Here is a 56343-nt window from a genome sequence, read left to right as displayed (position 1 = left end):
GTGCCGTCGCGTGTGAACCCGGGCCATTTCTTCGCGCTGCCGCAGTCGCCGCAGATCTTCAAGCAGATGCTGATGGTCTCGGGCTTCGACCGCTACTACCAGATCACCAAGTGCTTCCGTGACGAGGACCTGCGCGCCGACCGCCAGCCCGAATTCACGCAGATCGACTGCGAAACGTCGTTCCTGACCGAACAGGAGATTCGTGACCTGTTCGAGGACATGATGCGCACCGTGTTCAAGAACGCCATCGACGTGGACTTGGTGTCGAAATTCCCGGTGATGGAATTCCGCGAAGCCATGGCCCGTTTCGGTTCGGACAAGCCCGACCTGCGCGTCAAGCTGGAATTCACCGAACTGACCGACGTGATGAAGGACGTCGACTTCAAGGTGTTCTCGGGGCCGGCCAACAGCGACAGCGGCCGTGTGGTGGCCCTGCGTGTGCCGGGCGGCAGCGCCATCTCGCGCGGCGAGATCGATGCGTACACGCAGTTCGTGGCCATCTACGGCGCCAAGGGCCTGGCCTGGATCAAGGTCAACGAAGTGTCCAAGGGCCGTGACGGCCTGCAGTCGCCGATCGTCAAGAACCTGCACGACGCCGCGATTACCGAGATCCTGAAGCGTACCGAAGCCAAGGATGGCGACATCATCTTCTTTGGTGCCGACAAGGCCAAGGTGGTCAACGACGCCATCGGCGCGCTGCGCCTGAAGATCGGTCACTCGGAATTCGGCAAGAGCACGGGCCTGTTCGAAGACACCTGGAAGCCGCTGTGGGTGATCGACTTCCCGATGTTCGAGTACGACGAGGAAGACGCTCGCTGGGTGGCCATGCACCACCCGTTCACGAGCCCCAAGGACGAGCACATGCAGTACCTGGAAACCGATCCGGGCAAGTGCATCGCCAAGGCCTACGACATGGTGCTGAACGGCTGGGAAATGGGTGGCGGCTCGGTGCGTATCTACCGCGAGGACGTGCAGAGCAAGGTGTTCCGCGCGCTGAAGATTGGCGCCGAGGAAGCACGCGCCAAGTTCGGCTACCTGCTGGACGCGCTGCAGTATGGTGCGCCGCCGCACGGTGGCCTGGCCTTCGGCCTGGACCGTATCGTGACGATGATGGCCGGTGCCGACTCGATCCGCGACGTGATCGCCTTCCCGAAGACGCAACGTGCGCAGGACCTGCTAACCCAGGCCCCGAGCTCGGTCGACGAGAAGCAACTGCGCGAGCTGCACATCCGTCTGCGCGCGCAAGAGCCGAAGACGACTGCCTGATCGCCGAGTCCGATTCCTCCGGGGATCATTTCGGTTGTGACATGCAAAGCCGCGCGAGAGCGCGGCTTTCTTGTTTCTGGCGCAAGGATGCGTTTCCATTTGTTACCACCTGGAACGAAGCCATCCCGGATGATGTCTTTCTGCGCTGAAGCGCGCGATGCCGGTCCACCCGAAAGGCCAGCCGTGACGCGGGAGGACAAGACCAATGCTGCAACTCGATACCGAACTGATCCGGACCTTTCTACTGGCCCACGCGGAAACCATCCTGACCTGGCTGGTGGCCGGACTGCTGATGATGCTGGTGGCGCGCTTCGAACTGCGCCGCGCGGTGCGCAAGTCGGCGCAGGCGATGTCTGAATCAGTGGCCACCACGGTGGCGGCGTGCGTGCCCGATATCGCGCATGCGGTGCAGGGCGCCCAATCGGCGTCGGACCTGACGCCTGGCATCGAGCCCGTGGCGGCGCAGCGCGCCGAGGCGCTGCGCAAGCTGGCGCTGGATACCGTGGCAACCGTCATGGCGCGCGGTAGGTGGCTCGAAGATGTGGGCAACCTGCGCCTGCCCGAGGATGCCCTGTTGTCCGGGCGCCGCGCCGGTGGTGCCGATCCGCTGCTCGTGGTGGCGCCGCAGCCGCTGGTCCAGGCCTACCTGACCGCCCAGCGTACGTTCGACGACGAGGCGTCGCGGCTGCAGAATCATCGGCGCGAGGCGCTGCGCCTGCAGGACGCGCTGCAGCAGCTGGGGGCCGAGGCGTCGCATGTCGAGCATGAGACGGCCAGCATCGTGATGCGCTTCGAGCAGGTCAACGCACAGGCCGCGCAGGGTGTGGAGGCCGGCGACTACCAGCGTTTCCTGATCCAGAAGTACAACCAGCTTGGGCTGCGCGAGAAGGAAATTGGCCAGGAGCGCGCCGAACTGGGGGCCCAGGTGCGTGAGAGCACCGATGCGCTGGCCCAGCACGCCCATGTGGCATCGCAGCGATACACCCAGGCCCTGGCACCGCTGATGCAACAGTTGCGCGCCGCCTGGGGCCATGGCGATTCGCCCGAGGTCTTCGACACGTGGCTGCGCGGAATGCCCGGTGCCGGACCCGAGGGTGCGGCGCCCCAGCAGTCCGCAGGACACTATCTGTCGCCCCGGCAGCCGGGCGAGCAGACCGTCGCCTGACTGTCGCCCGATTTCACGGCTTGATTCCACATCGCGGTAATAGGACAGCGGAGGACGCCGGAGCCAGCGCCGCTGCGCTATGCTTGGGGTCTGTCGCTTCCACTGCCCCATGCGCTACAAGATTCCCGAATCGGTGCTGGTCGTTATCCATACGCCAGACCTGCAAGTCCTGTTGATCGAGCGAGCCGACCGGCCAGGCTTCTGGCAGTCGGTCACCGGCAGCCTTGATGCCGAAGACGAGCCACTGGCCGCCACCGCGGCGCGCGAGGTGCACGAGGAAACCGGCATCGTCGCCGGCGAGCACCAGCTATCCGACTGGCAACACACGATCGAATACGAGATCTACCCGCAATGGCGGCACCGGTATGCGCCGGGCGTCACTCGCAATACCGAGCACTGGTTCGGGCTGTGCGTGCCGGCGCCACTGCCGGTGACACTGGCGCCACGCGAGCACCTGCGGTTCGAGTGGCTGCCGTGGCAGGCCGCCGCCGAGCGTTGCTTTTCGAGCAGCAATGCCGAGGCGGTGCGGCAACTGGTGTGGCGGTGCGCTGCGCCCGGGACCGTGGCGACGGACGCGCTGAGCGGAGCGACGCGATGAAACTTCGCGTCGTGACGTACAACATCCACAAGGGCGTGAAGGGGTTCAGCGGCAAGCCGCGCATCCACAGTGTGCGCACGGGCCTGCAGTCGATGAACGCCGATATCGTGTTCCTGCAGGAAGTGCAGGATCGCAACGATCGCCTGATCGCCGCCGAGTTATTCGATCCCGACCACACCCAGCTCAACTACCTGGCCACCGACGCCTATCCGCATTCGGTCTACGGCCGCAATGCCGTGTACGAGCACGGCCATCATGGCAACGCGATCCTGTCGCGCCATCCCATCCTGATGTCGGAGAACCTTGATATCTCCGACCATCGCTTCGAACAGCGCGGGCTGCTGCACGCGGTGGCCGACATCAATGGCGTGGAAGCCCATCTGATCTGCGTGCATTTCGGACTGTTCGCGCGCAGCCGGGTACGCCAGGCCAGTGCGCTGGTGGAGCGGGTGCGCGCGGTGGTGCCGGCCCATGCGCCGCTGGTCATCGCGGGCGACTTCAACGACTGGAACCACAAGCTCGACAGCAAGATCTGCAACACGCTCAATGCCGTGGAATCGGCCCATGCCAAGAACGGCCGCATTCATACGTTTCCGAGCCACATGCCGTGGTGGCAGCTTGATCGCATCTACGTGCGCGGCTTCGAATTCGAGCGCACGCAGGCGCTGACCGGCCGCGAATGGGCGGAGCGCTCGGACCACGTGCCGCTGATGGCCGAACTGGCGCATCGCGTGGCCATTCCGGAAGCGTAAGGGGGAAGGGGCCGGCGCCGGCCCCGAGGATCAGTGCGACGCCAGGTAGTCGCGGATCCAGCCGTAGATGGCGTCGATATCCGCCAGATCCATGACGGGCAGCGCCGTCTGTCCGACCACCTCGTCCAGGGTATCGGTGGCCACGGCCACCACGCCGGGCACCTCGGCCCACAGCGGCGCCTTGCCGTTGGCGGGACGGTAGATCTCCAGCTTGGGAAAGTCGCTCCACTTGTAGCCCTCGACCATCACCAGATCGGTGTCGGGGGGCAGTACGGCCAGCGCTTCGCCGATTTCCGGCGACGGCTTGTCTTCGGGATAGTGGCGCATCAGCGTCAGGTGACGCGCGCCCACCAGCACCACGTTTTCGCAACCGCCCTGGCGCATGCGCCACGAATCCTTGCCAGGTGTGTCGGGATCGAAACCATGGTGCGTATGCTTGATGCCCGCGACGCGCAGCCCGTCGGCGACGAAGCGGGGAATCAACTGGTCCAGCAGCGTTGTCTTGCCGCTACCCGATGATCCGGCGATTCCGAATACCTTCACAATGCTTTCCCTGTTGGGCGTCACAATGTCCTGACGATAGCAGAGTTCGCCCGGGCCATGTGCAGCCGCCGCCCGTTGGCTGATAATCGAGCCATGTCACGGATCTACGATCGCTCCGAAACCGAATCGCCCGCCATGCCCGACGCCCCGACGCCGGCCGCTCATGAACGGCGGCCCGCCGGCCCCAGGGCCAGGATGATGCATTGGGTACGCCGCCGAGGGAGTCCGGTGCCCGGCAACAAGGTGGACCTGCTGCGCAACGGGCAGGAGTTCTTTCCGGCGCTGATCGCGGCCATCGATGCGGCGCAGATCCACGTGGTGGTGGAGACGTATATCTATGCCGACGACGCCGTGGGCGCGCGCGTCACCGATGCGCTGATCGATGCGGCGCGGCGCGGTGTCGATGTCCGTCTGGTGGTCGACGGGTTTGGCGCCGGCGACATGCCGGTGGCGCTGCAGGACCGCCTGCGCGCGGGCGGTGTCAACCTGGAGATCTACCGGCCGATGCGGGGCTTCAAGCTGGCGCGGCGCCATCTGCGCCGGCTGCATCGCAAGCTGGCCGTGATCGACGGCAAGGTCGCCTTCGTGGGCGGCATCAATATCATCGACGACCATAACCACGGCCCGGTCGACCTGCCCGAGATGGGGCCGCGCTACGACTTCGCGGTGCGCGTGCGCGGTCCGCTGGTGGCGCAGATCGCGCTGGCGTCGGCACGGCTGTGGTTTCGCATTGCACAACGGCGCGGACTGCGCGAGACCGCGAACGCCTTCGCCGAGGTGGAAACCCTGGCGCGCGGTGCACGGGCAGCGCGCGGCGACGTGCAGCCCGGCGGGGTGCCGGCGGCCTTGCTGTTGCGCGACAACCTGCGCAACCGTCGCACCATCGAACGCGAATACCTGTATGCGCTGGGCTCGGCGCGCCACGATGTGATCCTGGCCAATGCCTACTTCCTGCCCGGCCACAAGATGCGCCGCGCGCTGCTGGCTTGCCGTGAGCGCGGCGTACGGGTGCGGCTGCTGCTGCAGGGCATGGTCGAATACCGGTTGCAGCACTTCGCCACCCACGCGCTCTATGCGCGCCTGCTGGAAGCGGGCGTCGAGATCTACGAGTACGAGGAAAGCTTCCTGCATGCCAAGGTGGCCGTGGTGGACGACACCTGGGCCACGGTGGGGTCGAGCAACATGGACCCGTTCAGCCTGCTGCTGGCACGCGAGGCCAATGTCGCGGTCTACGACGCCACCTTCGCCGACACGCTGCGCGATCGGCTGGAGCGCGCCATGGCGCAGCGCAGTGCCCGCGTGATACCCGAGGCGCATGCGCGACTGCCGCGTTTGCGCCGATTTGCCAATTGGGCGGCCTACTACGTGTTGCGCTTCGGCGTCGTCGTGGCCGGCGTGACGGGGCGTTACTGAGCCGCCGCGGGTAACATGCTGCCTTGCCGCAGGGCGGTCACGCCGCACCGCGCGCACCCGGCCATTTCAGGCGGACGCGAGCCAGTTGCTGCACTGCGCCGCAAATCGCGTCGGAGTCGACCCGACGCGCGCCGCCTGTTTAGAAACACGGGTCTAATTAAATACTTGATGCCAGTCGGCCTCGCCAGAATAATCTGAACGACCGTTCTTTTTTGGCTTAGACTTCGTGCAATTACGATGGCAATTTCGCTGTCGCAGTGCCTGCCGAACGCAGTGTCAGGCCAGAAACAGCACCCGAGGGGTGCTGCAGAGAACGGAGAGAAAACCATGCGACACCAGTCAGTCCGTCTTGAATCCGCCGCCGCGCCCGCACCCTTGCGAAAGGGTGAGATGACGCGCGTGGCGATTCTCGATGCCGCACTGGAACTGTCGTCCCGCGACGGGCTGGAAGGGCTGACCATCGGCCTGCTCGCGGAACGCATGCAGATGAGCAAGAGCGGTGTGTTCGCGCATTTTGGTTCGCGCGAGGACCTGCAGGTGGAAGTGGTGCGCGAGTATCACCGCCGGTTCGAGCAGGAGGTGTTCTACCCCTCGCTGCAAGAGCCGCGCGGTCTGCCTCGCCTGTGGTCGATGGTGCGGCGCTGGATGGAAAAGCGCATCCAGGAAGTGACCACGGGTTGCATCTACATCAGCGGGGCGGTCGAGTACGACGACCGCGCGGAAAGCCCGGTACGTGACGAGCTGGTCAAGAGCGTCACGATCTGGCGGGCCGCGCTGTTGCGTGCCATCGATCAGGCCAAGGAAGAGGGGCACCTGCGCGCGGATTGCGATCCGCGCCTGATGCTGTTCGAAATGTACAGCCTTGAACTAGGCTTGCATCACGACGCCCGCTTTCTGCGCCTGCCGGACAGTGCCGAGCTTGCCATGGTCGCGCTCAACAAACTGATTCAGTCTTACCGAACCTGAGCCGCCCCCGGGCAACGGTCGCACGCGTCCCCTCCAGGGCGTGCGGCACGCGCGTGTGGCGGCACTAAGCAAACCTCCAAGGAGTCTTTGATGGGCCAGTACACCGCACCGTTGCGCGACATGCAGTTCGTTCTCCATGAACTGCTCGGCGCCGAAGCCGAACTCAAGGCGATGCCGCAACACGCGGACATCGACGCGGACACCATCAACCAGGTGATCGAGGAAGCCGGCAAGTTCTGCGCGGACGTGGTGTTCCCGCTGAACCAGCCGGGCGACCGCGAAGGCTGTACCTACGTTGGCGACGGCGTGGTGCGCGCGCCGCAAGGCTTCAAGGAAGCCTACCAGCAGTACGTGGAAGCCGGCTGGCCCGCACTGGCGTGCGATTCGGAATTCGGCGGCCAGGGCCTGCCGATCATCATCAACAACGCGCTGTACGAGATGCTGAACTCGGCCGGCCAGGCGTGGACGATGTACCCGGGCCTGTCGCACGGCGCGTACGAAGCGCTGCACGCCCATGGCACGCCGGAACTGAAGCAGGCCTACCTGCCCAAGCTGGTGTCGGGCGTGTGGACCGGCACGATGTGCCTGACCGAACCGCAATGCGGCACCGACCTGGGCATCCTGCGCACCAAGGCCGAACCGCAGGCAGACGGCTCGTATTCGATCACCGGCACCAAGATCTTCATTTCCGCCGGCGAACACGACCTGGCCGAGAACATCATCCACCTGGTGCTGGCCCGCCTGCCGGACGCGCCGGGCGGCACCAAGGGCATCTCGCTGTTCGTGGTGCCGAAGTTCATTCCCGATGCCAACGGCAACCCGGGCGAGCGCAACGGCATCAAGTGTGGCTCGATCGAACACAAGATGGGCATCCACGGTAACGCCACCTGCGTGATGAACCTCGACGGCGCGCGCGGCTGGCTGGTGGGCGAGGCCAACAAGGGCCTGAACGCCATGTTCGTGATGATGAACGCCGCCCGCCTGGGCGTGGGCGCGCAAGGCCTGGGCCTGACCGAAGTGGCGTACCAGAATTCGCTGGCCTACGCGAAGGACCGCCTGCAAATGCGCGCGCTGACCGGCCCGAAGGCACCGGACAAGGCCGCCGACCCGATCATCGTGCACCCGGACGTGCGCCGCATGCTGCTGACGCAGAAGGCCTACGTCGAAGGCGGCCGCGCGTTCAGCTACTGGACTGCGCTGCAGATCGACCGCGAGCTGTCGCACCCCGACGAGAGCGTGCGCAAGGAAGCCGCCGACCTGGTGGCGCTGCTGACCCCGGTGATCAAGGCGTTCCTGACCGACAACGCATTCACGTCGACCAACGAAGGCATGCAGATCTTTGGCGGCCACGGCTACATCTCCGAATGGGGCATGGAGCAATACGTGCGCGACGCCCGCATCAACATGATCTACGAAGGCACCAACACGATCCAGTCGCTGGACCTGCTGGGCCGCAAGATCCTGGGCGACATGGGCGCCAAGCTGAAGGCCTTCGGCAAGATCGTGCAGCAGTTCGTTGAGCAAGAGGGCACCAACGAAGCGATGCAGGAATTCGTGAACCCGCTGGCCGACATCGGCGACAAGGTGCAGAAGCTCACGATGGAAATCGGCATGAAGGCCATGGGCAACCCCGACGAAGTGGGCGCGGCCGCCGTGCCGTACCTGCGCGTGGTGGGTCACCTGGTGTTCTCGTACTTCTGGGCCCGCATGGCCAAGATCGCACTGGAAAAGCAAGGCAGCGGCGACAAGTTCTACGTCTCCAAGCTGGCCACGGCGCGCTTCTACTTTGCCAAGCTGCTGCCGGAAACCGCCGCGGAAATCCGCAAGGCCCGCGCCGGCTCGGCCACGCTGATGGCGCTGGACGCCGACCTGTTCTGATGGGTTTGTTCTCCTGACGGTTTGCGCCCCTCTCCCGCACGCGGGAGAGGGGCGGGGGTGAGGGCAAGGCGGTTCAAGTTGCGGCCATCGCATCTTGAGAGCCAGGCCCTCACCCCCAACCCCTCTCCCATTGCATGGGAGAGGGGAGCACACCGACAGGGCTTCACATCTTCTTCTTCAAAACGCTCACTCTCCAAGGAGCGCGTATGTCCAATTTCATCGTCAAGAAAGTCGCCGTGCTGGGTGCTGGCGTGATGGGCGCGCAGATTGCCGCCCACCTGGTCAATGCCCGTGTGCCCGTGGTGCTGTTCGACCTGCCGGCCAAGGAAGGCCCGAAGAACGGCATCGCCCTGCGTGCGATCGAGAACCTCAAGAAGCTGTCGCCGGCGCCGCTCGGTATCAAGGACGAAGCGGGCCTGATCCGCGCAGCCAACTACGAGGACGATATCGCGCTGCTCAAGGAATGCGATGTGGTGATCGAGGCGATCGCCGAGCGCATGGACTGGAAGCACGACCTCTACAAGAAGGTGGCGCCGCACCTGGCGCCGCACGCGATCTTCGCGACCAATACCTCGGGCCTGTCGATCACGTCGCTGTCCGACGGCTTCGACGCCGACCTGAAGGCGCGCTTCTGCGGCGTGCACTTCTTCAATCCGCCGCGCTACATGCACCTGGTGGAGCTGATCCCCACCGCCACGACCAAGCCCGAGATCCTGGACCGCCTGGAAGCGTTCCTGACCACGTCGCTCGGCAAGGGCGTGGTGCGCGCCAAGGATACGCCGAACTTCATCGCCAACCGCGTGGGTATCTTCTCGATCCTGGCCGTATTTGCCGAAGCCGAGAAGTACGGCATTCCGTTCGATATCGTCGATGACCTGACCGGCACCAAGCTGGGCCGCGCCAAGTCGGCCACATTCCGCACCGCCGACGTGGTGGGCCTGGACACGATGGCGCACGTGATCAAGACGATGCAGGACGGCCTGGGCGGCGACCCGTTCGCGGCCGTCTACAAGACGCCGGCCGTGCTGACGGGCCTGGTCGATGCGGGCGCACTAGGCCAGAAGACCGGCGCGGGCTTCTACAAGAAGGAAGGCAAGGCCATCAAGGTGCTGGACGCCAAGACGGGCCAGTACGTGGATTCGGGCAAGAAGGCCGACGAGATCGTCGTGCGCATGCTCAAGAAGGAGCCGGCCGAGCGCATCAAGCTGCTGCGTGAGTCGACCAATCCGCAGGCGCAGTTCCTGTGGGCCGTGTTCCGCGACGTATTCCACTACATCGCTGTGTACCTGGAGCAGATCGCCGGTTCGGCGGCCGACATCGACCTGGCCATTCGCTGGGGCTTCGGCTGGAACTCGGGTCCGTTCGAAGACTGGCAGGCTGCCGGCTGGACCCAGGTGGCACAGTGGGTCAAGGAAGACATCGACGCCGGTAACGCACTGGCCAACGTGCCGCTGCCCGCCTGGGTGAGCCAGGGTGCCGTGGCCGACAACGGCGGCGTGCATGGCGCGCAGGGTTCGTGGTCGCCGTCGACGAGCAGCTTCGTCAAGCGTGCCGCGCTGCCGGTGTACGAGCGCCAGGTGTTCCGTGCCGCGATCAAGGGCACCGACGCGGCCGATCCGCGCAAGTTCGGCAAGACCATCGAGGAAAACGACGGTGCGCGCATCTGGACCAGCGAAGGCGCCGACGATGTGCTGATCATCTCGTTCAAGAGCAAGATGAACACCATGGGCCCGGACGTGCTGGACACCATCGCGCGCGCGGTGGACCTGGCCGAAGCCAGCTACAAGGGCCTGGTGGTGTGGCAGCCGACGTCGCTGCAACTGGGCGCGCCTGGCGGCCCGTTCTCGGCGGGCGCCAACCTGGAAGCCGCGATGCCGGCATTCATGATGGGCGGTGCCAAGGGCATCGAGCCGTTCGTGAAGAAGTTCCAGGACACGATGATGCGCGTGAAGTACGCCGCGGTGCCGGTGGTGCCGGCCGTGTCGGGCATCGCGCTCGGCGGCGGCTGCGAGCTGATGCTGCAATCGGCCAAGCGTGTGGTGGCGCTGGAAAGCTACGTGGGCCTGGTGGAAGTGGGCGTGGGCCTGGTGCCGGCTGGTGGCGGCCTCAAGGAAGCCGCGATTGCCGCAGCCAAGGCTGCGCAGGCAGCGGGCAGCACCAACTACCTGAACTTCCTGACCAACCGCTTCCAGGCGGCGGCGATGGCCAAGGTGTCGACGTCGGCGCTGGACGCGCAGAAGATCGGCTACGTCCAGCCGACCGATACCCTCGTCTACAACGTGCACGAACTGCTGTACGTGGCACAGAGCGAAGTGCGTGCGATGGCCAACGCCGGCTACCGCGCACCGCTGCCGGGCCAGCTGATTCCGGTGGCGGGCCGTTCGGGCATCGCCACGATCCAGGCGTCGCTGGTGAACATGCGCGACGGCAACTTCATCTCGGCGCACGACTTCCAGATTGCTTCGCGCATCGCAGAAGTGGTGTGCGGCGGCGACGTCGAGGCCGGTTCGCTGGTCAGCGAGGAATGGCTGCTGGCACTGGAACGCAAGGCGTTTGTTGACCTGCTGGGCACGGGCAAGACGCAGGAGCGCATCATGGGCATGCTGCAAACGGGCAAGCCGGTGCGTAACTAATCCGCCAACGAGGAACCGACATCATGAAACAACTGCAAGACGCATACATCGTTGCGGCCACCCGTTCGCCGATTGGCAAGGCTCCGAAGGGCGCGTTCAAGAACACCCGTCCCGATGACCTGCTGGCCACGATCCTGAAGGCCGCCGTGGCCCAGGTGCCGAACCTGGACCCGGCGCTGATCGAAGACGCCATTGTTGGCTGCGCGATTCCCGAAGCCCAGCAAGGCCTGAACGTGGCGCGTATCGGCGCGCTGCTGGCCGGCCTGCCGAATACCGTGGGCGGTATCACGGTGAACCGCTTCTGCGCATCGGGCCTGTCGGCCGTGGCCATGGCCGCCGACCGCATCCGCGTGGGCGAATCCGATGTGATGATCGCCGCCGGCGTCGAATCGATGAGCATGGTGCCGATGATGGGCAACTCGCCGTCGATGTCGCCGTCGATCTTCGAACGCGACGAGAACGTCGGCATTGCCTACGGCATGGGCCTGACCGCCGAGAAGGTGGCCACGCAGTGGCAGGTGAGCCGCGACGACCAGGACGCGTTTTCGCTGGCGTCGCACCAGAAGGCCATCGCCGCGCAGCAGGCCGGCGAATTCGCTGCCGAGATTACCCCGATTGAGGTAGTCGAGAAGTTTCCGGACCTGGCCACTGGCCAGGTTGCCGTGAAGACGCGTACCATCTCGCTGGACGAAGGTCCGCGTCCCGATACGTCGGTGGAAGGTCTGGGCAAACTGCGCCCGGTGTTCGCCAACAAGGGCAGCGTGACGGCCGGCAACAGCTCGCAGACGTCGGATGGCGCTGGTGCGCTGATCCTGGTCTCGGAAAAGATCCTCAAGCAGTTCAACCTGGTGCCGCTGGCCCGCTTCGTATCGTTCGCGGTGCGCGGCGTGCCGCCGGAGATCATGGGGATTGGCCCTAAGGCCGCGATTCCGGCCGCGCTGAAGGCCGGTGGCCTGACGCAGGATCAGATCGAGTGGATCGAGCTGAACGAGGCATTTGCCGCGCAGTCGCTGGCGGTGATGCGTGACCTGGAACTCGATCCGGCCCGTGTGAACCGCATGGGCGGCGCGATTGCGCTGGGCCATCCGCTGGGCGCGACGGGCGCGATCCGTTCGGCCACCGTGGTGCACGCGCTGCGTCGCCACAACCTGAAGTACGGCATGGTGACCATGTGCGTGGGTACGGGCATGGGCGCTGCTGGAATCTTCGAGCGCGTCTAAACGCGCCGGCGGGACAGCCGTGACGGGCGGCTGTCCCCACCCTTCGATCAGATGAAGAAATGTATGGACACGAAGATGCCAACACGTTGACGCACTGACACGGAGGAGAACAAAAATATGCAGGAGACCGCCATTCTGGCCGACGCGGCATGCGACATGCCGCGCTCGATGATGGACGCACTGGGCGTCCGCACCATTCCATTCCGCATCCGCGCCGGCGACCGGTTCGTGGTCGACACGCGCGACGAGGCTGGGCTGCCTGACCTCTACCAGCAATACCTGGTGGGCAAGCAGGATCACTACGCCGAATCGATCCCACTGCTGGAACGCGAACTCGAAGACCATCTGCTGAAGAATGTGGTGGCCGGTTGCGACCGCGCCATCCTGCTGACCATCGCCAGCAGCCGCAGCAAGTTCTATTCGAACGCCACCGGCGCCGTGGTGGGCACCGTTGCCCGCAGCTTCAAGCTGCGCAAGGACGCGGGGCGCAGCGGGCTGTTCGACCTGACCGTGATCGACACCGGCGCGATTGGCCCTGGACAGGCGCTGATCGTGCGCGAAGCCGCCCGCATGCTGGCCGATGGTGCCAAGGCCTCCGAAGTGGTGGACGCGGTGGAGAACCGCCTGCGCGAAGCCGCCCATATGTTCCTGATTCCCGAGGAACTGCTGTACATGTACACGCGGGCCAAGCTGAAGGGCGAGAACAGCATCACGTGGGGCCGCTACATGCTGGGCAGCGCGTTCAACATCCGCCCCGTGATCCACATGCATCAGGGCGAGACCGAGGCGATTGCCAAGGCGCGTGGCTCCGATGACGGCGTGCGCCGCCTGCTGGGCCACGTGGAAGCATGCATCCGTGCCAAGTGCCTGCTGACGCCTGCCGTGGCCGCTGCCTACGCCGGTGATCTTGACGAGGTGCAGTCGTGGCCGGCATGGAAGTCGCTGGCCGAGACCGCCGACAGGCATGGCGTGGAGCTGATGCTCGCGCCGATGAGCCTGACCGTCGCGCTCAATGTGGGTGCGGGCGCGTTCGGGCTCAGTTATCTTTCAGACATGCCGCCACCGTTTGTGTGAGCGGCGCTTAGCACTACGACCGAGACGAGGAAGACATGAGCATTGCCACCCGCATCGACCAGGGCGTCCTGACCATTGGTTTCGATCGCATCGACAAGAAGAACGCCATTACCGCCGCCATGTACCAGACCATGGCCGATGCGTTGACCGCCGCCGAGACCGATACCGCCGTGCGCGTGATCGTGATCGAAGGCAAGCCCGAAATCTTCACGGCCGGCAACGACCTGGAGGATTTCATGAAGCGTCCGCCGACGCATGGCGCAGACGGCGCGCAGCCGCCCGTGTTCCAGTTCCTGCACGCGATCAGCCATGCCACCAAGCCCGTTGTGGCATCGGTCAGCGGCGCGGCCGTGGGCATCGGCACCACGCTGCTGCTGCATTGCGACCTGGTCTATGCGTCGGAGACGGCCAAGCTGTCGCTGCCTTTCGCGCAACTGGGCCTGTGCCCGGAAGCCGCATCGAGCATGCTGCTGCCGCGTCTGGTGGGCTACCAGCGTGCCGCCGAGAAGCTGTTGCTGGGCGAAGCATTCAGCGCGCAGGAGGCGTTTGCGATGGGTCTGGTGACCAAAGTGCTGCCGGTGGCGGAGCTGGCCGACCACGTGCGCCAGCAGGCAGCCAAGCTGGCCGCGCTGCCCGCATCGTCGCTGCGTGAAACCAAGCGGCTGATGAAGGGTGACGACACCGGGGCCGTGGCAAAGAAGATGGCCGAGGAGGGCGAAGTGTTCCGCCGCATGCTGGTGGCGCCGGAAGCCAAGGAAGCATTCACGGCGTTCTTCGAGAAGCGCAAGCCGGATTTCTCGAAGTTCAACTGAAGCTTTAAATCCCCTATCGGTTTGCTCCCCTCTCCCGCATCGCGGGAGAGGGGAACAAATACTCAAGCCGTCGGCAACACCCTCGGTTGCCGGCTTTCATCCGTGGCCACATAAGTCAGCGTGGCTTCCGTCACCTTGACGATTTCGTGGCTGTGGCGCATGCGCTGCGCGTAGACCTCGACCGATACCGTGATCGAGGTGCGGCCCGTCTTGACGATGTCGGCGTAGAAGCTGACCAGATCGCCAACAAACACCGGGTGCTTGAACAGGAACGAATTCACCGCCACCGTGGCCACCCGGCCCTGGGCGCGCTCGACCGCGGGGATCGAGCCCGCGATGTCGACCTGGGCCATGATCCAGCCGCCAAACACGTCGCCGTGCACGTTGGCGTCGGCGGGCATCGGCACCACGCGCAGGGCGGGGTTCTTGCCGGCGGGCAATTCGGAAGCGGGGGCGGAAGTGGACATGTCGGCGATCGATGAGAGCGGGAAATACGGGGAGTTCATGAGGCTATAAGGCAGTGGCCTGCCGGACATGGCGATCTCTGCGACAATCGCGGCATTGGCACGAATTCTAACGTATGCGCCGCTATTCCACGACCGCCGAGCCCGCCCCCACCGAGCCGGCCAACTCCCTGTTCAAAGGCGCTGGTGCGCCGCGTAGTGACTGGCAGACCGTTCGCAACCTGCTGCCTTATGTCTGGCACTACAAGTGGCGCGTACTGCTGGCGCTGACCTGCCTGGTGGCGGCCAAGGTGGCCAACCTGGGCGTGCCGGTGCTGATGAAGAAGCTCGTCGACAGCATGGACCTCAAGGCCGGCGACGCCACGGCGCTGCTGGTGGTGCCGGTGGGCCTGATCGTCGCCTATGGCCTGCTGCGGCTATCGGGGTCGCTGTTCACGGAGTTGCGCGAGATCCTCTTTTCCAAGGTGACGCAAAGCGCCGTGCGGGAGATCGCGCTGCAGGTGTTCCGCCACTTGCATGCACTGTCGCTGCGGTTTCACCTGGAGCGGCAGACCGGTGGCATGAGCCGCGACATCGAGCGCGGCACGCGCGGCATCCAGTCGCTGATCTCGTACTCGCTGTACAGCATCCTCCCTACGCTGGTGGAGATGGCGCTGGTCATCGGCTTCTTCTTCCTGCATTACGACATCTTGTTCGCGGCCATCACGCTGTGCGCGCTGGTGGGCTATATCGTGTTCACGATAGTCGTGACCGAATGGCGTACGCACTTCCGGCGCAAGATGAACGAGCTGGATTCGCGGGCCAACCAGAAGGCGATCGATTCGCTGCTGAACTTCGAGACCGTGAAGTACTTCGGTAACGAGGAATACGAAGCACGCCGCTACGACGAGAACCTGCGCACCTATCGCACCGCCGCCATCAAGTCGCAGAACTCGCTGTCGTTTCTGAACTTCGGCCAGCAGGCCATCATCGCAACGGGCCTGATCCTGATCCTGTGGCGCGCCACGGTGGGCGTGGCGGCGGGCAAGCTGACGCTGGGCGACCTGGTGCTGGTGAACACGCTGATGATCCAGCTCTATATCCCGCTCAACTTCCTGGGCGTGATCTACCGCGAGATCAAGCAGTCCACCACCGACATGGACCGCATGTTCGTGCTGCTGGGTACCAACCAGGAAGTGGCCGATGCCCCCGACGCGCCGCCGCTGCGCGTGAACGGTGCCGAGGTGCGCTTCCGGCATGTCGGCTTCGGGTACGAATCGAACCGCGTGATCCTGAACGATGTGGATTTCACGATCGCGGCCGGCACCACCACGGCAGTGGTGGGCCATAGCGGCTCGGGCAAGTCCACGCTGGCGCGGCTGCTGTTCCGTTTCTACGATGTGTCGCAAGGCGGCATCGAGGTGGATGGTCAGGACATCCGCGCCGTGCGCCAGTCCACGCTGCGCGCATCGATCGGCATCGTGCCGCAGGATACGGTGCTGTTCAACGACAGCATCTACTACAACATTGCCTACGGCAGGCCCGAGGCCACGCACGACGAGGTCATCGCCGCCGCGCGGGCCGCGCAGATCGACCATTTCATCCGCGAGCTGCCGCAGGGCTACGACACGCCGGTGGGCGAGCGGGGGCTCAAGCTGTCGGGCGGCGAGAAGCAGCGCGTGGCCATCGCCCGCACGCTGCTCAAGAATCCGCCGATCCTGGTGTTCGACGAAGCCACGTCGGCGCTGGACTCGCGCACCGAGCAGGCCATCCAGGCCGAGCTGATGCGCCTGGCGCAGAACCGCACCACGCTGCTGATCGCGCACCGGCTTTCGACGGTGGTACACGCCGACCAGATCCTGGTGATGGACCATGGCCGCATCGTCGAGCGCGGCACCCATGCCGACCTGATGCGCGCCAATGGCCGCTACGCCGAGATGTGGCAGATCCAGGCGCGCAACGCCGCGCAGGGCACCCCCGATGCCGACGCGCGTGATATCGAAGTAGGCGACGCCACGCAAGACGCCTGACGATTGTCGACAATCACTGTCGGCAACGTCAGCCGACAGCAGGCCGCGCACAATCATGGTTCGTCAATGCACCGCGCGCACGCGCGACGCTGGTGCATGACAGCCCCATGAAAAGCTGGCACGTCCCTTGCGAAAAGTCCTCTCCAGAGAGATCAACTACTGGAGAAGGTTCATGCCGCAATCCCCCCTGCGCCGTCATCTGCTGAAGCTGTGCACTGCATTGGGCACCACGATGGTGCTGTCGACACTCTGCGCAGGCACCGTGCAGGCGCAGACTGCCACGAAGATCCGCTTCCAGCTCGACTGGCGCTTCGAGGGTCCGTCCGCGCTGTTCCTGCTCGGCGAGCAGAAGGGCTACTACAAGGCCGAGAAGCTCGACGTGTCGATCGACGCCGGCAACGGATCGGGCAACGTCGTCAACCGCGTGGCATCGGGCACCTATGACATGGGCTTTGCCGACCTGGCGTCGGTGATGGAGTTCTACGGCAACAACCCCGACGCCAAGAACAAGCCCGTGGCCGTGATGATGGTCTACAACAACACGCCGGCCGCCGTGCTGGCGCTGAAGAAGTCGGGCATCAAGTCGCCCAAGGACCTGGCCGGCAAGAAGCTGGGTGCCCCGGTATTCGACGCGGGCCGCCGTGCGTTCCCGATCTTCGCCAAGGCCAACGGGCTGCAGGCAGCGGCGTTCAACTGGCAGGCCATGGACCCGACGCTGCGCGAGACCATGCTCACGCGCGGTGACCTGGATGCGATCACCGGCTTCTCGTTCACGTCGATCCTGAACCTCAATGCGCGCGGCGTGAAGGACGAGGACATCGTCGTGCTGCCGTATCCGCAGTTCGGCGTGAAGCTGTACGGCAACGCGATCATCGCCTCGGAGCAATTCCTGAAGAGCAATCCCGACGCGGTGAAGGCGTTCCTGCGCGCGTTCTCGAAGTCGGCGAAGGATGTGATTGCGCATCCGGAAGAAGGCATCAAGGCCGTGAAGGCGCGCGACGGCATCATCGACGAGAAGCTCGAAGTGCGCCGCCTGAAGATCGCGCTGGACAGCGTGGTGAAATCGCCGGACGCCAAGGCCGAAGGATTCGGCCGCGTCAGCAAGCCGCGCCTGTCGCTGATGGCATCGCAAGTGGCCGACGCGTTTGGCACCAAGGGCCGAATCAACCCCGACGCGCTCTGGACGGACGCGTACCTGCCGTCGGCCGCCGACCTGGACGTGCTGCGATGATGGCCCGCGAAGCACTGATGCCCGCCTCGGGCGGCGCGTCGACGGTGGCCGAGCCGCGGCCATTCGTCGATTTCAATCGCGTCTGGCTGGCCTACGACGATGACCTGGCGCGCCGCGGCGAATTCGCCGTGGAGGATATTTCGCTGCAGGCGGCCGAGGGCGAGTTCATCGCCATCGTGGGGCCGTCGGGATGTGGCAAGTCCACGTTCATGAAACTGGCCACGGGCCTGCGTCCGGCCACGCGCGGCGTGGTCAGCATCAACGGGGCCAAGGTCACCGGTCCGCTGAAGCAGGTGGGCATGGCGTTCCAGGCCCCGACGCTGCTGCCGTGGCGCACCACGCTCGACAACGTGATGCTGCCGCTGGAGATCGTCGAGCCGTACCGGTCGACCATGCGCAAGAAGCGCAGCGAGTACGTGGAACGCGCGCGTGCGCTGCTGAACACCGTTGGCCTGTCGGGCTACGAGGACAAGTATCCGTGGCAACTGTCCGGCGGCATGCAGCAGCGTGCGTCGATCTGCCGCGCGCTGATCCACGAGCCGCGCATGCTGCTGCTGGACGAACCGTTTGGCGCGCTCGACGCGTTCACGCGCGAAGAGCTCTGGTGCGTGCTGCGCGATCTCTGGCAGGCCCAGCGCTTCAACGTGATCCTGGTCACGCACGACCTGCGCGAGGCGGTGTTCCTGGCTGACACCGTCTACGTGATGAGCGCCCGGCCGGGCCGCATCCTGCTGCGCAGCGAGATCGACCTGCCGCGCCCGCGCCCGCTGGATGTCACCTACACCGAACCGTTCGCCGAGCGCGTGCACGCGCTGCGCGAGATGATCGGCCACAAGAAAAGCCACAACGGGCAGCACTGACCATGACGACGATGTCCTCTCTCCAGGCCAGGCGCGTGCAGCGCTTTGCCCCCTGGGTTCTTCTTGGCGCGTGCCTGCTGCTGTGGCAGGGCGCATGCCTGGTGTTCAACGTGTCGGACTTCATCCTGCCGAGCCCGTCGTCGATCGTGGCGTCGATGGCCGAGTACAGCGGAGTGATTGCCGGCCACGCGTGGCGCACGTTCTGGACCACCATGGTCGGCTTCGGCCTGGCCATCGTGGTCGGCGTGGTGCTGGGCATGCTGATGGGATCGTCGCGGCTGGCCTATGCGGCTACCTATCCGCTGATGACGGCGTTCAACGCGCTGCCCAAGGCCGCGTTCGTGCCCATCCTGGTGGTGTGGTTCGGGCTGGGCGCTGGCCCGGCCATCCTGACCGCGTTCCTGATCTCGTTCTTCCCGATCATGGTCAACATCGCCACCGGGCTGGCCACGCTGGAACCGGAACTGGAGGATGTACTACGCGTGCTGGGCGCCAAACGCCGCGACGTGCTGCTCAAGGTGGGATTGCCGCGCGCGATGCCGTTCTTCTTCGCTTCGTTGAAGGTGGCAATCACGCTGGCTTTCGTGGGCACCACGGTGTCGGAGATGAACGCCGCCAACGAAGGCATCGGCTACTTGCTGGTGTCGGCCGGCTCGGCGATGAAGATGCCGCTGGCGTTTGCCGGGCTGGTCGTGATCGCAATGATGGCCATGGGCATGTACGAGCTGTTCGCCGTGCTGGAAAAGCGCATGACCAGCTGGGCGCATCGCGGATGATCCGGGATCATTGGTCGCAGTAGTCTCGGAAAGTTCGCAATCTGCCTGAGCCTGCGCGAGGCAGGGCATTTTTTGGCGGCTTGGCTATTTCTTGCGGCATCGCCGGAAATCTAGTGTGCGGAAGCCGGACCAACCGGTCCGGCTTCCATCCACTCCGGGTTTCCAATATGCAAACGAACCTCCTAGCCAAGCCGCGCACGGCCGTGTCGTCCGCGGCAGTGATACTGCTGTTGTCGGCCGGCAATGCCCTGGCCGATCTTCCCAACTCACCGGAGGATTGCGCGTCGATCGCCCCCTGGGCGGCGAGTGACAAAGTCTATCCGGCCGGAAGCTGCGTGGGCTACGGCAAATATGTCTGGACCACCGAGGAAGACGCGCCTGCGGTCAACGCGCCGCGCAACCACTGCTCCAGCCCGTGGTATCAGATCGGCGACTATGTGGCGCCCGACGCGTTGCCCGAACTGGTCGTCGGTGCGACGCGCGACAGCAAGCCGGCGCCAACCGTCTACGTCGTCAAGCCAAAGGCGACCTGGCAGGTCTCCACCTTGCATTTCGCGGAGCTGCCCCGCAACGTCCCGCAGAGCAAGTTCAAGCATGTCACGCGCGCCGGTGTGGAAGGCGAGTACACGCGGATCAAGGTACTTGCAACAACCAGTAGCAGCCGTGGTCAGTTGGTCCAGACGGTATGGCTGCGCGCGCAACGCAATACCAGCGGCACCGGCTTCGAAGGCGTGCGCGTGCCCGTCGATGCGACCGGCGGCGAAGCGGGAGCCGGCGCGCTGGTCGTCTGGTACGACCCGCAGGACAATCCCCAACTGAAGGCCGGCAGCCGGTATCGCACACCGTCGCACATGCGCTTGAACATGCAGGTGATCGGCGCGGACTTGCCGGGCATGCCGGTACTGGATACCTTCCCGCTTGGCGTCGATATCGTGCATCGACTGCCCGGGTCGCCGTTCGGCTCGCCCGACGTGGACGTGACCGAGGCCGCGCGCACGCAGCACGCCGCACCGTCGACGCGCCAGTTCGGCGCCACCTATGAGCGCGACAGCATCTACCAGCGCAATTTCAAGGTGGCCGATATTGCTGGCGCCATTGGCACGGGTAACCGGCTTACCTACCTGAACTATGGTTACGCCAGTCTGGGCAAGGGGCCGGATGGCCTGCTGCGATGCAGCTATGACGATGACGCTGCCGGCCGCAACAATGCCTTCACGGACTACAGCCGGACCTTTGCGGCACCGGACGCCGTGGACCGTCGTGCGGACGATCGCTATACGCGGGTGCGCGGCAATTTCTACCAGCTCCAGAAGGTCAAGTGGACCCGAAAGACCACGATGCTGATGTCGGTGGGCGGACCCGGCCGACACGGGGACCTGGCCGAGGCTGCGCGAACCGAGGAAGGCCGCCGCGCGCTGGCGCAAAGCTGTGTCGACCTGTACATCAAGGGCAACCTGCCAGCAGGTCAGTCGCGCACCGGTGGCAGCGGGGCGGGCAAGGACGTCTTCCAGGGCATCAACATCGAATGGCTCGCGCCGCGCGCAGGGGCCAGCATCGACTGGAACGACTACCTGGCACTGACACGCGCGTTCCGCGATGCGCTGGGCGAGACTGACACCAAGCGCATGCTTACGGCCACGATCAATGCCGCCGAAGGCATGCCCGTTGCGAAGCTGGGCCAGTCGATCGCCGCCGAGCTGAATTGGGTCAACGTCCAGGCTTACGACTTCACTGGCGCATCTGACAGCAAGACCGGCCATGCGTCCGCGCGGACGTTGCCTGCCACGTCGCCGTGGGCCGAACAGGACGGCATGTCGCATCGCAGCCTGACTGGCCTGATCGCGCGCATGCGTGACAGTGGCGTGCCGGCTGCCAAGCAGGTCTACGGCATGCCGATGCATGGCCACGGCTGGACCGGCGTGCAGGCCGGCAATGCCAATGGCCTGGCGATGGCTGGCGCGCCGGTGCCCGAGGCGCAGGGCGGCAGCGTGCGCAGCTATCGCGACATCGTTCGCATGGTCGGCTACCGTGACGTGACCGACCGCGAGGCCGGTGCGGCGTATCGCTTCAACGGCTCGACGTTCTGGTCCATCGACACGCCCGAAACCGTGCGTGCCAAGGTGGAACTGATCGACGCGGCCGGCAACCTGGGCGGTGTGTTCGCCAGCGACATCAGCGGCGATTCGGCCGACAAGTCGCTGCTGAAGGTCATGACGCCCCGGAAGTAAGCGGGTAAGGCGTCAAGCGCTACGCATAGTCCAGCGGTAGCGCCGTCGTGTACTTGATCTGCTCCATGGCAAAGCTGGAACTGACGTCCGAGAGTTCTGCCCCCTGGATCAGCTTCTTGTACACGGCGTCATAGGCGGCGATATCGGGTACCACCACGCGCAACAGGTAGTCGGTATCGCCCGCCATGCGGTAGAACTCGGTGACTTCGGGAATCGACGCCACGAGGTCGTGGAACGTCTTCAGCCATTTCACGTTGTGCTGGCCGGTGCGGACCGATACGAACACGGTCACGCCGACGTTGAGCTTGGCCGGGTCCAGCAGCGCCACGCGCTTGCGGATGATGCCGGACTCTTCCAGCTTCTGTACGCGGCGCCAGCAGGGCGTGGAGGTCAGGCCGACGCGTTCGCCGATGTCGGCGACGGGGACGGAGGCATCCTCCTGCAGGATGCCGAGGATCTGGCGGTCATAGCGGTCCATGGGATTCACGAGTGAAGGGTGGGGCGGTGCCAGTCACCGGCCACCCCCGCAGGGCCGGATTCAGCTGACGATGGTATCCACCAGCAGGTTCACGCCGGTGGCAATGCGGTCCTGGTCCACGCCGTAGATATGCAGCGACACGGCAACCGAGTTGCTGTCGTTGCCAAGCGCGTGGATATGCTGCAGGCCGGCCGGCACGCTGAAGGTGTCGCCGGTTTCGCGGGTCACGGCCCCGACCTGCACGGCCGTGCGGTTGTCGGGGTTCCAGCGGTAGTGCCGTTCGGCCAGCGTGCCGCGCAGCACGCGGTACGCGCACCAGGTGCGATGGCCATGGACCGGGCTGTGCTGGCCGGGGCGCCATACCAGCACCATTACGGAAAAGCGCTCGTACGGATCGGCATGCACCAGATGGCGTGTGTAGTTGTCGGGGCTGCCGTCCAGGGCGCCCGGCGGCAGGCTGGCCAGCAGGGTGTCGGTGTCCGGCAGGCTGGCGGCCACATGGGCGGCCACCATGCGGGCGCTTTGCGCCAGCGTGGCTTCCATGCCGGAGGCCAGCAGCGAGAGCGGCGAGGACAGGTCTGACGACGGAGACAGCGGGGAAGGGATAACGGATGCGGCTTGCATGGCTGGCTCGTTGTTCTTGGTGTGCAATGGCATTCATCTTAAAAGCGCCTCCGTAGCACCAGCATGCAATCTGTCGTCCGACTTCGGCGAATATTGTAATCCTGTTCTATAAAGCTCACTTCAAGGAGAATATTTTTGCTGAGCGCGCCGTTTTGGCATGGCCGGGAGATAATTCGCGCCATGGAAATCAAATGGCTTGAAGACTTTGTCAGCCTGGCCGAGACGCACAGCTTTTCGCGTTCGGCGGAGCTGCGGCATGTCACGCAACCGGCGTTCTCGCGCCGGATCCAGTCGCTGGAGGCATGGGTGGGCACCGAACTGATCGACCGGTCGAGCTATCCCACCAGCCTGACCGAGGCCGGCAAGGTGTTCTACGAACAGGCGCTGGCCATGCTGGCGCAGGTCAGCGAAACGCGTGCGCTGATGCGCGGCCAACGCTCGGCCAATGCCCAGGTGCTGGAATTCGCGGTGCCCCATACGCTGTCGCTGACGTTCTTTCCGGAATGGCTCAAGGGCGTGGAGGGAAAGCTGGGCACGCTGCCATGCCGACTGCGGGCGCTGAACGTCCACGACGCTGTGCTGATGCTTGTGGAAGGCGGCTGCGACCTGGTCATGGTCTATCACCATCCGCGCCAGGCGATCCAGCTCGATCCGGCGCACTACGACATGCTGGTGCTGGGCACCGAACGGCTGTCGCCGTACAGTGTGCCCGACGCCGCGGGCAGGCCGCTGTTCCGCTTGCCCGGCACGGACAAGAAGCCGGTGCCGTTTCTCAGTTACACGCCCAATGCGTTCCTGGGCCGCATGGTGGACATGCTGCTGGCCGAGTCTGCCGATACGCTCAAGCTCGACAAATGCTACGAGACGGACATGGCAGAAGCGCTGAAGGTGATGGCGCTGGCTGGCCACGGCATGGCGTTCCTGCCAGAGAGCACGGTGCGCGAGGACGTGGCCGCCGGCCGGCTGGTGCGGGCCGAGGCCGTGCGCGGCCTGCCGCAGTCGATCGACATGGAAATCCGGCTCTATCGCGAGCGGCCATCGGACAATGGCGGCGAACGCCGCGCCGGACCGGTCCGGCGCAAGCGCCAACTGGTGGACAAGGTCTGGGCGGCGCTGCAGACAACGGCGGGCGGCGCCTGACGCTGCAAGACGCCGCAAGGGTTGCGGGGAACGTTATGCAAGTCTTGCATAACGATGTGGAGGCGGATGAACAAACGGCATTGGATCGGCGGCTGGTGGCGCCGATATGCTGCGTGTCACCTTCACTCGGAAACCAACGATGTCTTCCGCAGCACCGACGCAAAACGTCTCCAACGCTCATGTCCTGCCCTCGTACCTGAACGCCGACAACCTCGGCCCGTGGGGCATCTACCTGCAGCAAGTCGACCGTGTCACGCCCTACCTGGGCTCGCTGGCACGATGGGTGGAAACCTTGAAGCGCCCGAAGCGCGCGCTGATCGTCGACGTACCCATCGAAATGGACAACGGCACCATTGCCCACTACGAGGGCTATCGCGTGCAGCACAACCTGTCGCGCGGCCCGGGCAAGGGCGGCATCCGCTTCCACCAGGACGTGACGCTGTCCGAGGTGATGGCGCTGTCGGCCTGGATGTCGGTCAAGAACGCGGCGGTGAACGTGCCTTACGGCGGTGCCAAGGGCGGCATCCGCGTGGACCCGCGCACGCTGTCGCACGGTGAGCTGGAACGCCTGACGCGCCGCTACACCAGCGAAATCAACATCATCATCGGACCGAGCAAGGACATTCCGGCGCCGGACGTGAACACCAACGCCCAGGTCATGGCCTGGATGATGGACACCTACTCGATGAACTCGGGCAGCACGGCCACCGGCGTGGTGACTGGCAAGCCGATCTCGCTGGGCGGTTCGTTGGGCCGCCACGAGGCCACCGGTCGTGGCGTGTTCGTGGTGGGCACGGAAGCCGCCCGCAACCTGGGCCTGGAGGTCAAGGGTGCGCGCGTGGCGGTGCAGGGCTTCGGCAACGTGGGCGCCGTGGCGGCCAAGCTGTTCCATGAGGCGGGTGCCAAGGTGGTGGCGGTGCAGGACCACCGCACCACGCTGTTCAACCCGGCCGGGCTCGATGTGCCGGCGATGATGGAATACGCGTCGCACAGCGGCACGATCGACGGCTTCCAGGCTGAGGTGCTGAAGGGCGACCAGTTCTGGGAAGTCGACTGCGACATCCTGATTCCGGCCGCGCTGGAAGGCCAGATCAACGCCGACAACGCACCTAAGATCCAGGCCAAGCTGGTGATCGAAGGCGCCAACGGCCCGACCACGCCGCAGGCCGACGACATCCTGCGCGAGCGCAATATCCTGGTTTGCCCCGACGTGATAGCCAACGCCGGCGGCGTGACGGTGTCCTATTTCGAATGGGTGCAGGACTTCTCGAGCTTCTTCTGGACCGAAGAGGAGATCAACGAACGCCTGGTACGAATCATGCAAGAGGCCTTCCGGGCAATCTGGCAGGTTGCCCAGGACAACAAGGTCACGCTGCGTACTGCCGCGTTCATCGTCGCCTGTACGCGAATCCTGCAGGCGCGCGAAATGCGCGGTCTGTACCCATGATGCAGGCGGGTCATGGAACGGGAGGGCTGCGCTATTGCGATGCAGCAAATACTCCCGTTTTAATGATTCACTGAAAAGCGGTGACCGGAATTTTCCGGTCGCCGCTTTTTTTGTTTATGCGGCTTGCGCAAACGTGCATGCACGCCTTCCCAGTTGTGTCTCATTTTGGCGCATTGCGGCGAAACCATGCCCGAATTGGCACCACTTAGGGGAAAAACCCGTTGTCTTGGGTGACGAGCTAAGCAATACTGTTTTGTTGGTGAGACTGTCTGTTACAGTCGCGCCTTTCTCTTCATGGTCAAGGAGATGTTATGAATGTTGCCAAGTTGGCTGGCCTGATGATTGCGGCAGGCATGCTGTGCGCAAGCGCGCAGGCAGCCGAGCCGCTGACGGGTACGCTGCAGAAGATCAAGGAAACGGGTGTCATCACGCTGGGTGTGCGGGATTCTTCGATACCGTTCAACTACAACCTGGGCGGTGTACGCCAGGTGGGCTATTCCTACGATATCAATATGAAGATCGTGGAAGCCATCAAGGACCAACTGAAGCTGCCGAACCTGCAGGTCAAGGAAATCCCGATCACGTCGCAAAACCGTATCACGCTGCTGCAGAACGGCACGATCGATATCGAGTGCGGCTCCACCACGAACAACCTGGAACGCCAGAAGCAGGCCTCGTTCACCACCAGCATCTTCATCATCGGCACGCGCATCATGGTGAAGAAGGACGGCGGTATCAAGGACTGGGCCGACCTGAAGGGCAAGAACGTGGTGACCACGGCCGGTACGACGTCTGAGCGCCTGCTGCGCAAGATGAACGACGACCAGAAGCTGGGCATGAACATCATCAGCACCAAGGACCATGGCCAGTCGTTCCTGACGCTGGAATCGGGCCGTGCCGTGGCGTTCATGATGGACGACGCACTGCTCTACGGCGAGCGCGCCAAGGCCAAGAACCCGAACGACTGGATCGTGGTGGGCAAGCCCCAGTCGCGCGAGTCGTACGGCTGCATGATCCGCAAGGATGACGCACCGTTCAAGAAGCTGTCGGACACCGTGATCACCGGCCTGATGAAGGACGGTTCGGTCAACCAGATGTACGCGAAGTGGTTCCAGCAACCGGTTCCGCCCAAGGGCCTGAACCTGGACTTCCCGCTTTCCGAAGACATGAAGGCGCTCTTCAAGACCCCGAACGACAAGGCACTCGACTGATCTGTACGATTGGAGCAGTGCGAAACGGAAGGAGCAGTCCTTCCGTTTCTTTTTGAGGACGCACTATGGATTACATTTTTCACTGGGGAGTGTTCCTCGAACAGGCCGCCTCCAACGAAACGTACCTGGACTGGATGATTTCCGGTCTCAAGGTGACGATCGCGCTGGGCCTGTCGTCGTGGGTCATCGCCCTCATCATCGGCTCCGTGCTGGGTGTGTTGCGCACCGTGCCGAACAAGTGGCTGTCGGGTTTCGCGGCCACCTACGTCGAGATTTTCCGGAACATTCCGCTGCTGGTGCAGCTGTTCATCTGGTACTTCGTTGGTCCCGAGCTGCTGCCGGGCGGCGAGGCCATCAAGCAGATGAACCCGTTCACCCAGCAGTTCCTGGCAGCCATGATCTGCCTGGGCACCTTCACGGCCGCCCGGGTTTGCGAACAGGTTCGCTCGGGTATCAATTCGCTGCCGCGTGGCCAGCGCAACGCCGGCCTGGCGATGGGCTTCACGCTGGCGCAGACGTACCGCCATGTGCTGCTGCCGATGGCGTTCCGCGTCATCGTGCCGCCGATCACGTCTGAATTCCTGAACATCTTCAAGAACTCGGCCGTGGCATCGACGATCGGTCTGCTGGAACTGGCCGCCCAGGGCCGCCAGCTGGTGGACTACACCGCGCGCCCGTACGAGTCGTTCATCGCGGTCACGGTGCTGTACGCGCTGATCAACTTCACGGTGATGTTCCTGATGCGCTGGGTGGAACGCCGTACCCGCGTGCCGGGCTTCATTGGCGGCAAGTAAGGAGCTGGACATGGCATACGAATTTGATTTCAGCTCGATCAACGCGTCGACCATCCACGTGCTCGGCGAGGGCATGATGGTGTCGCTGAAGATCACCGTGACTGCGGTGATCGTCGGCATCGTCTGGGGCACGATCCTGGCGATGATGCGCCTGTCGTCGAGCAAGCCGCTGAACTGGTTTGCACAGGGGTATGTGACGCTGTTCCGGTCCATCCCGCTGGTGATGGTGCTGTTGTGGTTCTTCCTGATCATCCCGCAGCTGCTGCAGAAGGTGTTCAACCTGAACGCGGCGTCTGACCTGCGCATGACGTCCGCGCTGATCGCGTTCTCGCTGTTCGAGGCCGCGTACTACTCGGAAATCATCCGCGCCGGTATCCAGAGCGTGTCGCGCGGGCAGATGTACGCCGCACAGGCGCTGGGCATGACCTACGGCCAGACCATGCGTCTGGTGGTGCTGCCGCAAGCGTTCCGCAACATGGTGCCGCTGCTGCTGACCCAGGGCATCATCCTGTTCCAGGATACGTCGCTGGTCTACGTGAGCGCGCTGGCGGACTTCTTCGGCCAGGCCTACGGCATTGGCGAGCGTGACGGCCGCATCGTGGAGATGCTGCTGTTTGCCGGCCTTGTGTACTTCATCATTTGTTTCTCCGCTTCGCTGCTGGTCAAGCGTTATCAGAAAAAGGTGGCCGTATGATCGAAATTAATAACGTTTCCAAGTGGTACGGCTCCTTCCAGGTGCTGACCGACTGCACGACCCAGGTTGCCAAGGGCGAAGTGGTGGTGGTGTGCGGCCCGTCGGGCTCGGGCAAGTCGACGCTGATCAAGACCGTGAATGCGCTGGAACCGTTCCAGAAGGGCGACATCCTGGTCGACGGCACGTCGGTGGGCAATCCGAAGACCAACCTGCCCAAGCTGCGCTCGCGCGTGGGCATGGTGTTCCAGAACTTCGAACTGTTCCCGCACCTGTCGATCACCGAGAACCTGACCATCGCGCAGATGAAGGTGCTGGGCCGCTCGAAGGAAGAAGCCACGGCCAAGGGCCTGAAGTACCTGGAGCGCGTGGGCCTGAAGAGCCAGGCGGCCAAGTTCCCGGGTCAGCTGTCCGGCGGCCAGCAGCAGCGTGTGGCGATCGCCCGCGCGCTGGCGATGGATCCGATCTGCATGCTGTTCGACGAGCCGACGTCGGCGCTTGACCCCGAAATGGTCAACGAAGTGCTGGACGTGATGGTGCAACTGGCCAACGAAGGCATGACCATGATGTGCGTGACCCACGAAATGGGCTTCGCCCGCAAGGTGGCCAACCGCGTCATCTTCATGGACGCCGGCAAGATCGTCGAGGACTGCGCGAAGGAAGAATTCTTCGGCAACATCGACGCCCGCTCGGACCGCGCCAAGCAGTTCCTGTCGAAGATCCTGCAGCACTAAGCGTCAAGCGCTAGTGTCTTGCTCCCCTCTCCCGCTACGCGGGAGAGGGGCTGGGGGTGAGGGCAGGGGCTTCAAAACCCGCCGGCCTTTTTCAATGCTCGTACGCTGAGTCTTCCCTCAAGTACAAGCCGTATTCGCCGCGTTCTTCGCCTGGACTTCCGGCGGAATTGGCACCGTCCACGTCATGGTCGGCCTGCCGTCCTCGAACATGATCAGCTCGCCCGGCGCAAACTGTGTCCAGGTTTCGTTATCCGTCAACGGCGCGGTAGCGATCACCGCCACGCGGTCGTCCGGTGTGGTGACCTGCGCGAAATCGATCGACAGGTCCGCGTCGATCAGATGGGCCTTCGAAAACGGCCATTGCCGCACGATGTAGTACAGCCGTGTCGAGCAATGCGCGAACAGCGCCTGTCCATTACATAGCAAGAAGTTGAAAACGCCGTGCAGCGTGATGTCGCGCGTGATGTCGGCCAGCGCGTGGCCCAGCTCGTTGAGCGGCGGCTGCGACCCCGGAAAACGCTTGCGCAAGCCCTGCATCAGCGTGCAGAACGCCAGTTCGCTGTCGGTATCGCCCACCGGCTGGTAGACCCCGGACAGGAATGGCGTGAATCCCTTCAAATCGCCGTTGTGGGCAAAGATCCAGTGCCGGCCCCACAGCTCGCGCATGAACGGGTGGCAATTCTCCAGCAGCACCGTGCCCTGGGTGGCCTTGCGGATATGCGAGATGACGTTCTTCGACTTGATCGGGTACCGCTTGATCAGTTCGGCCACCGGCGAGGTGCCGGCTGACTGGTTGTCGATGAACAGCCGGCAGGCCTTGTCCTCGAAGAACGCCACGCCGAAGCCGTCGGAGTGATGGTCTGTCACGCCGCCGCGGGCGGCGAAGCCGGTAAAGGAAAACGTCACGTCGGTCGGCGTGGCGCAGTTCATGCCTAGCAGCTGGCACATGGCGGGCACCGTACGGCAGGGGGCTGCCGCTTTGCAATAGAATGCGGACATTATCCTGCGCGTTCCCGGTGCTGCCAAGCCGGGCGCACGCGCCCCCCGCCACCTCGCCCTTCCCAGCCATGAGTCAATACAAGATCGCTGTCATTCCCGGAGACGGAATTGGAACGGAAGTGATGCCGGAAGGCATCCGTGTCATGGACGCCGCCGCGCGGCGCTTCGGCATCGACTTCCAGTGGGACCACTTCGACTTTTCCAGCTACGAATACTACGAGCGCCACGGCAAGATGCTGCCGGACGACTGGTTCGACACGCTGGTCAAGTACGACGCGATCTATTTTGGCGCGGTGGGCTGGCCGGCGAAGATTGCCGACCATGTATCGCTGTGGGGCTCGCTGCTGCAGTTCCGGAGGTCGTTCGACCAGTACGTGAACCTGCGCCCCGTGCGGCTGATGCCCGGCATCAAGAGCCCGCTGGCCGACCGCAAGCCCGGCGACATCGATTTCTACGTGGTGCGCGAGAACACCGAGGGCGAGTATTCCAGCATCGGCGGCCGCATGTTCCCGAACACGGACCGCGAAATTGTGGTGCAGGAAACGGTGATGAGCCGCCACGGCGTGGACCGCATCCTGAAATTCGCGTTCGAACTGGCCCAGAAACGGCCTAAGAAGCATCTCACGTCGGCCACCAAGTCCAACGGCATCTCGATCACGATGCCGTACTGGGACGAGCGCGTGGAGGCCATGGCGGCCAATTATCCCGGCCTGAAGGTAGACAAGTACCACATCGACATCCTGACCGCGCACTTCGTGCAGCATCCGGACTGGTTCGACGTGGTGGTGGCCAGCAACCTGTTTGGCGACATCCTGTCCGACCTGGGCCCGGCCTGCACGGGCACCATCGGCGTGGCGCCGTCGGGCAATATCAACCCGGACAAGGTGTATCCGAGCCTGTTCGAACCGGTGCACGGCTCGGCGCCCGATATCGCCGGCAAGGGCATCGCCAACCCCATCGGCCAGATCTGGTGCGGCGCGATGATGCTGGAACACCTGGGCCATCCCGAGGCGGGTGCGGCGGTGCTGCAGACCATCGAGAAGGTGCTGGCCGCCGGGCCGGGCCACGCGCCGCTGACGCGCGACATTGGCGGTACCGCCTCCACGGCCGATCTGGGCCAGGCTATCGCGGAGGCACTGTGAACTTCCAGGGCTGCCCTCGCACATTGCTGTTGGAAAGCTTTCGCGCGGCCGTGGCCGCCGCGGACCCGCTGGAAATCATCGCCAGCCACCTGCCGCCGCCGCATGCCGGCGGGCGCACCCTCGTGGTGGGCGCTGGCAAGGCCGCGGCGTCGATGGCGCTGGCCGTCGAGCGCGCCTATCAGGGCCGCGCCACGCTGGAAGGGGTGGTCGTCACGCGCTACGCGCATGGCTTGCCGACCGAACACATCCGCGTGATCGAGGCCGGCCACCCGGTGCCCGACGAGGCCGGCGAGCAGGCTGCCGCCGATATCCTGGCCCAGGTGCAGTCGCTGGGGCCCGAGGATCGGCTGATCGTGCTGGTGTCCGGCGGCGGGTCGAGCCTGCTGTCGCTGCCGGCCGAAGGCATCCCGATGGCCGACCTGAAGGCCACCACGCGCGAATTGCTGCGCTGCGGCGCGCCGATTACCGACATGAACATCGTGCGCAAGCACATCTCGCGCATCCAGGGCGGACGGCTGGCGCAGGCCAGCCGCGCGCCGGTGACCACGCTGATCGTGTCCGACGTGGCCGGCGACGACCCGAGCGCGATTGCGTCGGGTCCGACCGTGCCTGACCCCAGCACCTATGCCGACGCGCTGGCGATCCTCAAGCGCTTTGGCGCCGTGGTGCCCGACACCGTGCAGTCGCACCTGGAACGCGGCGCGCGTGGCGAGATCGCCGAAACGCCAAAGCCGGGCGATGCGTTGTTCGCCCGTGTGGACAATCGCATGATCGCCACGGCCCATGGCAGCCTGGAAGCCGCGGCCGCGCTGTTCCGGCGCCAGGGTATCCAGCCCGTGGTGCTGGGCGATACCGTGACCGGCGAGGCGCAGGAGGTGGCGCGCGTCTATGCGGCGCTGGTACGCGAGATTCGCAAGTACAATGCGCCGTTCTCCGCGCCGGTGGTGCTGATTTCGGGCGGTGAATGCACGGTCACATTGCCGAGCGGTGGCGCGGAACGCGCACGCGGCGGCCGGTGTTCGGAATTCCTGCTGTCGCTGGCGATCGAACTGGACGGCGCGGCCAATATCCAGGCGATTGCGGCCGATACCGATGGCATCGACGGGTCCGAGGACAACGCCGGCGCGCTGCTCGCGCCCGACTCACTGGCCCGGGCGGACGCAGCAGGTGTATCCGCGCGACAGCGGCTGGACGCGCACGATGCCTGGGGCTTCTTCGATGCCGTGGGCGACCTGGTCGTGACCGGCCCCACGCGCACCAATGTGAACGACTACCGCGCCATCCTGATTCTCTAAGTATCCAAGTAGTGCTTGTCCCCATGACCCAGAAGCTTACGATTACCCGCCCCGACGACTGGCATCTGCACGTGCGCGACGGCGCCGCGCTGTCGGCTGTGCTGCCCGATACCGCCCGCCAGTTCGCGCGCGCCATCATCATGCCGAACCTGAAGCCGCCCGTGACCACGGTGGCCCTGGCCAGCGCCTATCGCGACCGCATCCTGGCCGCGCTGCCGGCTGGTGTGGCGTTCGAGCCGCTGATGACGCTGTACCTGACCGACAATCTGCCGCCCGAAGAGATCGTCGCGGCCAAGGCCAGCGGTTTCGTGCACGCGGTGAAGCTGTATCCGGCCGGCGCCACCACGAACAGCGATGCCGGCGTGACCGACATCCGCCGCTGCGCTCCCACACTGGAAGCCATGCAGCGCGCCGGGCTGCCGCTGCTGGTGCACGGCGAAGTGACCGATGGCGACATCGACATCTTCGACCGTGAGGCCGTGTTCATCGAGCGCGTGATGAAGCCGCTGCGCCGCGATTTTCCGGAGCTGAAGGTCGTGTTCGAGCACATCACCACGCGCGACGCGGCGCAGTACGTGGCCGAGGCCGAAGGCCCGATCGCTGCCACCATCACGGCGCACCACCTGCTCTACAACCGCAACGCGATCTTCACGGGTGGCATTCGTCCGCATTACTACTGCCTGCCCGTGCTCAAGCGCGAAGTCCACCGCGACGCGCTGGTCAAGGCGGCCACGTCGGGCAGCGAGCGGTTCTTCCTGGGCACGGACAGCGCGCCCCATGCCAAGGGCCTGAAGGAACACGCCTGCGGCTGCGCGGGCTGCTACACGGCGCTGCACGCGATGGAACTGTATGCCGAGGCATTCGATGCCGCCGGCGCGCTGGACAAGCTCGAAGCGTTTTCCAGCTTCAATGGCCCGGCGTTCTACGGCCTACCGCGCAACACCGGCACGCTGACGCTGACGCGCGAGGACTGGCAACTGCCGGCCGAACTGCCGTACGGCGATACCACGCTGGTGCCGCTGCGCGCCGGAGAAACGCTGCGCTGGAAGGCGAGCTGAGCGTTTGCTGTCCGACATCGACTGGACGCGGCCGTGGTTCCGGCCGTTCGCCGCGTCGGCTCCGATGTTCCGCAGTGAAGCGTGGCGCGACGCGCTCAACCAGAGCGCCGCGCCACTGCGCAATGCCTCCGGCCTGCCGCTGCGTTTCGTACCGCAGGCCGAACTGGCCGAAGGTGTTGCCTACGAATCCCACATCCACGCCACGGGCCATGTGCCCACGCGCGACAATCTGCACGACGCGTTCAACGCGCTCGTCTGGCTGCATTTTCCCGAAACCAAGCGTCTGCTGAACCAGCTTCAAGCCAGCGCCATTGCGCGCGATGGCGTGGGCCGGGTGCGCGGGGGCCTGCGCGACGCCGCGACGCTGTTCGACGAGAACGCGCTGATCTTCATGACCCAGGATGCTTCGCTGGTCGATTCACTGCGCGGATTCGGCTGGCGCGAGTTGTTCGTCGCGCGGCGCGATGCCTGGCATGGCGCCTGTACCGTGATGCCGTTCGGCCATGCGCTGCTGGAGAAGCTGGTGCAACCGTACAAGTCGATCACGGCCCACGCCTGGTGGATCGACGCGGCGCCTGACACACCGGTCGAGCGGCTTGACGGGTTACTGGCCGAATCGCTAGCCAGCGCTGTGCAGGCCGGTCATTTCGCGGGAGGTCGCAGCTTCGCGCCGTTGCCGGTGATGGGCATCCCGGGCTGGTGTGACGATAACGCCGATTTCGCGTTCTACGACGATGTCACGGTGTTCCGGCCGGGGCGCCGGGCTATCGCGCCGGCAATCCAGGGCTGACCCGCGCGGTCATCGGTGATAGACTGCGGCCCGCAAAGCAGGCCAGACAATCGCTGCCTGTCCGCGCAAGCGGGCAGGGGGAGGAAAGTCCGGACTCCACAGGGCAGGGTGTTGGCTAACAGCCATCCACGGTAACGTGCGGAATAGGGCCACAGAGACGAGTCTTGCCGCCGGTTTCGACTGGCGGGAAGGGTGAAACGCGGTAACCTCCACCTGGAGCAATCCCAAATAGGCAGACGATGAAGCGGCCCGCCGAGTCTGCGGGTAGGGAGCTGGAGCCGGCCGGTAACGGTCGGCCTAGAGGAATGGTTGTCACGCGCCATGTGCCTGCAAGGGCGCGCGGTGTGCACAGAATCCGGCTTATCGGCCTGCTTTGCTCTATATACAAGAACGCCCGGCGCAATGCCGGGCGTTTTGCTTTTCACGTTGGCGCCGCGCGGCTCGCGCTCAGCCCTCGATGATCTCCGTCGTGTGCGTGATCTCGGCCGTCTTGGCCAGCATGATCGACGCCGAGCAGTACTTTTCGTGCGACAGCTCGATGGCGCGCTCCACCTTGGCGGGGTCCAGATTCTTGCCGGTCACCGTGAAGTGGAAGTTAATCTTCGTGAACACCTTGGGATCGGCATCAGCGCGCTCCGCTTCGAGCTTGACCGAGCAGCCGCGCACATCCTGGCGCCCGCGCTTCAGGATCAGCACCACGTCATAGGCCGTGCAGCCGCCGGTGCCCAGCAGGACCATTTCCATCGGACGCGGCGCGAGGTTGTTGCCGCCGCCATCGGGCGCGCCATCCATTGCCACCAGGTGTCCACTGCCGGTCTGGGCGATGAAGCTCATGCCTTCGGGGCCGCCCCATGTCACTTTGCATTCCATTTTTTTCGTTCCTCGGTACCTGTGTGTTTTTTCGCTCAAGCCAGCGCGTTCACGCGTCTTGCATTCCGCGAGTATATGGCAAGCACGCCATCGGCTCTGAGTATGGGGTTAACCCCTAAGAATCTGAAGGTTTCCTCTAGTGTGGCGTATCTGCACTGACAGAATAAAATGGTTAAGTCGTTGATAACAAAGAAAAAGCAAATTAATCGTGCGGTGTGTTCGCCATTTCACATTGTGGTTTGACATTTCGCAGTGCAAATTTTCTTGCATCCGGGAAATCCCTATGTATAATCCATTTCATCGAACGACGGCGCATGAACAGCGCGCCAGAGTGCGAAAGCGAAAGCTGGCAACAATGCCCTGATCGCCCTCCGCACCGCCCGCCATGACCGGCCCCGTCGATCGCCCAGTGTCTCCTCCACCCTCCTCCTTTGGTGGATTCAAACCCAAGTCCAAACTGACTTGGGTTTTTTTTCGCCGTTTGCAAGGATGCGCCATCCGGTGCGTGCGCAAAGCAGCGCTTCTTGCGCCGGCATGCCTGGACGGCTTGACGAAAAGCCACATCTTTGCTTGTGCGAAGTCGTCAACGCCCAGTATAATCGTCGGCTTTCCGGTCATTGCCCCCGGAAAAAGATTCAGGGAGAGCCTGCAAATACAAGCAGGAAGGCTAGGTCCAAAGGGCCGGCCGAGCGACAGGACGCTAAAACGGCGACCGTCAAACAGGGCAGTTTTCATACTCAGGAAAAATCATGAAGACCTTTTCCGCCAAGCCTGCAGAGGTAAAGCGCGACTGGTACGTGATTGACGCGACGGACAAAGTCCTCGGCCGTGTTGCCAGCGAAGTGGCACGCCGACTGCGCGGCAAGCACAAGCCGGAATTTACTCCTCACGTCGACACCGGTGATTTCATCATCATCGTCAATGCAGCCAAACTGCGCGTGACGGGTACCAAGGAACAGGACAAGAAGTACTACCGCCATTCGGGCTACCCGGGCGGTATCTACGAAACGACGTTCGGCAAGATGCAGCAGCGTTTCCCGGGCCGTGCCCTGGAAAAGGCTGTCAAGGGCATGCTGCCGAAGGGTCCGCTGGGCTACGCGATGATCAAGAAGCTGAAGGTTTATGCCGAAGGCGAGCATCCGCATAGCGCACAGCAGCCCAAGGTGCTGGATATCTAAGGGGGCCATCCATGATCGGTAATTGGAATTACGGTACTGGCCGCCGCAAGAGCGCCGTGGCACGTGTCTTCATCAAGTCGGGCAAGGGCGACATCATCGTCAATGGCAAGCCCATCAAAGAGTATTTCGCTCGCGAAACCTCGCTGATGATCGTGCGCCAGCCGCTGGAACTGACTGCTCACGCTGAAACGTTCGACATCAAGGTCAACGTGACCGGCGGTGGCGAAACCGGCCAGGCCGGTGCTGTTCGCCACGGCATCACCCGCGCCCTGATCGACTACGATGCAACGCTGAAGTCGGCCCTGTCGAAGGCAGGCTACGTGACGCGTGATGCTCGTGAAGTTGAACGTAAGAAGGTCGGTCTGCACAAGGCACGTCGCCGGAAGCAGTTCTCGAAGCGTTAATTCGCTTTTGCCAGACCTTGGCCTTGGTCAGGGTGGGCAAGCCAAAAAGCCGCACGATTCGTCGTGCGGCTTTTTTTTCGTCTGCAGATTCGCACAGGAATCGTAGCAATCCCGGCGCATACTTGCCATTTCTTACACTTTTCATTCGCGCGCAGATTGTGCGGCGATACAATCACGGGCCTGCGAAACAGGGGGGCCTGACGATGGGGCTGAGGTAATGGGGCTAAAGTACCGCCCGCTGCGACCGTGCCGAGGGCTGCGTTCGACTTCGGCCATTGTTCGTGTGCGCCGGCCGTGGCGAATCTGGCTGGGTACGGCGGTCGCTCTGGTCCTCGTCGGTACGCTGGGTGGGATGCTGGCCTACAAGGCGGGGCTCGCCATGGCGACACCGCGTGCCGGCGATACCGAATTGCTCGCGGCCCACACGGTATTGCGTCAGCAACTCGCCGAAGTGTCGGCCGAACGCGATAGCTTCCGGCAGAGTGCCAATACGGCGGAGGCACAGTTGCAAATGGCCCGGGCCGCGCATGAAAGAATGGCCGAGCAGGTGAAGTCGGCCGAGGCCGAGGTGGCGCAACTGAAGGAGGATCTTGGCTTCTTCGAGTCGCTGCTGCCGGCCACCGGTGATACGACAGGCATCCATGTGCGCAGCTTCCGCGTGGCACTGGACGAGACGCAGCCCCGGGCGATGCACTATCGGCTGCTGGTCATGCAGGGCGGATCGAGGGCATTTGTTCAGCAGGCCGAGTTCAAAGGCGAACTGCAGTTCACAATTTTGGCGAATCGACGTGGGAAGCCGTTAACGTTGGTGTTGCCGCAGTCGGGTGATGCGCCGCTGCCGGGCATCCGGCTGACGCACTACCAACGCATCGAGGGTGACCTAGCGATTCCGCAAGACGCTGAAATCCGGGCGGTATCGGTCAGCATCGTGCAGAACGGCCAAACTAGGGCGACGCAGAGCGCGACACCGTAGTACTTGCAACAAAGGGGGTAAAAGATGCTGTTTTCGAAGAAGAAAGGCCTATCCATCGACACGTTGGTCGGTCAGCACGCCATCATCGAAGGTGATGTGTCGTTTGCGGGCGGTCTGCGCCTGGACGGTCGCGTGCGCGGTAATGTCGTGGCCACCGAAGGCAAGTCGAGCATGCTCGTCATCAGCGAAAAAGGCGTGGTGGAGGGCGAAGTGCGCGTGGATCATCTGATCCTGAACGGCACGGTAACCGGCCCGGTCCACGCCGCCGAACTGCTCGAATTGCAGCCCAATGCCCGCGTGTATGGCGAAGTGCGTTATGCGGCGCTGGAGATGCATCAGGGTGCCATCGTCGAAGGCCGGCTGGTGCCGCTGGTGCAGTCCGAAGTCCGGGCGCTGCCGAACCATATGCCCGCCGCCGAGCCCAAGGAAGAGCAGGAAGCACGCGCCGGAGACAAATCCGAGGCGGCGTCGGACACCGACGCTGCGGACGACAAGGCACCCGACGGCGAGCGCGTGCCGGCCTGATGTGGCGCAAACGTCCAGAGCCCCTTGAAAACACAAGGTTTCGGCACGATTTCTGAGTAGCGCTTAGAATACGGGCGTATCTAACCAGGAGAATTCCCCATGAACGCAGTCGCAGAGGCACCCGTTACCGAGGACGTGCCGGCACCGTTCGTCTTTACCGATAGCGCGGCCGACAAGGTCAAGCAGTTGATCGAGGAAGAGGGCAATGCCGAACTGAAGCTGCGCGTGTTCGTGCAGGGCGGCGGTTGCTCCGGCTTCCAGTACGGTTTTACGTTCGATGAAGACGTCAATGAAGATGACACCACGCTGATCAAGAACGGTGTCAAGCTGCTGATCGACTCGATGAGCTACCAGTACCTGGTAGGCGCCGAGATCGATTACAAGGAAGACATCAACGGCGCCCAGTTCGTGATCAAAAACCCGAATGCCTCGACCACTTGTGGTTGCGGCTCGTCGTTCTCGGTCTGAACGCCCGGTCTTGCCCAGCAAAAAAGCGCACCGTCAGGTGCGCTTTTTTTATGTCCGATCGCCGAGGCGGCGCTCAGCGCGGATAAATGGCACCCAGCACGCGCGGACCCGCCGCGCCTGTTACCGTCGGCACGTTGCCCGGCGCGCGCCGCATGCATTGCCGTGCCAGCCATGCGAACGCAATGGCTTCCACCTGTGTCACTGGCACACCAAAGTCCGCCGTCGTTTGTACCGCGACGCCGGGCAGCAACTGGCCCAGCGCCTGCATCACGTAGTCATTGCTGGCACCACCGCCGCAAACGATCAGCCGGCTCGCATTCCCCGCATAAGCCAACACATCGCGCGCAATGGCCGTGGCGGTCAGCGTGGCAAGCGTGGCCTGCACGTCGGCGGGCTTCGGCTGTTGCGGCAGGCTATCCAGCACACCTTGCAGCCACGCCGGATGGAACAGGTCGCGGCCCGTGCTTTTCGGCGGCGCCGCGCGGAAATACGGTTCGGTCAGCAGGCGTTCAAGCAGGTCCGCGTCGACGCGCCCGCTGGCGCCCCAGGCGCCCCGGTCATCGTAAGCCGCGCCCTGATGGCGATGGACCCAATGGTCGAGCAGTGCATTGCCCGGACCGCAGTCGAATCCCGTGACAGATCGGCCGGTATTGGCAGCCGGCAAGATGCTGATATTGGAGATGCCGCCGATATTGCAGACCACGCGTGTTTCATCGCGCGCCCCGAACAGCGCGGCATGCACGGCCGGTACCAGCGGCGCACCTTGGCCACCCGCCGCGATATCGCGGCTGCGGAAGTCCGCCACCACGTCGATGTCGGTCAGTTCGGCCAGTAGCGCGGGATGCTGGGTCTGTCGCGTGTAGCCGATGCCGTCGTAGAGTCCCGGGCGATGACGAATGGTCTGCCCGTGCGCGCCGATAGCCGTTACGTGTCCCGGCGCGATATCGGCCTGCCGTAACAGTTCGGCCACGCATTCCGCATAGACGCGAGCCAGTTCATTGGCGGCCACGGCCTCGCGGTGGATCTCGTCGTCACCGGGCTGCTGCAGCGCGCCGAAAGCCTCGCGCAAGGCGGCGGGGAAAGGGGTGTGGGCGGCGGCCAGTACCTCGGGCCGCGCACCGGAGAAATCCACCAGCACGCCATCGGCGCCGTCCATGCTGGTCCCCGACATCAGGCCGACAAAACACTCGGTGGGCATCGGGGCCATGGACATGAATCAGTTGCTGGCGGTCAGGACGTTGTAGGTGCGCAGCATGTTGATACGGCTCAGCATGGCGCTTGTATAGCTCAGGAATTCCGAGCGCGATTTGCCGGTCAGCGTTGGCGCTTCCATCAAGGTCGTCGTCAGCGGATTCTGCGGCTGGTCGTTGTAGCGGAATTCGTAGTGCAGGTGCGGCCCGGTGGCCCAGCCCGTCGAACCCACGTAGCCGATCACCTGGCCCTGGTTTACGCGCTGGCCTTCACGGATACTCGCAAAGCCGGACAGATGGGCGTAGTACGTGGAATACCCGCCCGCGTGCTGCAGCACGATGATGTTGCCGTAGCCGTTCTGCTGGCCGACAAAGTCGACCGTGGCGTCGCCGGTGGCAAACACCTTGGTGCCCTGGGGCGCGGCAAAGTCCACGCCCTTGTGCTGGGCCCACTTGTGATGCAGCGGATGATCGCGGCCGCCAAAGCCCGACGACACGCGCGAGAACTCCACCGGCGACCGCAGGAACGGACGCTTCATGGTGCGGCCGTCGAACGTGTAGTACGCGCCCGGCTCGCCATCTTCGGGCGCATACCAGAGCGCCTGGTACAGCGTGCTGCGGTTGATCAGTTCGATCGCCACCACGCGGCCGTTGCGCACGAAGGCGCCGTCGCGGAAGCCCGCTTCGTAGACGATGCGGAAGCGGTCGCCCTTGGCGATGTCGTGGTGGAAGTCGATGACGCCCGAAAAGATCGAGATCATCTGGCTGACCACCTCGTCCGGCACGTTGGCCACGTCCATCGACTTGAAGAAACCCGTGCTGTCGATGGCACCCGATGCCATCTCGTAGTGCAGGTCGTTGTCGACCGTGGCGATGCGGGCCTTGTACGTGTAGTCGCCGCCGTCCTTCACCGGCGCCACGCGCTCGATCACGAGCTCGCGCGACGACGTGGCGTCGCCACCCAGGTTGGCCTGCAGTGAAACCAGCAGGTTGCTGTCGTCGATCTCGGCCTGCACGGCCTGGCCTGGGTTCAGGTTGAACAGGCCGCGCGCGGTGGGATTCTTGAGGATAAAGGACTGGGCGTCGGGATCTTCCACGCCCAGGCGGCGCAGCAGCGTGGCGATGGTATCGCCGCGCTGCATGCGTTCCTGCCGGACGTAGACGGCGCCGTCGTCGACCTCGGTTAACTGTTCGAGCTGCTCGTGCACATCGGGCATGCGCAGCGACTGCTGCACGCGCGGGGCGAGCGGATCATCGTAGGCGTTGCGGGGAGCAACGCCCATCGCGGCCGCCATGCCAAGCGTGAAGACCGTGCCGACGGCAACGGTCAACTGCTTGCGGCGACGCGTATGCTGGGGATTCAAAGGGTCAACAAGGACCACCAGCTCACGCGCGAAAACTTCGCGGAGACTAGACCACATCACGTAGAATTCAAGCTTTCGGTATTGCCAGGGCCGCTGCCGCGACGATATCTCTCGTCTGCCTTCCTCCCCCGAGGTGCGGTGCGGGCGTTTGTATGGTCCGCCAAACAATCATGGCGGCCTGCGCTCAAGACGGCGGGTTGCAGACGTAGGAATTCGTCTGACACAAGGCGCAGATTATACCAGAACGACTTTGGTCGTCCGTAGCATTTTCCTTATAGATTTCAAAGACTTACGCCATGAGTGAAGTGTCCTCGTCCGCCGCGCCCAATTATCCACTTACGCCGTCGGTGATGCGCGCCCTTGAGATCACCAAGCGTGGCTGCGACGAACTTCTGGTCGAATCCGAGTGGCTCCAGAAGCTCGCGCGCAGCGAAGCGACCGGTGTGCCACTGCGCATCAAGCTGGGCCTGGACCCGACCGCGCCCGACATCCACCTGGGCCATACCGTGGTGCTGAACAAGCTGCGCCAACTCCAGGACCTTGGCCACCAGGTGATCTTCCTGATCGGCGATTTCACGTCGACCATCGGCGATCCGTCGGGCCGCAATTCCACGCGTCCGCCGCTCACGCGCGAGCAGATCGAGCAGAACGCGCAGACCTACTACAAGCAGGCGAGCCTGGTGCTGGATCCGGCGAAGACCGAAATCCGCTACAACAGCGAGTGGTGCGACCCGCTCGGCGCGCGCGGCATGATCCAGCTGGCCGCCAAGTACACGGTCGCCCGCATGATGGAGCGCGACGACTTCACCAAGCGGTTCCGGTCTGGGATTCCGATTTCGGTCCATGAGTTCCTTTATCCACTCATGCAGGGCTACGATTCGGTCGCGCTGAAGTCCGACCTGGAGCTTGGCGGCACCGACCAGAAGTTCAACCTGCTGGTGGGCCGTGAACTGCAGAAGGAATACGGCCAGGAGTCGCAGTGCATCCTGACCATGCCGCTGCTGGTGGGGCTGGACGGCGTCGAGAAGATGTCGAAGTCCAAGAACAACTACATCGGCGTGACCGAGGCCCCGAACGACATGTTCGGCAAGCTCATGAGCATCTCGGACGACCTGATGTGGCAGTACTTCACGCTGCTGTCGTTCCGCCCGATCAGCGAGATCGACCTGATGAAGCAGGAGATCGCTGCCGGACGCAATCCGCGCGACTGCAAGGTGCTGCTAGCCCAGGAGATCGTGGCGCGCTTCCACGACCAGGCCGCGGCCGAGGCTGCGCTGGAGGCGTTCAACCACCGCGCGAAGGGCGGCATTCCCGACGATATCCCGGCCGTGAGCCTGGAAGGCGCGCCGCTTGGCATCGCGCAACTGCTCAAGCAGGCCAACCTGGTCCCGTCGACGTCCGAAGCCACGCGCAACATCGAGCAGGGCGGCGTGAAGATCGACGGCGAACCGGTTGCCGACAAGGCGCTCAAGGTAGCCGCCGGCACGTACGTCGTGCAGGTTGGCAAGCGCCGCTTCGCGCGCGTGACGCTGTCCTGACGCTTCCGCGATGATTGCCCTGATCCAGCGCGTATCGCAGGCCCGCGTGACCGTGGACGGCCGCACTACCGGCGAGATTGGCGCCGGCCTGCTGGCGCTGGTCTGCGCCGAACGCGGCGATGCCGAGGCGCAGGCCGAACGGCTGCTGTCCAAGCTGCTGGCTTACCGCGTGTTTTCCGACGCGGACGGCAAGATGAACCTGCCGGTACAGAACATGGACGGGCAGGGCACGGCGGGCGGGCTGCTCGTGGTGTCGCAGTTCACGCTGGCCGCCGACACCAACAGCGGTACGCGCCCCAGCTTCACGCCGGCGGCCTCGCCCGAGGACGGCCGCCGTCTCTATGATCATTTCGTGACCCGCGCCCGCGCCGCACACCCGTCGGTCCAGACCGGCGAGTTCGGCGCCATGATGCAGGTCAGCCTGACCAACGATGGTCCCGTGACGTTCTGGCTGCGCGTGCCGCCTGCCGGCACTGCGTGACCGAGTCGAAGGAGATGTCCATGAAACTCTGGAGCAAGGCTTTTGCCGACAACGCACCGATTCCTGGCGAGTTTGCTTTCTGCGTGCCCGATGCGGCCAGCCACATCACGCTGTCCACCAACCGGAATCCGGACCTCCACTGGGACGACGTGCCCGCTGGTACGCGCTCGTTCGTGCTGATCTGCCACGAATGCGACGTGCCCAGCCAGCTCGACGACGTGAACCAGGAAGGGCGCGAGATTCCCGCGTCCATGCCCCGCGTGGAGTTCTTCCACTGGGTGCTGGTGGATATTCCGCCGGGCCTGAATACGATCTCGGCCGGCACCCATAGCGATGGCGTGATCGCGCGCGGCAAGCCCGGCCCCGAGGCGCTGGTGGGCACGGCCACGGCCGGCGGCCTGCGCCATGGGCTGAACGACTACACCGGCTGGTTCGCCAACGATGCGGACATGAAGGGCGATTACTTCGGCTACGACGGCCCGTGCCCGCCGTGGAACGACACCATCCCGCACCGCTATGTGTTCACCGTGTACGCGCTCGATATCGACCGGGTGCCGGTCGAGGGCAAGTTCACCGGCACCGAAGTGCGCCGCGCGATCGAAGGCCATGTGCTGGCACAGGCCAGCTACACCGGCACCTACGCGCTGAATCCGAAACTGGCGAAGTAAGCGCCAGACCAGATCCGCCAAAATCCGTCGCCCCAAGGAAAACGGCATGTTGCAAAGCTCCGGCCCGCAGTCGCTGGCCTACACCCACCTGATCGTGATTCGCCATGGCGAGACGGCCTGGAACCGCGAACGGCGGCTCCAGGGCCAGATCGACATCCCGCTCAATGACACCGGCGAGGCCCAGGCCCGTGCGCTGGCGGAGGCCCTGACCGGCGAGCCGATCGACGCGGTGTACTCCAGCGACCTCGGCCGTGCCATGCAGACGGCCGCGCCGCTGGCGCAGGCGCTGGGTTTGCAGGTACGCCCCGAGCGGCGCCTGCGCGAGCGCTGCTATGGCGACCTGGAACGCATGACGTACGCCGAAGTGGCCGAAAAGCGCCCCGAGGATTTCGCACGCTGGCAGGCGCGCGTTCCGGACTACGCGCCGCCGGGGGGTGAGTCGCTGCGCGAATTCCATGAGCGGGCGGTGGAGATTGCGTTGTCGCTGTCGCGGCGGCATCCGGGCGAGCGCATCGCACTGGTGGCGCACGGTGGCGTGCTCGACTGCCTGTATCGCGAGGCCACCGGCATGACGCTGGAGGCGCCGCGCACGCACGAGCTGCTCAATGCCAGTATCAACCGCCTGCGTTGCGACAGCGCCAACCTGACGCTGCTGCAATGGGCTGACGTCGGCCACCTGGAAGCGCTGACGCTGGACGAGGTGGACCGCCGCGTCCCTTGACCTTCCGAGCCCCGGGCCTCTCCCGGGGCCTCAGACCCGCAGCCGGAACGGCGTGAAGTTCGTGTTCCGGTCGTACCAGTCCTCGTTCTCCGCGCGTTTCAGAAACGCCACCACCTTGTAGGTCACGGGGGTCATCACGACCTCCCAGCTGGTCTTCAGCACATACTGTGCAATGGCCACCTGGATGACCTTTTCCAGCGGCCAGATCCCGTAGAACGCAATCACGTAGAACAGCGACGAGTCGACCAGTTCGCCAGCCAGCGTCGAGCCGATCGTGCGCGTCCACAGCCAGCGCCCGCCGGTCCAGAGCTTCATCTTCGCCAGCGTGTAGCTGTTGGTGAAGCTGCCGCAGCAGAACGCGATCAGCGAACCCAGGGCGATACGCCAGGTGTTGCCGAATACGTCCTCCAGGCTCTTCTGGTAGTCCACCATGAACGGCGCCACCGGCATGCGCAGCACGACGAAGGCCATGAACGTGGCAAACCCCAGCGCGGCAAAGCCGGCCCAGACCACGCGCCGGTCCCGGCCGTAGCCATAGACCTCGGTCAGGATGTCGCCAAAGATGTACGACACCGGGAAGAACAGCACTCCCGCGCCAAACGTGACCGGGCCGATGACCGGTAGCGTAACCTGCGCGGCCTTGGCGGCGCCAATCAGGTTCGAGCACAGCAGAACCGTGACGAAGGCGACCATCACCAGGTCGTAATAGCGATAGACGCGTCCGCTTTGGCCGGACGTCGTGGAGGCTGCGAGGGGTTCGTGCATGGGTGGCATCCGGGGGCGCGGGCGACGGGGCGTGATTCGCGCGATTATGCCAGTGACGCCACCTGTACGTGGCGCGCACGAAAAAAAGCCCGGCCAGGGCCGGGCTTCCTCCATTTGCAGCCGACAGTCCGCAGTGCTAGATGTCGAGCTTGCTGATCTTCGCGCCGTTCAGCGAGACGTCGACCATCGCGCCAGCGTTGGTCTGCACGAAGGCGATCACGGGCTGCTGCATCGTGACCGTGTCGATCGTGCCGTTGGCGCCAATCTTGGCCAGCGCCACGCTGGCATCGGCGCCGACCGTCCAGCCCTTCGACTGCACGAACTTCTGATAGGCATCGGGCGTCATGAACATGATGATGACCGAGCGCGACTGGCCACCCGCCGTCAGGCCGATCGAGCCGGCGATGGTGCGGTAGTAGCCCTGCGCGGCGCCCTTGCTGCGCAGCACGCCATCGCCGTATTCCCCGCCGATCACCAGGCCGCCGGACAGCACGCGCGGGAAGATCAGGATGCCCTGTGCGCGATTGCCCAGGTCCTGCGCGCTCTTCACTGACGAATAGAGGCGGTTCAGTGCGCCATCGGCGCCCGCATCGATTTCCCGGCGCTGGGCAGCGGCATCGCTACCTGCGCTAGTGCCTGTCGTGGTGCAGCCGGCGGCAAACGCCGCCGTGGCGACCAGCAGACCCGACCCGGCCACCCGGGTCACAAACTGACGTCGATCCATTTGTTGTTCTCCTGATGGGGAAACGTACTGCGTCAGAGGCGGTGCGGCTTGCGTGCCGCGCCGATCAGCCTGCGCTCGGTGCCTTGACCGTAATCGCCACGACTTCCTTGATCACGAACTTGGCCATCTGGCCCTTCTTGATGGCGGCCAGATCGATGTTCGGATCCTGAACCTTCACGGTGCGCAGGGTTTCGCGCGGGCCGCGGAACGTGACCGTGCGCTTGGTCACGTCCACATTGGTGATCTGGGCGGTGATGGTGGTGGTGATCTCGCGCATCACGCCGGGCTTGCCGCCTTCGGCCGCGCGCGACACGCGCTCCACCTGCTCCATGAGCGCGGTGTCCTTGCTGCCGATGGGTTCCAGCCCGGCCACCACGGCGGCACCGCGCGTCAACGTGACGATGTCGCCCTTCTTCACATTGCCGATGTTTTTGGCCTCGTCGCCGGCCACGATCTCCACCAGGTTGCCGCGCGGGCCCTGGACGAGCACGGCCTTGGTATCCGGATTGACTTCGATCACCTTGCCGCTGACCACGGCTTCCTCGGCGACGCCGATGGGCGCAGGCGTGGACGGCTTCTGCGCCTGGGCCGCGCCCGCCCAGGCGAACATCAGGCAGGCGGCGACGGAAAGGGAATGCTTGGCTCGGAGTTTCATGACTGTCCTTATGGCGCGGTGCGCGTTTTGTAAAAAGGATGCAGCCATTGTGGACAACTGGTCATTAGCCAGCAATCCACTTCGAAAAAATTTGCAAGGGTTTGCGAAAACGTTTAATTGGCGCCTGAACACCCGTGCCGGGCGCAGGCCCCCGGTGCACCGAACGTGCCCCGGGGTGCTCCCACGACGCTCAGGGCCGGTCGAGCATGTCCGGCCCGGACTCGTCCTGGGGCGATGCCAGCCCGAAGTGCCGGTACGCCGCGGCGGTGGCAACCCGGCCACGCGGTGTGCGTTGCAGGTAGCCCTGCTGGATCATGTAGGGTTCCAGGACGTCCTCGATTGTGTCGCGGGCCTCGCCGATGGCCGCTGCCAGGTTGTCCACGCCCACCGGGCCGCCATCGAACTTGTGCAGCACGGCTTCCAGCAGCTTGCGGTCCATCAGGTCGAAGCCGACGGTGTCCACATCGAGCATCGCCAGCGCCGCGTCCGCCAGCTCACGCGTGATCGTGCCGTTGCTCTTGACCTCGGCATAGTCGCGCACGCGGCGCAGCAGGCGGTTGGCGATACGCGGCGTGCCACGGGCGCGCCGCGCGATCTCCAGCGCGCCGGCCGGCTCGATGACCGCATTGAGCAGTTTCGCCGAACGCGCCACGATGCGTGCCAGTTCGTCCGGCGTATAGAACTCCAGCCGCGCCACAATGCCGAAGCGGTCACGCAGCGGGTTGGTCAGCATGCCGGCGCGCGTGGTGGCGCCCACCAGCGTGAACGGCTGCAGGTCGAGCTTGACTGAGCGCGCGGCCGGACCTTCGCCGATCATGATGTCGATCTGGTAGTCCTCCAGCGCCGGGTACAGGATTTCCTCCACCACCGGAGACAGGCGGTGGATCTCGTCGATGAACAGGACGTCGTTGGCTTCGAGATTGGTCAGCAGTGCGGCCAGGTCGCCGGGGCGCTCCAGCACCGGCCCCGACGTCTGGCGCAGGTTCACGCCCATCTCGCGCGCGATGATGTGGGCCAGCGTGGTCTTGCCCAGCCCGGGCGGGCCGAACAGCAGCACGTGGTCCAGCGCCTCGCGGCGGTTGCGGGCCGCGTGCATGAAGATGTCGAGCTGGCCGCGTACCTTTTCCTGTCCGACGTATTCGTCCAGCAGTTTCGGGCGCAGTGCGCGCTCGAAGGCTTCCTCACGGTTGGAGGCGGGCGCGGCGGAGATCACGCGGTCAGGCAGGCGGTCACCGGTCAGCTTGTCGGTTTCGATCATGGCAGTGGAAGGCAATTTGGCGCCATTCTACGCTGCCGGTGCGGGCGGCAGCCGCGATGGCCGCCCAGAATGGCTGCCTCAACCCTTCGATAATGCCTTGAGTGCGAGCTTGATGCCTTCGGACACGCCGGTGCCCGAAGGCACCTGCTTGATGGCCTGCGCTGCTTCCTTTTCGGAATAGCCCAGCGCCAGCAGCGCGTTGAGCACGTCGACGGCGTTGTCGGACACGGGCGCGGCGCCGGGAACGTGGCCCAGATCGGCGCCCAGTTTGCCCTTGAGCTCCAGCAGCAGCCGCTCGGCGGTCTTCTTGCCGATGCCAGGGATGCGGGTGAGCCGGCCGGCTTCCTGCATCGTCACGGCCTGCGCCAGTTCGGGCACGGACAGGCCGGACAGCACGGCCAGCGCCATGCGGGCACCGATGCCGGTGATTTTGATCAGCTCGCGGAACGTGTTGCGCTCGGTGGCGGTGCCAAAGCCGAACAGGAGGTGGGCATCCTCGCGGATGATCTGCTGCGTCAGCAGCGTAACGGGCTGGCCCACGGCGGGCAGGTTGTAGAACGTGCTCATCGGCACATCGATCTCGTAGCCGACGCCGTGGCAGTCGACCAGCAGATGTGGGGGATTCTTTTCAAGCAGGGTGCCGGCGATGCGTCCGATCATGTTCTGTACCAGTAGAAAACTGGCCGCAAGTGTAGCGCGGCCGGCACGGCTACTGGCCAGTCGATGTGGCCACCGCGCGACGCCCCAGCGCGGGGTCGTCAGTAAAGAAGCCGTCCACGCCCGCCGCGATGAATGCCTGCACCTCGCGCACCATGCCGTCGGGGTTGCGCGTGGCGTCGTCGCCGGGCGCGCGTAGCGTGCGGGGCAGGAAGCTGTTCTCGGGCCGGAACGTGTACGGATGCACCACCAGGCCAGCGGCGTGGGCGTTGGCGACCAGGGCCGTGGGCGTGCCCAGGCCGCCACGGGCGTCGCGTGGAATGACCAGGCTCTTTTCGGGGCCGATACCGTTGGCGTAGGTGGCCACTTCTCGCAGGCCCAGTGGCGTCAGCATCGACGCATAGGTACGGCTGTCGCCGGACAGACGCCAGTCGGCGGGGCGGCTGGTGGGGTTGCCCAGCAGCTGCACGATCTTCACGTTCGGCATCGAGGTGCCCAGCAGCCGCTTCATGGTGCGCAGCGGCCCGACCTCGAACGACTGTACATAGACAGGGGCCGTCCTGGCATAGGCGTTGGCCTGCAGCGTGGCGGCGAGCTTTTCCTCCAGCGGCAGGCCGATGGCACGGAAGTAGCTCGGATGCTTCAGTTCGGGATAGATGCCTACGGGCGCACCACGCCGGCCGGCGGCCTGCGCCGCGAGCTTCAGGATTTCGTCGAAGGTCGGAATCTCGAACTGGTCGTCGAGCTTGGCGTTGTATGGGCGCAGCTTCGGAATACGCTCGCGGGCGCGCAGGGTCTTGAGTTCGGCGAGCGTGAAATCCTCGGTGAACCAGCCGTCGATCCGTTCGCCGTCGATGACCTTGATGCGGCGCCGGTCGGCAAACTCGGCCACTTCGGCCACGTTGGTGGTGCCGGTGATGTTGTTCTCGTGGCGCGCTACCAATATTCCGTCCCGAGTCGACACGAGGTCGGGCTCGATGATGTCGGCGCCATCATCGATGGCCTTCTGGTACGACGCCAGCGTGTGTTCTGGGCGAAGCGCGCTGGCGCCCCGGTGGCCGATGACCAGCGCGGGCGCTGCCGCTACGGGTGCCGGTGCGGCTGGCGCGGGGGCCGGGGCCGGCGCCGCCGCCGTGGACACCGGCGCGCGTGGCGCGGTGGCGCAGCTGGCGATCAACGTGGCCAGGGCAACAGCGAGAAAAGGACGGAAGACGAGGGATTGTGGCATCTGGGGCGTTCCTGAGCGGACTCTCGAACGCCGATTCTAAGCGACGCGCGCTCAGCCGATCAGGCGACCGCGCCGCACGCGCAGGCCCTTGCGCGCCAGTTCCGGTGCCATCGTGGCCAGCGTGCCCAGCGTATCGCCCCCGTTCGCGTGGCAGATCGCCACGCCCAGCGCGTCTGCGGCGTCGCTGCTGGGGCGTCCGGACAGCGACAACAGCCGCATCACCATTTCCTGCACCTGTTCCTTGTTGGCGCGGCCATAGCCGACCACGGCCACTTTGAGCTGCAGCGCGGTGTACTCGAACACGGGCAGTCCCTGGCCGACCAGCCCGCAGATGGCGGCGCCGCGCGCCTGGCCCAGCAGCAGTGTCGATTGCGGGTTGACGTTGACGAACACCTTCTCGATCGCCGCGCAGTCGGGCGCATAGGTGCGGGCGACCTCGGCAATGCCGTCGTAGAGCGTTTTCAGGCGCTGGGGCAGGCTTTCGTCGCCATTGCTGCGGATCGTGCCCGATGCCACATAGGCAAGCTTGTTGCCGTGCTTTTCGAGCACGCCAAAGCCAGTGGTCCGCAGACCAGGGTCGATGCCGAGAATGCGCATGAAGCGGGGGAAGGGGAGACAGATGGGCGTAGTGTAGTGGATTACGCCCTGGCAGAGGATTGCTCCCCTCTCCCGCGAAGCGGGAGAGGGGCTGGGGGAGAGGGCAGGCGTGTCAAACGCCGCCGTGCTGGAGCAAACCGACAGCTTCGCTCGTTGTGGCCCGTTGCTAGACCACCCCTCTCTCCCGCTCTCTCCCCATGAGGGGAGAGAGGGCCAAGACATCGCCACCTTTCAACCACTTGGGCGTGGTTGGCGGCGGCGTCGTCAAACCACCGGCAGCCTTGTTGCCTTGTCGCTTAGTGGCGGAAGTGGCGGGTGCCGGTCAGCACCATCGCGATGCCGCGCTCGTCCGCGGCGGCGATCACTTCGTCGTCGCGCATCGAGCCGCCCGGCTGGATCACCACGGTGGCGCCAGCGTCGACCACCACGTCCAGGCCGTCACGGAACGGGAAGAACGCGTCCGATGCCACGGCCGAACCGGCCAGCGTCAGGCCGGCGTTCTGCGCCTTGATGCTGGCGATGCGGGCCGAATCCACGCGGCTCATCTGGCCGGCGCCAACGCCCAGCGTCATGCCGTTGCCGCAGAACACGACGGCGTTCGACTTCACGAACTTAGCCACGCGCCAGGCAAACATCAGATCGTCCATTTCCTTCGGCGTCGGATGACGGCGCGTCACCACACGCAGTTCCGAAGGCCGCACGTTGCGGGCATCCGGGCCCTGCACCAGCAGGCCGCCACCCACGCGCTTCAGGTCGAACTGGTTCACGCCACGGCCCAGCGGGATTTCCAGCAGGCGCACGTTCTGCTTGGCGGCGAACACGTTGCGCGCGGCGGCGCTGAACGACGGGGCGATCAGCACTTCCACGAACTGCTTGGCCACGGCCTGGGCGGCGGCTTCATCCAGTTCGACGTTGAAGGCGATGATGCCGCCGAAGGCCGATGTCGAATCGGTCTTGAACGCCTTGTCGTAGGCTTCCAGCGCGTTCGCGCCGATGGCCACGCCGCACGGGTTGGCGTGCTTGATGATCACGCAGGCAGCGCCGTTGGCCGCGTCGAACGACTTCACGCATTCCCACGCGGCATCCGCGTCGGCGATGTTGTTGTACGACAGTTCCTTGCCCTGCAGCTGCACGTAGTTGGCCAGCGCGCCGTCCACGGTCTTCAGGTCGCGGTAGAACGCGGCCGACTGGTGCGGGTTCTCGCCGTAGCGCATTTCCTGCACCTTCTCGAAGGCCAGGTTCAGCGTCTGCGGATAGCTGCTGCGTGCCTGGTGCGACTTGTCGGCGCCAAGGCTGGTCAGGTAGTTCGTGATCGCGCCGTCGTACTGGGCGGTGTGTGCAAACACCTTGGTCGCCAGGCGGAAGTTCGTGTCGTAGCCGACGTTGTTGCCATTGCCGCGCATTTCGTCCAGCACCACGGCGTAGTCGGCCGGGTCCACGATGACGGTCACGTCACGGTGATTCTTGGCCGCCGAGCGCAGCATGGTCGGGCCGCCGATGTCGATGTTCTCGATGGCGTCGGGCAGCGTGCAGTCGTCCTTGGCCACGGTCTGCTGGAACGGGTACAGGTTCACCACCAGCAGGTCGATCGTCGGGATGTCGTGCTTCGCCAGGGCAGCCATGTGCTCGGGCAGGTCGCGGCGCGCCAGGATGCCGCCGTGCACCTTCGGGTGCAGCGTCTTCACGCGGCCATCCAGCATCTCGGGAAAGCCGGTGTAGTCGGCCACTTCCGTCACGGGAAGGCCGGCGTCGGCCAGCAGTTTGGCGGTGCCGCCGGTGGAAAGCAGCGTGACGCCGAGCGCGTTCAGTTCACGCGCGAATTCGACGATGCCGGTCTTGTCTGAAACGGAGAGAAGGGCTTGCTTGATCATGGCTAGGAGGAACGCTTCAAAGTAATCCGTGTTGCTGCAGCTTCTTGCGAAGGGTATTGCGGTTGATGCCGAGATACGCGGCAGCCAGCGACTGGTTGCGCTCTGCGCGCAACATCACGGCTTCCAGCAGCGGCCGTTCAACGGCCTCCAGCACCATGTTGTACATGTTCGACGGCTCTTCGCCGTCCAGGTCACGAAAGTAGGTATCCAGGCTGTCCCGGATGCATTGGTCGATGGCGTTGCGGCTCATGCGGCAAGCAGTTCCCGTTTCTTGTTGTTGTTGATGTTTTCTTCTTCTTCCGTAGCGGCGGCGCTGTCGTCGACGTACACCAGGCGATCAGAAATGGCCGCCTGTTCGTCGAAGAATGCGTTCACCGCCTCAAGCTGCGCGCCCGTGGTTTCCAGCGTGTTCATGCGATGGCGGAACAGGTTCGCGCCCTTCAGGCCGCGCGTGTACCACGCAATGTGCTTGCGCGCGGTACGCACGCCGGTGAACTCGCCGTAGAACTCGTAGTGGTCCGCCAGATGGTGGTTCATGATCGCGCGGATCTCGGCCACTTCCGGCGCCGGCAGCAGTTGGCCGGTCTTCAGGAAGTGCTCGATCTCGCGGAACAGCCACGGCCGACCCTGCGCGGCGCGGCCGATCATGATGGCGTCGGCGCCGGTCACGGCCAGCACGTGCTTGGCCTTCTGCGGCGTCGTGATATCGCCATTCGCCACCACGGGAATGCGCAGGGCGGCCTTGACGGCGGCGATGGTCTCGTACTCGGCCTCGCCGTGGTACAGGTCGGCGCGCGTGCGGCCGTGGATCGTCAGCATGCTGATGCCGGCGTCTTCGGCCAGACGGGCCACGCGCAGCGCATTCTTGTGCTCGCGGTCCCAGCCGGTACGGATCTTCAGCGTGACGGGCACGCGGTCACCCACGGCACCCACCACCGCTTCGACGATGCGCACGACCAGCGGCTCGTTCTGCAACAGGGCCGACCCTGCCGCCACGTTGCACACCTTCTTGGCCGGGCAGCCCATGTTGATGTCGATGATCTGCGCGCCCCGGTCGACGTTGTAGCGTGCCGCCTCGGCCATCATCGACGGCTCGGCGCCGGCAATCTGCACCGAGATCGGCTCCACCTCGCCCGCGTGATTGGCGCGGCGCATGGTCTTCTCGCTCTTCCAGAGCTGCGCGTTCGACGCCACCATCTCGGACACCGCATACCCCGCACCCAGCTGCTTGCAAAGCTGCCGGAACGGCCTGTCCGTCACCCCGGCCATCGGGGCGACAAAAAGATTGTTGCGAAGGAGATGCGGACCGATCTGCACGGTGTCGGGGCTTGTGGAATCAGGTGAAAAAGGAAAAACAGACCCCTGCCGATTTCTCGGCAAACGGCATTCAGGGGTATGTGCGAGGCCGGGATTTTACCGCCAAACTGGCACGGTTGCCCAATAAATGAGCAAATATCATGGCCGGGTGGGGTGGTTTTGGGGCTGGCTGTGGGGTTTGCTCCCCTCTCCCGCAAGGCGGGAGAGGGGCTGAGGGAGATCTGGGTTTTGACTTACCGCCTTGCCCCAAACATCATCTGTCTTGCCAAGGCATCCTTCAGCGGTGCCACGCACGCCAGCGCCGCCAAGGATGCCCCTCTGGCATGCGCCGCCAGCGGACCACCCACGCCAAACACCCTTGGCAACAGATCCGTGATGCCGATCGTCATCGCACGGTCCAGCCGATGGCGGCTGGCGAAGGCCTGCAGGGCCTCCGGCGTGCAGCCGGCACGCAGCGAGTCCGCCAGCGCAAAGGCGTCCCGCAATCCAAGGTTCAGCCCCTGGCCTGCAACCGGATGTAGCGTTTGCGCCGCATTGCCCACGGCGGCCACGCGCCCGTTCACCGTCACCGGTGCCGCGTTCAGGCCCAGCGGGAACGCGTGGCGCTTGCCCACCAGCGTAAAGCGCCCGATGCGGGTGCCAAACGCTTGCCCGAGCTCATCGGCAAATTCTGCGTCGGACAGGGCCAGCCGCCGTTGTGCCTGTTCCGGCGCACAGCACCAGACCAGCGCGTAGCCGGCGATGCCGTGATCCTCGTGGGGTAGCAGCGCCAGCGGTCCCTCGTCCGTGAAGCGCTCCCACGCCCAGCCGCGCAGAGGTTGCGTGCTGGTGACGTGGGCGATGATCGCAGTCTGGCCGTAGTCGCGCCGCCGCGTGACGTCTGCGCCGCGCGAAAGACGTTGAGCCTGCTGATGGAACAGGCCGCCTTCGGCCTGCACGACGATGCGCGCGGCATAGGCGATCGGCAGCCCTTCATGGTCCACATGCGTGGTGCCGGTCAGCCGGGCGATTGCGCTTTCCTGTCGCTGGTCGCCTTGATCGATATCGTCGATGCGGGTCTCGAACGCGCGTTCCAGGCGGCCGGGTGCCGCATCGGCGGCACGGGCCAACGCGCGTTCAAGCGCCAGGCAGAGATCGCCGTACTTGACCACGTGGCCCAGCGCGGGCACCCCGTAGTCGTCGTGATGCAGCTTCACGTGGCCAAAGCGGCCGCGTTGCGAAACGTGGATGTGCTCGATCGGCTGCGCGGGTACCGGCCATGCGCCGATCTGTTCCAGCAACTGGCGGCTACCGTGAGACAGCGCGATGGCGCGCGGATCGCGTGCCGCGCGCGCCGGCGTGGCCGCGTCGATCAGCGTGATGCGCCACGGCGTGGTGCGCAGCAACTGGCTGGCCAGCGCCAGGCCCACAGGGCCGCCGCCTACGATGGCGATGTCGCGCGCATCGAGACTGCCCGACGCAGCGGCGTCGGCCGTGCCGGAAGTGCCGGCTGCGTCAGGGCTGTCCGGCTGCGTCATGGCTGGCTTCCTCGTGCGACGGCGCCGCGCTGGCCTGCGCTTCGCCGCGCTTCCACAGGTTGGCGTCGGTACGGGACTTGCCGGCCGCCACATCGCGCATCGCGTTATCCAGCTTCTGCTGGTGGAAGCCGGGCAGTTCCTGCAGGCGCTGCAGCAGCGCGTCATGATTGGCGGCGGTCATCGGCACCACGCAGCCTTGCTGGCTTTGCGCGTCGCCGGCCAGGATCAGCCACGGCGTGCCCTTCCAGGGCTCGCGGTCCGATACGCGCACAACCACGCGCTCCAGCGCGTCCCAGGCCAGTTCCTCGCGCTGGCCGTCCGGCCGATGCACGACCAGGCGGTCATCGTAGAGGTTGACCACGAACGGCTGGTTCGGATCCACCGGGTGAACGGTACTACGGTGCTTGGGTACACCCACGCCAAACAGCTTGCTCAACAACGCCTTCATCGCGACGATCCTCCATTGCCGCGCATCAGTGCCTCTATCTCGTCGGCCTTCACAGGCACGCCGCGCGTCATTAGTTCACAATCTCCCGCCGTCACCACGGCATCATCCTCGATGCGGATGCCGATATGCCAGTAGTGTTCGGGTACGTCTTCGGCCGGGCGCACATAGATGCCCGGCTCGATGGTCAGCACCATGCCCGGTTCCAGCGGGCGCCACGGACGCTCGCCCTCCTGACCGGCCGGCGGCTGGCCCGGCACGCGGTATTCGCCCACGTCGTGCACGTCCATGCCGAGCCAGTGGCCCGTGCGGTGCATGTAGAAGCGGCGATAACTGCCGCTGGCGAGCACGTCATCAAGCGTGCCCTCCTTGTTACGGTCGAGCAGGCCCGTGTCGAGCATGCCCTGCGCCAGCACCTTCACGGCCGCGTCGTGCGGCACGTTGTAGGGCACGCCGGCGCGTGTCACGGCGATGGCGGCTTCCTGCGCGGCCAGCACCAGGTCGTACAGCTCGCGCTGGGCGGGACTGAAGCGGCCAGACACCGGGAAGGTACGCGTGATGTCCGATGCGTAGCCGTCCAGTTCGCAGCCCGCGTCGATCAGGCACAGGTCGCCGTCACGCAGCTCGGCCGGGCCGGC

Annotated in this window: 56 protein-coding genes and 1 other RNA gene (2 of these 57 only partly in view); 36 read left to right on the top strand and 21 right to left on the bottom strand. The window is 64.8% G+C overall.

Going from position 1 to position 56343, the window contains the following annotated elements:
- The 4 genes from aspS to MFF62_RS05935 all read left to right on the top strand — a co-directional run.
- Window positions 1-1266, top strand: partial view of an aspartate--tRNA ligase gene (gene aspS / locus MFF62_RS05950; RefSeq protein WP_238261129.1) — the 3' portion only. The gene continues 543 nt to the left of window position 1, outside the view; the window shows 1266 of its 1809 coding nt (coding positions 544-1809); the start codon falls outside the window, past its left edge; the stop codon is at window positions 1264-1266.
- Window positions 1267-1474: 208 nt separating this feature from the next.
- The gene (locus MFF62_RS05945; RefSeq protein WP_238261231.1) at window positions 1475-2431 is read left to right on the top strand and encodes a hypothetical protein; all 957 of its coding nucleotides are present in this window, start codon (window positions 1475-1477) and stop codon (window positions 2429-2431) included.
- A 109-nt stretch (window positions 2432-2540) separates the two neighbouring features.
- Entirely contained in the window at window positions 2541-3029 is a 489-nt protein-coding gene (gene nudB / locus MFF62_RS05940) for a dihydroneopterin triphosphate diphosphatase (RefSeq protein ID WP_238261127.1), read from the top strand.
- Entirely contained in the window at window positions 3026-3781 is a 756-nt protein-coding gene (locus MFF62_RS05935) for an endonuclease/exonuclease/phosphatase family protein (RefSeq protein ID WP_238261125.1), read from the top strand. Before nudB ends, MFF62_RS05935 begins: the two co-directional genes overlap by 4 nt.
- A gap of 30 nt (window positions 3782-3811) precedes the next feature.
- On the opposite strand, the gene mobB is transcribed toward MFF62_RS05935, so the two are convergent.
- On the bottom strand, window positions 3812-4324 hold the full coding sequence (mobB, locus tag MFF62_RS05930) for a molybdopterin-guanine dinucleotide biosynthesis protein B (RefSeq protein ID WP_238261123.1): 513 nt from the start codon (window positions 4322-4324) through the stop codon (window positions 3812-3814).
- A gap of 93 nt (window positions 4325-4417) precedes the next feature.
- Between mobB and clsB the strand changes: the two genes are divergently transcribed.
- The 7 genes from clsB (at window position 4418) to MFF62_RS05895 (ending at window position 14320) form a co-directional block, all read left to right on the top strand.
- The gene (gene clsB / locus MFF62_RS05925) at window positions 4418-5737 is read left to right on the top strand and encodes a cardiolipin synthase ClsB (RefSeq protein ID WP_404990658.1); all 1320 of its coding nucleotides are present in this window, start codon (window positions 4418-4420) and stop codon (window positions 5735-5737) included.
- Window positions 5738-6112: 375 nt separating this feature from the next.
- On the top strand, window positions 6113-6703 hold the full coding sequence (locus MFF62_RS05920; RefSeq protein ID WP_092595388.1) for a TetR/AcrR family transcriptional regulator: 591 nt from the start codon (window positions 6113-6115) through the stop codon (window positions 6701-6703).
- Window positions 6704-6793: 90 nt separating this feature from the next.
- Window positions 6794-8581 (top strand): acyl-CoA dehydrogenase C-terminal domain-containing protein, encoded by a 1788-nt coding sequence (locus tag MFF62_RS05915; RefSeq protein ID WP_238261119.1) that lies wholly within the window; start codon window positions 6794-6796, stop codon window positions 8579-8581.
- Window positions 8582-8787: 206 nt separating this feature from the next.
- The gene (locus tag MFF62_RS05910) at window positions 8788-11214 is read left to right on the top strand and encodes a 3-hydroxyacyl-CoA dehydrogenase NAD-binding domain-containing protein (protein ID WP_238261117.1); all 2427 of its coding nucleotides are present in this window, start codon (window positions 8788-8790) and stop codon (window positions 11212-11214) included.
- Between the two features lie 20 nt (window positions 11215-11234).
- Window positions 11235-12434 (top strand): acetyl-CoA C-acyltransferase, encoded by a 1200-nt coding sequence (locus MFF62_RS05905; protein WP_238261229.1) that lies wholly within the window; start codon window positions 11235-11237, stop codon window positions 12432-12434.
- 117 nt (window positions 12435-12551) lie between these two features.
- Window positions 12552-13508, top strand: a complete 957-nt coding sequence (locus tag MFF62_RS05900; protein ID WP_238261116.1) for a DegV family protein — start codon at window positions 12552-12554, stop codon at window positions 13506-13508.
- A 35-nt stretch (window positions 13509-13543) separates the two neighbouring features.
- A complete protein-coding gene (locus tag MFF62_RS05895) occupies window positions 13544-14320 on the top strand; it encodes an enoyl-CoA hydratase (RefSeq protein WP_238261114.1) in 777 nt (258 codons plus the stop codon).
- Window positions 14321-14382: 62 nt separating this feature from the next.
- On the opposite strand, the gene MFF62_RS05890 is transcribed toward MFF62_RS05895, so the two are convergent.
- Window positions 14383-14787 carry an acyl-CoA thioesterase gene (locus MFF62_RS05890; protein WP_238261113.1) on the bottom strand — a complete coding sequence of 135 codons (405 nt, stop codon included), beginning with the start codon at window positions 14785-14787 and terminating at the stop codon, window positions 14383-14385.
- A 113-nt stretch (window positions 14788-14900) separates the two neighbouring features.
- On the opposite strand from MFF62_RS05890, the gene MFF62_RS05885 reads away from it, so the two are divergent.
- The 5 genes from MFF62_RS05885 (at window position 14901) to MFF62_RS05865 (ending at window position 21888) form a co-directional block, all read left to right on the top strand.
- A complete protein-coding gene (locus tag MFF62_RS05885) occupies window positions 14901-16793 on the top strand; it encodes an ABCB family ABC transporter ATP-binding protein/permease (protein WP_238261111.1) in 1893 nt (630 codons plus the stop codon).
- A gap of 172 nt (window positions 16794-16965) precedes the next feature.
- On the top strand, window positions 16966-18024 hold the full coding sequence (locus MFF62_RS05880) for an ABC transporter substrate-binding protein (RefSeq protein WP_238261109.1): 1059 nt from the start codon (window positions 16966-16968) through the stop codon (window positions 18022-18024).
- Complete coding sequence (locus MFF62_RS05875) at window positions 18021-18884, top strand: ABC transporter ATP-binding protein (protein WP_238261107.1); 864 nt, start codon at window positions 18021-18023, stop codon at window positions 18882-18884. Before MFF62_RS05880 ends, MFF62_RS05875 begins: the two co-directional genes overlap by 4 nt.
- Before the next feature lie 2 nt (window positions 18885-18886).
- The gene (locus MFF62_RS05870; RefSeq protein WP_238261105.1) at window positions 18887-19660 is read left to right on the top strand and encodes an ABC transporter permease; all 774 of its coding nucleotides are present in this window, start codon (window positions 18887-18889) and stop codon (window positions 19658-19660) included.
- 167 nt (window positions 19661-19827) lie between these two features.
- Window positions 19828-21888 carry a glycoside hydrolase family 18 protein gene (locus MFF62_RS05865; protein ID WP_238261104.1) on the top strand — a complete coding sequence of 687 codons (2061 nt, stop codon included), beginning with the start codon at window positions 19828-19830 and terminating at the stop codon, window positions 21886-21888.
- Between the two features lie 19 nt (window positions 21889-21907).
- On the opposite strand, the gene MFF62_RS05860 is transcribed toward MFF62_RS05865, so the two are convergent.
- Window positions 21908-22366, bottom strand: a complete 459-nt coding sequence (locus MFF62_RS05860; protein ID WP_238261102.1) for an Lrp/AsnC family transcriptional regulator — start codon at window positions 22364-22366, stop codon at window positions 21908-21910.
- Window positions 22367-22426: 60 nt separating this feature from the next.
- Window positions 22427-22990 carry a cysteine dioxygenase family protein gene (locus MFF62_RS05855; protein WP_238261100.1) on the bottom strand — a complete coding sequence of 188 codons (564 nt, stop codon included), beginning with the start codon at window positions 22988-22990 and terminating at the stop codon, window positions 22427-22429.
- A gap of 180 nt (window positions 22991-23170) precedes the next feature.
- Here MFF62_RS05855 and MFF62_RS05850 point away from each other — a divergent pair, with 180 nt between their 5' ends.
- From MFF62_RS05850 to MFF62_RS05825, 6 genes are all read left to right on the top strand, one after another.
- Window positions 23171-24130, top strand: a complete 960-nt coding sequence (locus MFF62_RS05850) for a LysR family transcriptional regulator (protein WP_238261099.1) — start codon at window positions 23171-23173, stop codon at window positions 24128-24130.
- Between the two features lie 139 nt (window positions 24131-24269).
- Window positions 24270-25577, top strand: coding sequence for a Glu/Leu/Phe/Val family dehydrogenase (locus MFF62_RS05845; RefSeq protein ID WP_238261098.1), 1308 nt, complete (start codon window positions 24270-24272; stop codon window positions 25575-25577).
- A 311-nt stretch (window positions 25578-25888) separates the two neighbouring features.
- The gene (locus MFF62_RS05840; RefSeq protein ID WP_238261096.1) at window positions 25889-26788 is read left to right on the top strand and encodes a glutamate/aspartate ABC transporter substrate-binding protein; all 900 of its coding nucleotides are present in this window, start codon (window positions 25889-25891) and stop codon (window positions 26786-26788) included.
- 65 nt (window positions 26789-26853) lie between these two features.
- Complete coding sequence (locus MFF62_RS05835) at window positions 26854-27582, top strand: amino acid ABC transporter permease (protein ID WP_238261094.1); 729 nt, start codon at window positions 26854-26856, stop codon at window positions 27580-27582.
- Between the two features lie 10 nt (window positions 27583-27592).
- A complete protein-coding gene (gene gltK / locus MFF62_RS05830; protein WP_238261093.1) occupies window positions 27593-28276 on the top strand; it encodes a glutamate/aspartate ABC transporter permease GltK in 684 nt (227 codons plus the stop codon).
- Window positions 28273-29007, top strand: coding sequence for an amino acid ABC transporter ATP-binding protein (locus MFF62_RS05825; RefSeq protein WP_238261091.1), 735 nt, complete (start codon window positions 28273-28275; stop codon window positions 29005-29007). The genes gltK and MFF62_RS05825 overlap by 4 nt, the downstream gene beginning before the upstream one ends.
- Window positions 29008-29124: 117 nt before the next feature.
- On the opposite strand, the gene MFF62_RS05820 is transcribed toward MFF62_RS05825, so the two are convergent.
- On the bottom strand, window positions 29125-29955 hold the full coding sequence (locus MFF62_RS05820) for a class II glutamine amidotransferase (protein ID WP_238261089.1): 831 nt from the start codon (window positions 29953-29955) through the stop codon (window positions 29125-29127).
- A 119-nt stretch (window positions 29956-30074) separates the two neighbouring features.
- Between MFF62_RS05820 and MFF62_RS05815 the strand changes: the two genes are divergently transcribed.
- The 5 genes from MFF62_RS05815 (at window position 30075) to rnpB (ending at window position 34670) form a co-directional block, all read left to right on the top strand.
- A complete protein-coding gene (locus MFF62_RS05815; protein ID WP_238261087.1) occupies window positions 30075-31148 on the top strand; it encodes a tartrate dehydrogenase in 1074 nt (357 codons plus the stop codon).
- On the top strand, window positions 31145-32443 hold the full coding sequence (locus MFF62_RS05810; protein ID WP_238261085.1) for a glycerate kinase type-2 family protein: 1299 nt from the start codon (window positions 31145-31147) through the stop codon (window positions 32441-32443). The genes MFF62_RS05815 and MFF62_RS05810 overlap by 4 nt, the downstream gene beginning before the upstream one ends.
- 23 nt (window positions 32444-32466) lie before the next feature.
- Entirely contained in the window at window positions 32467-33501 is a 1035-nt protein-coding gene (pyrC, locus tag MFF62_RS05805; RefSeq protein WP_238261084.1) for a dihydroorotase, read from the top strand.
- A gap of 4 nt (window positions 33502-33505) precedes the next feature.
- Window positions 33506-34291, top strand: coding sequence for a DUF3025 domain-containing protein (locus MFF62_RS05800; RefSeq protein ID WP_238261082.1), 786 nt, complete (start codon window positions 33506-33508; stop codon window positions 34289-34291).
- A gap of 34 nt (window positions 34292-34325) precedes the next feature.
- An RNA gene (gene rnpB / locus MFF62_RS05795) (RNase P RNA component class A) lies at window positions 34326-34670 on the top strand.
- A 68-nt stretch (window positions 34671-34738) separates the two neighbouring features.
- Here the strand turns inward: rnpB and MFF62_RS05790 are convergent.
- The gene (locus tag MFF62_RS05790) at window positions 34739-35161 is read right to left on the bottom strand and encodes an OsmC family protein (RefSeq protein WP_238261080.1); all 423 of its coding nucleotides are present in this window, start codon (window positions 35159-35161) and stop codon (window positions 34739-34741) included.
- 749 nt (window positions 35162-35910) lie between these two features.
- Between MFF62_RS05790 and rplM the strand changes: the two genes are divergently transcribed.
- From rplM to erpA, 5 genes are all read left to right on the top strand, one after another.
- Window positions 35911-36339 carry a 50S ribosomal protein L13 gene (gene rplM / locus MFF62_RS05785; RefSeq protein ID WP_238261078.1) on the top strand — a complete coding sequence of 143 codons (429 nt, stop codon included), beginning with the start codon at window positions 35911-35913 and terminating at the stop codon, window positions 36337-36339.
- Between the two features lie 11 nt (window positions 36340-36350).
- Window positions 36351-36743, top strand: coding sequence for a 30S ribosomal protein S9 (gene rpsI / locus MFF62_RS05780; protein ID WP_066739492.1), 393 nt, complete (start codon window positions 36351-36353; stop codon window positions 36741-36743).
- Window positions 36744-36960: 217 nt separating this feature from the next.
- Window positions 36961-37716 (top strand): DUF6776 family protein, encoded by a 756-nt coding sequence (locus tag MFF62_RS05775; RefSeq protein WP_404990649.1) that lies wholly within the window; start codon window positions 36961-36963, stop codon window positions 37714-37716.
- Between the two features lie 24 nt (window positions 37717-37740).
- A complete protein-coding gene (locus MFF62_RS05770) occupies window positions 37741-38241 on the top strand; it encodes a bactofilin family protein (RefSeq protein WP_238261074.1) in 501 nt (166 codons plus the stop codon).
- Between the two features lie 99 nt (window positions 38242-38340).
- On the top strand, window positions 38341-38709 hold the full coding sequence (erpA, locus tag MFF62_RS05765; protein ID WP_238261072.1) for an iron-sulfur cluster insertion protein ErpA: 369 nt from the start codon (window positions 38341-38343) through the stop codon (window positions 38707-38709).
- Between the two features lie 73 nt (window positions 38710-38782).
- Here erpA and MFF62_RS05760 read toward each other — a convergent pair whose 3' ends face one another.
- Window positions 38783-39922, bottom strand: coding sequence for an anhydro-N-acetylmuramic acid kinase (locus MFF62_RS05760; RefSeq protein ID WP_238261070.1), 1140 nt, complete (start codon window positions 39920-39922; stop codon window positions 38783-38785).
- Window positions 39923-39925: 3 nt separating this feature from the next.
- Window positions 39926-41320, bottom strand: coding sequence for a M23 family metallopeptidase (locus MFF62_RS05755; protein WP_238261068.1), 1395 nt, complete (start codon window positions 41318-41320; stop codon window positions 39926-39928).
- A 239-nt stretch (window positions 41321-41559) separates the two neighbouring features.
- Between MFF62_RS05755 and tyrS the strand changes: the two genes are divergently transcribed.
- From tyrS to MFF62_RS05735, 4 genes are read left to right on the top strand one after another with little or no spacing between them, the layout of a single operon-like run.
- A complete protein-coding gene (gene tyrS / locus MFF62_RS05750; protein WP_238261067.1) occupies window positions 41560-42801 on the top strand; it encodes a tyrosine--tRNA ligase in 1242 nt (413 codons plus the stop codon).
- A 10-nt stretch (window positions 42802-42811) separates the two neighbouring features.
- Entirely contained in the window at window positions 42812-43282 is a 471-nt protein-coding gene (dtd, locus tag MFF62_RS05745) for a D-aminoacyl-tRNA deacylase (RefSeq protein ID WP_238261065.1), read from the top strand.
- 20 nt (window positions 43283-43302) lie between these two features.
- Window positions 43303-43950, top strand: a complete 648-nt coding sequence (locus tag MFF62_RS05740) for a YbhB/YbcL family Raf kinase inhibitor-like protein (protein WP_238261063.1) — start codon at window positions 43303-43305, stop codon at window positions 43948-43950.
- A 46-nt stretch (window positions 43951-43996) separates the two neighbouring features.
- Window positions 43997-44671: a histidine phosphatase family protein gene (locus MFF62_RS05735; protein WP_238261062.1), complete on the top strand. Its 675-nt coding sequence runs from the start codon at window positions 43997-43999 to the stop codon at window positions 44669-44671.
- 30 nt (window positions 44672-44701) lie between these two features.
- On the opposite strand, the gene MFF62_RS05730 is transcribed toward MFF62_RS05735, so the two are convergent.
- The 13 genes from MFF62_RS05730 to MFF62_RS05670 form a co-directional block, all read right to left on the bottom strand.
- Complete coding sequence (locus tag MFF62_RS05730) at window positions 44702-45436, bottom strand: queuosine precursor transporter (RefSeq protein ID WP_238261060.1); 735 nt, start codon at window positions 45434-45436, stop codon at window positions 44702-44704.
- A gap of 136 nt (window positions 45437-45572) precedes the next feature.
- Window positions 45573-46160, bottom strand: a complete 588-nt coding sequence (locus tag MFF62_RS05725) for a BPSL1445 family SYLF domain-containing lipoprotein (protein WP_238261058.1) — start codon at window positions 46158-46160, stop codon at window positions 45573-45575.
- A gap of 64 nt (window positions 46161-46224) precedes the next feature.
- On the bottom strand, window positions 46225-46815 hold the full coding sequence (locus MFF62_RS05720) for a hypothetical protein (RefSeq protein WP_238261056.1): 591 nt from the start codon (window positions 46813-46815) through the stop codon (window positions 46225-46227).
- A gap of 190 nt (window positions 46816-47005) precedes the next feature.
- A complete protein-coding gene (ruvB, locus tag MFF62_RS05715) occupies window positions 47006-48073 on the bottom strand; it encodes a Holliday junction branch migration DNA helicase RuvB (protein ID WP_238261054.1) in 1068 nt (355 codons plus the stop codon).
- Between the two features lie 78 nt (window positions 48074-48151).
- Window positions 48152-48733, bottom strand: coding sequence for a Holliday junction branch migration protein RuvA (gene ruvA, locus MFF62_RS05710; protein WP_238261052.1), 582 nt, complete (start codon window positions 48731-48733; stop codon window positions 48152-48154).
- Window positions 48734-48782: 49 nt separating this feature from the next.
- Entirely contained in the window at window positions 48783-49958 is a 1176-nt protein-coding gene (locus MFF62_RS05705; RefSeq protein ID WP_238261050.1) for a glycerophosphodiester phosphodiesterase, read from the bottom strand.
- Between the two features lie 51 nt (window positions 49959-50009).
- A complete protein-coding gene (gene ruvC, locus MFF62_RS05700; RefSeq protein ID WP_238261048.1) occupies window positions 50010-50555 on the bottom strand; it encodes a crossover junction endodeoxyribonuclease RuvC in 546 nt (181 codons plus the stop codon).
- A 296-nt stretch (window positions 50556-50851) separates the two neighbouring features.
- Window positions 50852-52426: a bifunctional phosphoribosylaminoimidazolecarboxamide formyltransferase/IMP cyclohydrolase gene (purH, locus tag MFF62_RS05695; RefSeq protein WP_238261046.1), complete on the bottom strand. Its 1575-nt coding sequence runs from the start codon at window positions 52424-52426 to the stop codon at window positions 50852-50854.
- 16 nt (window positions 52427-52442) lie between these two features.
- Window positions 52443-52676, bottom strand: a complete 234-nt coding sequence (locus MFF62_RS05690; RefSeq protein ID WP_066739474.1) for a Fis family transcriptional regulator — start codon at window positions 52674-52676, stop codon at window positions 52443-52445.
- Window positions 52673-53743: a tRNA dihydrouridine synthase DusB gene (gene dusB, locus MFF62_RS05685; protein WP_238261044.1), complete on the bottom strand. Its 1071-nt coding sequence runs from the start codon at window positions 53741-53743 to the stop codon at window positions 52673-52675. Before dusB ends, MFF62_RS05690 begins: the two co-directional genes overlap by 4 nt.
- 233 nt (window positions 53744-53976) lie before the next feature.
- Window positions 53977-55260 carry a UbiH/UbiF/VisC/COQ6 family ubiquinone biosynthesis hydroxylase gene (locus MFF62_RS05680; RefSeq protein ID WP_238261042.1) on the bottom strand — a complete coding sequence of 428 codons (1284 nt, stop codon included), beginning with the start codon at window positions 55258-55260 and terminating at the stop codon, window positions 53977-53979.
- Window positions 55238-55708: a hypothetical protein gene (locus tag MFF62_RS05675; RefSeq protein ID WP_238261040.1), complete on the bottom strand. Its 471-nt coding sequence runs from the start codon at window positions 55706-55708 to the stop codon at window positions 55238-55240. Before MFF62_RS05675 ends, MFF62_RS05680 begins: the two co-directional genes overlap by 23 nt.
- Window positions 55705-56343, bottom strand: the 3' end of a protein-coding gene (locus MFF62_RS05670; RefSeq protein ID WP_238261038.1) for an aminopeptidase P N-terminal domain-containing protein. The gene runs 759 nt beyond the window's last position; the window shows 639 of its 1398 coding nt (coding positions 760-1398); the start codon falls outside the window, past its right edge — the gene reads right to left on this strand; it ends in the stop codon at window positions 55705-55707. The genes MFF62_RS05675 and MFF62_RS05670 overlap by 4 nt, the downstream gene beginning before the upstream one ends.

Origin of the sequence: Cupriavidus pauculus, assembly GCF_022179805.1 — a bacterium.
Lineage (GTDB): Bacteria > Pseudomonadota > Gammaproteobacteria > Burkholderiales > Burkholderiaceae > Cupriavidus > Cupriavidus pauculus_E.
The sequence above is the reverse complement of the archived record's forward strand: the minus strand, read 5'-3'. Positions and strand labels throughout refer to the sequence as shown.

Excerpts from the sequence above, each read along its gene's own strand:
- nudB (WP_238261127.1), top strand. The coding sequence starts at position 2,541 with ATGCGCTACAAGATTCCCGAATCGGTGCTGGTCGTTATCCATACGCCA.
- MFF62_RS05935 (WP_238261125.1), top strand. The coding sequence starts at position 3,026 with ATGAAACTTCGCGTCGTGACGTACAACATCCACAAGGGCGTGAAGGGG.
- clsB (WP_404990658.1), top strand. The coding sequence starts at position 4,418 with ATGTCACGGATCTACGATCGCTCCGAAACCGAATCGCCCGCCATGCCC.
- MFF62_RS05915 (WP_238261119.1), top strand. The coding sequence starts at position 6,794 with ATGGGCCAGTACACCGCACCGTTGCGCGACATGCAGTTCGTTCTCCAT.
- MFF62_RS05910 (WP_238261117.1), top strand. The coding sequence starts at position 8,788 with ATGTCCAATTTCATCGTCAAGAAAGTCGCCGTGCTGGGTGCTGGCGTG.
- MFF62_RS05900 (WP_238261116.1), top strand. The coding sequence starts at position 12,552 with ATGCAGGAGACCGCCATTCTGGCCGACGCGGCATGCGACATGCCGCGC.
- MFF62_RS05895 (WP_238261114.1), top strand. The coding sequence starts at position 13,544 with ATGAGCATTGCCACCCGCATCGACCAGGGCGTCCTGACCATTGGTTTC.
- MFF62_RS05890 (WP_238261113.1), bottom strand. The coding sequence starts at position 14,787 with ATGTCCACTTCCGCCCCCGCTTCCGAATTGCCCGCCGGCAAGAACCCC.
- MFF62_RS05885 (WP_238261111.1), top strand. The coding sequence starts at position 14,901 with ATGCGCCGCTATTCCACGACCGCCGAGCCCGCCCCCACCGAGCCGGCC.
- MFF62_RS05880 (WP_238261109.1), top strand. The coding sequence starts at position 16,966 with ATGCCGCAATCCCCCCTGCGCCGTCATCTGCTGAAGCTGTGCACTGCA.
- MFF62_RS05875 (WP_238261107.1), top strand. The coding sequence starts at position 18,021 with ATGATGGCCCGCGAAGCACTGATGCCCGCCTCGGGCGGCGCGTCGACG.
- MFF62_RS05870 (WP_238261105.1), top strand. The coding sequence starts at position 18,887 with ATGACGACGATGTCCTCTCTCCAGGCCAGGCGCGTGCAGCGCTTTGCC.
- MFF62_RS05865 (WP_238261104.1), top strand. The coding sequence starts at position 19,828 with ATGCAAACGAACCTCCTAGCCAAGCCGCGCACGGCCGTGTCGTCCGCG.
- MFF62_RS05860 (WP_238261102.1), bottom strand. The coding sequence starts at position 22,366 with ATGGACCGCTATGACCGCCAGATCCTCGGCATCCTGCAGGAGGATGCC.
- MFF62_RS05855 (WP_238261100.1), bottom strand. The coding sequence starts at position 22,990 with ATGCAAGCCGCATCCGTTATCCCTTCCCCGCTGTCTCCGTCGTCAGAC.
- MFF62_RS05850 (WP_238261099.1), top strand. The coding sequence starts at position 23,171 with ATGGAAATCAAATGGCTTGAAGACTTTGTCAGCCTGGCCGAGACGCAC.
- MFF62_RS05845 (WP_238261098.1), top strand. The coding sequence starts at position 24,270 with ATGTCTTCCGCAGCACCGACGCAAAACGTCTCCAACGCTCATGTCCTG.
- MFF62_RS05840 (WP_238261096.1), top strand. The coding sequence starts at position 25,889 with ATGAATGTTGCCAAGTTGGCTGGCCTGATGATTGCGGCAGGCATGCTG.
- MFF62_RS05835 (WP_238261094.1), top strand. The coding sequence starts at position 26,854 with ATGGATTACATTTTTCACTGGGGAGTGTTCCTCGAACAGGCCGCCTCC.
- gltK (WP_238261093.1), top strand. The coding sequence starts at position 27,593 with ATGGCATACGAATTTGATTTCAGCTCGATCAACGCGTCGACCATCCAC.
- MFF62_RS05825 (WP_238261091.1), top strand. The coding sequence starts at position 28,273 with ATGATCGAAATTAATAACGTTTCCAAGTGGTACGGCTCCTTCCAGGTG.
- MFF62_RS05820 (WP_238261089.1), bottom strand. The coding sequence starts at position 29,955 with ATGTGCCAGCTGCTAGGCATGAACTGCGCCACGCCGACCGACGTGACG.
- MFF62_RS05815 (WP_238261087.1), top strand. The coding sequence starts at position 30,075 with ATGAGTCAATACAAGATCGCTGTCATTCCCGGAGACGGAATTGGAACG.
- pyrC (WP_238261084.1), top strand. The coding sequence starts at position 32,467 with ATGACCCAGAAGCTTACGATTACCCGCCCCGACGACTGGCATCTGCAC.
- MFF62_RS05790 (WP_238261080.1), bottom strand. The coding sequence starts at position 35,161 with ATGGAATGCAAAGTGACATGGGGCGGCCCCGAAGGCATGAGCTTCATC.
- rplM (WP_238261078.1), top strand. The coding sequence starts at position 35,911 with ATGAAGACCTTTTCCGCCAAGCCTGCAGAGGTAAAGCGCGACTGGTAC.
- rpsI (WP_066739492.1), top strand. The coding sequence starts at position 36,351 with ATGATCGGTAATTGGAATTACGGTACTGGCCGCCGCAAGAGCGCCGTG.
- MFF62_RS05775 (WP_404990649.1), top strand. The coding sequence starts at position 36,961 with ATGGGGCTAAAGTACCGCCCGCTGCGACCGTGCCGAGGGCTGCGTTCG.
- MFF62_RS05770 (WP_238261074.1), top strand. The coding sequence starts at position 37,741 with ATGCTGTTTTCGAAGAAGAAAGGCCTATCCATCGACACGTTGGTCGGT.
- erpA (WP_238261072.1), top strand. The coding sequence starts at position 38,341 with ATGAACGCAGTCGCAGAGGCACCCGTTACCGAGGACGTGCCGGCACCG.
- MFF62_RS05760 (WP_238261070.1), bottom strand. The coding sequence starts at position 39,922 with ATGTCCATGGCCCCGATGCCCACCGAGTGTTTTGTCGGCCTGATGTCG.
- MFF62_RS05755 (WP_238261068.1), bottom strand. The coding sequence starts at position 41,320 with ATGTGGTCTAGTCTCCGCGAAGTTTTCGCGCGTGAGCTGGTGGTCCTT.
- tyrS (WP_238261067.1), top strand. The coding sequence starts at position 41,560 with ATGAGTGAAGTGTCCTCGTCCGCCGCGCCCAATTATCCACTTACGCCG.
- dtd (WP_238261065.1), top strand. The coding sequence starts at position 42,812 with ATGATTGCCCTGATCCAGCGCGTATCGCAGGCCCGCGTGACCGTGGAC.
- MFF62_RS05740 (WP_238261063.1), top strand. The coding sequence starts at position 43,303 with ATGAAACTCTGGAGCAAGGCTTTTGCCGACAACGCACCGATTCCTGGC.
- MFF62_RS05735 (WP_238261062.1), top strand. The coding sequence starts at position 43,997 with ATGTTGCAAAGCTCCGGCCCGCAGTCGCTGGCCTACACCCACCTGATC.
- MFF62_RS05730 (WP_238261060.1), bottom strand. The coding sequence starts at position 45,436 with ATGCACGAACCCCTCGCAGCCTCCACGACGTCCGGCCAAAGCGGACGC.
- MFF62_RS05725 (WP_238261058.1), bottom strand. The coding sequence starts at position 46,160 with ATGGATCGACGTCAGTTTGTGACCCGGGTGGCCGGGTCGGGTCTGCTG.
- MFF62_RS05720 (WP_238261056.1), bottom strand. The coding sequence starts at position 46,815 with ATGAAACTCCGAGCCAAGCATTCCCTTTCCGTCGCCGCCTGCCTGATG.
- ruvB (WP_238261054.1), bottom strand. The coding sequence starts at position 48,073 with ATGATCGAAACCGACAAGCTGACCGGTGACCGCCTGCCTGACCGCGTG.
- ruvA (WP_238261052.1), bottom strand. The coding sequence starts at position 48,733 with ATGATCGGACGCATCGCCGGCACCCTGCTTGAAAAGAATCCCCCACAT.
- MFF62_RS05705 (WP_238261050.1), bottom strand. The coding sequence starts at position 49,958 with ATGCCACAATCCCTCGTCTTCCGTCCTTTTCTCGCTGTTGCCCTGGCC.
- ruvC (WP_238261048.1), bottom strand. The coding sequence starts at position 50,555 with ATGCGCATTCTCGGCATCGACCCTGGTCTGCGGACCACTGGCTTTGGC.
- purH (WP_238261046.1), bottom strand. The coding sequence starts at position 52,426 with ATGATCAAGCAAGCCCTTCTCTCCGTTTCAGACAAGACCGGCATCGTC.
- MFF62_RS05690 (WP_066739474.1), bottom strand. The coding sequence starts at position 52,676 with ATGAGCCGCAACGCCATCGACCAATGCATCCGGGACAGCCTGGATACC.
- MFF62_RS05680 (WP_238261042.1), bottom strand. The coding sequence starts at position 55,260 with ATGACGCAGCCGGACAGCCCTGACGCAGCCGGCACTTCCGGCACGGCC.
- MFF62_RS05675 (WP_238261040.1), bottom strand. The coding sequence starts at position 55,708 with ATGAAGGCGTTGTTGAGCAAGCTGTTTGGCGTGGGTGTACCCAAGCAC.